Annotated in this window: 41 protein-coding genes, 1 tRNA gene and 1 other RNA gene; 19 read left to right on the top strand and 24 right to left on the bottom strand. The window is 67.5% G+C overall.

The genetic code is table 11. The features are described 5' to 3' along the window. From B4L26_RS08240 to B4L26_RS08215, 6 genes are all read right to left on the bottom strand, one after another. On the bottom strand, positions 1–808 hold an 808-nt coding region (locus B4L26_RS08240; protein ID WP_290717869.1), incomplete at its 3' end, for a 2Fe-2S iron-sulfur cluster-binding protein. Next, the gene (gene nuoF, locus B4L26_RS08235; RefSeq protein ID WP_290717867.1) at positions 805–2,862 is read right to left on the bottom strand and encodes an NADH-quinone oxidoreductase subunit NuoF; all 2,058 of its coding nucleotides are present in this window, start codon (positions 2,860–2,862) and stop codon (positions 805–807) included. The genes B4L26_RS08240 and nuoF, both read right to left, overlap by 4 nt. Next, entirely contained in the window at positions 2,859–4,160 is a 1,302-nt protein-coding gene (locus B4L26_RS08230; RefSeq protein ID WP_290717865.1) for an NADH-quinone oxidoreductase subunit D, read from the bottom strand. Before B4L26_RS08230 ends, nuoF begins: the two co-directional genes overlap by 4 nt. Beyond that, on the bottom strand, positions 4,160–4,852 hold the full coding sequence (locus B4L26_RS08225) for an NADH-quinone oxidoreductase subunit C (protein ID WP_290717863.1): 693 nt from the start codon (positions 4,850–4,852) through the stop codon (positions 4,160–4,162). The genes B4L26_RS08230 and B4L26_RS08225 overlap by 1 nt, the downstream gene beginning before the upstream one ends. Continuing rightward, positions 4,849–5,403, bottom strand: a complete 555-nt coding sequence (locus B4L26_RS08220) for a NuoB/complex I 20 kDa subunit family protein (RefSeq protein ID WP_290717861.1) — start codon at positions 5,401–5,403, stop codon at positions 4,849–4,851. Before B4L26_RS08220 ends, B4L26_RS08225 begins: the two co-directional genes overlap by 4 nt. A gap of 4 nt (positions 5,404–5,407) precedes the next feature. Then, positions 5,408–5,767 (bottom strand): NADH-quinone oxidoreductase subunit A, encoded by a 360-nt coding sequence (locus B4L26_RS08215; protein WP_290717859.1) that lies wholly within the window; start codon positions 5,765–5,767, stop codon positions 5,408–5,410. A 158-nt stretch (positions 5,768–5,925) separates the two neighbouring features. Between B4L26_RS08215 and B4L26_RS08210 the strand changes: the two genes are divergently transcribed. Beyond that, positions 5,926–7,155 (top strand): FAD-dependent monooxygenase, encoded by a 1,230-nt coding sequence (locus B4L26_RS08210; RefSeq protein ID WP_290717857.1) that lies wholly within the window; start codon positions 5,926–5,928, stop codon positions 7,153–7,155. Between the two features lie 2 nt (positions 7,156–7,157). On the opposite strand, the gene B4L26_RS08205 is transcribed toward B4L26_RS08210, so the two are convergent. Beyond that, entirely contained in the window at positions 7,158–7,568 is a 411-nt protein-coding gene (locus tag B4L26_RS08205; RefSeq protein WP_290717855.1) for a hypothetical protein, read from the bottom strand. Positions 7,569–7,625: 57 nt separating this feature from the next. Between B4L26_RS08205 and B4L26_RS08200 the strand changes: the two genes are divergently transcribed. After that, a complete protein-coding gene (locus tag B4L26_RS08200) occupies positions 7,626–8,708 on the top strand; it encodes an FAD-dependent monooxygenase (RefSeq protein ID WP_290717853.1) in 1,083 nt (360 codons plus the stop codon). Here B4L26_RS08200 and B4L26_RS08195 read toward each other — a convergent pair. Further along, positions 8,705–9,172, bottom strand: coding sequence for a PaaI family thioesterase (locus B4L26_RS08195; RefSeq protein ID WP_290717851.1), 468 nt, complete (start codon positions 9,170–9,172; stop codon positions 8,705–8,707). The genes B4L26_RS08200 and B4L26_RS08195 overlap by 4 nt on opposite strands. Positions 9,173–9,196: 24 nt before the next feature. After that, entirely contained in the window at positions 9,197–10,294 is a 1,098-nt protein-coding gene (locus tag B4L26_RS08190; RefSeq protein WP_290717849.1) for a D-alanine--D-alanine ligase family protein, read from the bottom strand. A 67-nt stretch (positions 10,295–10,361) separates the two neighbouring features. Between B4L26_RS08190 and B4L26_RS08185 the strand changes: the two genes are divergently transcribed. Beyond that, positions 10,362–11,681 carry a UDP-N-acetylmuramoyl-tripeptide--D-alanyl-D-alanine ligase gene (locus B4L26_RS08185; protein ID WP_290717847.1) on the top strand — a complete coding sequence of 440 codons (1,320 nt, stop codon included), beginning with the start codon at positions 10,362–10,364 and terminating at the stop codon, positions 11,679–11,681. A gap of 30 nt (positions 11,682–11,711) precedes the next feature. Here the strand turns inward: B4L26_RS08185 and B4L26_RS08180 are convergent, their stop codons facing one another. From B4L26_RS08180 to B4L26_RS08160, 5 genes are all read right to left on the bottom strand, one after another. Next, positions 11,712–12,680 (bottom strand): type IV toxin-antitoxin system AbiEi family antitoxin domain-containing protein, encoded by a 969-nt coding sequence (locus tag B4L26_RS08180; protein ID WP_290717845.1) that lies wholly within the window; start codon positions 12,678–12,680, stop codon positions 11,712–11,714. A 193-nt stretch (positions 12,681–12,873) separates the two neighbouring features. Continuing rightward, positions 12,874–14,409 carry an acetyl-CoA hydrolase/transferase family protein gene (locus B4L26_RS08175; protein WP_290717843.1) on the bottom strand — a complete coding sequence of 512 codons (1,536 nt, stop codon included), beginning with the start codon at positions 14,407–14,409 and terminating at the stop codon, positions 12,874–12,876. 92 nt (positions 14,410–14,501) lie between these two features. Next, on the bottom strand, positions 14,502–16,172 hold the full coding sequence (locus B4L26_RS08170; RefSeq protein ID WP_290717841.1) for an alpha/beta hydrolase: 1,671 nt from the start codon (positions 16,170–16,172) through the stop codon (positions 14,502–14,504). Positions 16,173–16,243: 71 nt separating this feature from the next. Further along, positions 16,244–17,026, bottom strand: coding sequence for a MerR family transcriptional regulator (locus B4L26_RS08165; RefSeq protein WP_290717839.1), 783 nt, complete (start codon positions 17,024–17,026; stop codon positions 16,244–16,246). Positions 17,027–17,065: 39 nt separating this feature from the next. Then, a complete protein-coding gene (locus B4L26_RS08160; RefSeq protein ID WP_290717837.1) occupies positions 17,066–17,542 on the bottom strand; it encodes a hypothetical protein in 477 nt (158 codons plus the stop codon). 69 nt (positions 17,543–17,611) lie between these two features. Here B4L26_RS08160 and tgt point away from each other — a divergent pair, with 69 nt between their 5' ends. Continuing rightward, positions 17,612–18,850: a tRNA guanosine(34) transglycosylase Tgt gene (gene tgt, locus B4L26_RS08155; RefSeq protein WP_290717835.1), complete on the top strand. Its 1,239-nt coding sequence runs from the start codon at positions 17,612–17,614 to the stop codon at positions 18,848–18,850. Here the strand turns inward: tgt and B4L26_RS08150 are convergent. After that, positions 18,841–19,395: a TetR/AcrR family transcriptional regulator gene (locus tag B4L26_RS08150; protein ID WP_409563550.1), complete on the bottom strand. Its 555-nt coding sequence runs from the start codon at positions 19,393–19,395 to the stop codon at positions 18,841–18,843. The two genes, tgt and B4L26_RS08150, sit on opposite strands and share 10 nt — an antisense overlap. A 132-nt stretch (positions 19,396–19,527) precedes the next feature. Here B4L26_RS08150 and B4L26_RS08145 point away from each other — a divergent pair, with 132 nt between their 5' ends. Next, positions 19,528–20,730 (top strand): cytochrome P450, encoded by a 1,203-nt coding sequence (locus B4L26_RS08145; protein ID WP_290717831.1) that lies wholly within the window; start codon positions 19,528–19,530, stop codon positions 20,728–20,730. Beyond that, on the top strand, positions 20,727–22,178 hold the full coding sequence (locus B4L26_RS08140) for an ABC1 kinase family protein (protein ID WP_290717829.1): 1,452 nt from the start codon (positions 20,727–20,729) through the stop codon (positions 22,176–22,178). The genes B4L26_RS08145 and B4L26_RS08140 overlap by 4 nt, the downstream gene beginning before the upstream one ends. A 72-nt stretch (positions 22,179–22,250) precedes the next feature. Here the strand turns inward: B4L26_RS08140 and gluQRS are convergent, their stop codons facing one another. Further along, the gene (gluQRS, locus tag B4L26_RS08135; protein WP_290717826.1) at positions 22,251–23,144 is read right to left on the bottom strand and encodes a tRNA glutamyl-Q(34) synthetase GluQRS; all 894 of its coding nucleotides are present in this window, start codon (positions 23,142–23,144) and stop codon (positions 22,251–22,253) included. A gap of 48 nt (positions 23,145–23,192) precedes the next feature. Here gluQRS and B4L26_RS08130 point away from each other — a divergent pair, with 48 nt between their 5' ends. The 5 genes from B4L26_RS08130 (at position 23,193) to B4L26_RS08110 (ending at position 28,154) form a co-directional block, all read left to right on the top strand. Then, the gene (locus B4L26_RS08130) at positions 23,193–24,245 is read left to right on the top strand and encodes an ATP-dependent DNA ligase (RefSeq protein ID WP_290717824.1); all 1,053 of its coding nucleotides are present in this window, start codon (positions 23,193–23,195) and stop codon (positions 24,243–24,245) included. Next, positions 24,245–25,315: a DNA polymerase domain-containing protein gene (locus B4L26_RS08125; RefSeq protein WP_290717822.1), complete on the top strand. Its 1,071-nt coding sequence runs from the start codon at positions 24,245–24,247 to the stop codon at positions 25,313–25,315. Before B4L26_RS08130 ends, B4L26_RS08125 begins: the two co-directional genes overlap by 1 nt. Positions 25,316–25,435: 120 nt before the next feature. Further along, entirely contained in the window at positions 25,436–26,404 is a 969-nt protein-coding gene (locus B4L26_RS08120) for a MetQ/NlpA family ABC transporter substrate-binding protein (RefSeq protein WP_290717820.1), read from the top strand. Beyond that, positions 26,401–27,492, top strand: coding sequence for a methionine ABC transporter ATP-binding protein (locus B4L26_RS08115; RefSeq protein WP_290717818.1), 1,092 nt, complete (start codon positions 26,401–26,403; stop codon positions 27,490–27,492). Before B4L26_RS08120 ends, B4L26_RS08115 begins: the two co-directional genes overlap by 4 nt. Continuing rightward, positions 27,489–28,154, top strand: a complete 666-nt coding sequence (locus B4L26_RS08110; protein WP_290717816.1) for a methionine ABC transporter permease — start codon at positions 27,489–27,491, stop codon at positions 28,152–28,154. The genes B4L26_RS08115 and B4L26_RS08110 overlap by 4 nt, the downstream gene beginning before the upstream one ends. Positions 28,155–28,174: 20 nt before the next feature. Here B4L26_RS08110 and B4L26_RS08105 read toward each other — a convergent pair whose 3' ends face one another. Continuing rightward, a complete protein-coding gene (locus B4L26_RS08105; protein WP_290717814.1) occupies positions 28,175–29,059 on the bottom strand; it encodes an aldo/keto reductase in 885 nt (294 codons plus the stop codon). 40 nt (positions 29,060–29,099) lie between these two features. On the opposite strand from B4L26_RS08105, the gene B4L26_RS08100 reads away from it, so the two are divergent. Continuing rightward, a complete protein-coding gene (locus B4L26_RS08100; RefSeq protein WP_290717812.1) occupies positions 29,100–30,119 on the top strand; it encodes an isopenicillin N synthase family dioxygenase in 1,020 nt (339 codons plus the stop codon). A 98-nt stretch (positions 30,120–30,217) separates the two neighbouring features. Continuing rightward, positions 30,218–31,291: an HtaA domain-containing protein gene (locus B4L26_RS08095; protein WP_290717810.1), complete on the top strand. Its 1,074-nt coding sequence runs from the start codon at positions 30,218–30,220 to the stop codon at positions 31,289–31,291. 13 nt (positions 31,292–31,304) lie between these two features. Here the strand turns inward: B4L26_RS08095 and B4L26_RS08090 are convergent, their stop codons facing one another. The 6 genes from B4L26_RS08090 to B4L26_RS08065 all read right to left on the bottom strand — a co-directional run bounded on the left by B4L26_RS08090 (position 31,305) and on the right by B4L26_RS08065 (position 35,419). Beyond that, complete coding sequence (locus tag B4L26_RS08090) at positions 31,305–31,871, bottom strand: hypothetical protein (protein WP_290717808.1); 567 nt, start codon at positions 31,869–31,871, stop codon at positions 31,305–31,307. A 25-nt stretch (positions 31,872–31,896) separates the two neighbouring features. Beyond that, positions 31,897–32,655, bottom strand: coding sequence for an ABC transporter permease (locus B4L26_RS08085; protein ID WP_290717807.1), 759 nt, complete (start codon positions 32,653–32,655; stop codon positions 31,897–31,899). Next, the gene (locus B4L26_RS08080) at positions 32,652–33,485 is read right to left on the bottom strand and encodes an ABC transporter permease (RefSeq protein ID WP_290717805.1); all 834 of its coding nucleotides are present in this window, start codon (positions 33,483–33,485) and stop codon (positions 32,652–32,654) included. The genes B4L26_RS08085 and B4L26_RS08080 overlap by 4 nt, the downstream gene beginning before the upstream one ends. Beyond that, positions 33,482–34,423 carry an ATP-binding cassette domain-containing protein gene (locus tag B4L26_RS08075; RefSeq protein WP_290717803.1) on the bottom strand — a complete coding sequence of 314 codons (942 nt, stop codon included), beginning with the start codon at positions 34,421–34,423 and terminating at the stop codon, positions 33,482–33,484. The genes B4L26_RS08080 and B4L26_RS08075 overlap by 4 nt, the downstream gene beginning before the upstream one ends. A 134-nt stretch (positions 34,424–34,557) precedes the next feature. Further along, positions 34,558–34,974, bottom strand: a complete 417-nt coding sequence (locus B4L26_RS08070; protein WP_290717800.1) for a hypothetical protein — start codon at positions 34,972–34,974, stop codon at positions 34,558–34,560. A gap of 19 nt (positions 34,975–34,993) precedes the next feature. Then, on the bottom strand, positions 34,994–35,419 hold the full coding sequence (locus B4L26_RS08065; RefSeq protein ID WP_290717798.1) for a hypothetical protein: 426 nt from the start codon (positions 35,417–35,419) through the stop codon (positions 34,994–34,996). Between the two features lie 173 nt (positions 35,420–35,592). On the opposite strand from B4L26_RS08065, the gene B4L26_RS08060 reads away from it, so the two are divergent. Together B4L26_RS08060 and B4L26_RS08055 are read left to right on the top strand one after the other, a co-directional pair. Next, positions 35,593–35,850 (top strand): type II toxin-antitoxin system Phd/YefM family antitoxin, encoded by a 258-nt coding sequence (locus B4L26_RS08060; protein ID WP_290717796.1) that lies wholly within the window; start codon positions 35,593–35,595, stop codon positions 35,848–35,850. After that, positions 35,847–36,221: a type II toxin-antitoxin system VapC family toxin gene (locus B4L26_RS08055; protein ID WP_324548234.1), complete on the top strand. Its 375-nt coding sequence runs from the start codon at positions 35,847–35,849 to the stop codon at positions 36,219–36,221. Before B4L26_RS08060 ends, B4L26_RS08055 begins: the two co-directional genes overlap by 4 nt. 94 nt (positions 36,222–36,315) lie before the next feature. On the opposite strand, the gene B4L26_RS08050 is transcribed toward B4L26_RS08055, so the two are convergent. Continuing rightward, positions 36,316–36,404, bottom strand: a tRNA-Ser gene (locus B4L26_RS08050). Between the two features lie 117 nt (positions 36,405–36,521). Between B4L26_RS08050 and ffs the strand changes: the two genes are divergently transcribed. The 4 genes from ffs to B4L26_RS08030 form a co-directional block, all read left to right on the top strand. Further along, positions 36,522–36,618: signal recognition particle sRNA small type (ffs, locus tag B4L26_RS08045), an RNA gene on the top strand. 29 nt (positions 36,619–36,647) lie between these two features. After that, positions 36,648–37,922: an aminotransferase class I/II-fold pyridoxal phosphate-dependent enzyme gene (locus B4L26_RS08040; protein ID WP_290717794.1), complete on the top strand. Its 1,275-nt coding sequence runs from the start codon at positions 36,648–36,650 to the stop codon at positions 37,920–37,922. Positions 37,923–37,997: 75 nt separating this feature from the next. Beyond that, complete coding sequence (locus B4L26_RS08035; RefSeq protein ID WP_290717875.1) at positions 37,998–39,254, top strand: glycosyltransferase 87 family protein; 1,257 nt, start codon at positions 37,998–38,000, stop codon at positions 39,252–39,254. Positions 39,255–39,301: 47 nt separating this feature from the next. Further along, a partial coding sequence (locus B4L26_RS08030; protein WP_290717791.1) for a DNA polymerase III subunit gamma and tau occupies positions 39,302–40,781 on the top strand: 1,480 nt, incomplete at its 3' end.

Below are 40,781 nucleotides of genomic sequence, written 5' to 3'. Positions count from 1 at the left end.
CCTTGTCGCAGTTCCACTCCTCGTTGACGGCCGGGTCGTCGCCGGCGAGGCGGCGCAACACCTTGTTGCGCCGCTGGTCGGTGCGCTGTGCACAGCCGCCGGCGCAGTGCTCGCAGGCACTCGGTGTCGAAGCGAGGTCGAAGGGGCGGGCACGGAAGCGGTAGGTCGAATTGGTCAGCGCGCCGACCGGGCAGATCTGCACCGTGTTGCCGGAGAAGTACGAGTCGAACGGGTCGTCCTCATAGATGCTCACCTGCTGCAGCGCGCCGCGGTCGCCGAGGTCGATCAGCGGATCGCCGGCGATCTCGTCGGAAAAGCGGGTGCAACGGGCGCACAGGACACAGCGCTCGCGGTCGAGCAGCACCTCGGCCGACAGTGCCACGGGTTTCGTGTAGCGGCGCTTCTCCCCGTCGAACCGGGAGTCGGGGCGCCCGGCGGTCATCGCCTGGTTCTGCAGCGGGCACTCGCCGCCCTTGTCGCAGGTCGGGCAGTCCAGCGGGTGGTTGATGAGGAGTAGCTCCATCACGCCGTTCTGGGCGCGCGCGGCGCCCTCCGAAGTGGCCTGTGTGCGGACCACCATGTCGTCGGATACGACGGTCGTGCACGAGGCCATCGGCTTGCGTTGGCCTTCGACGTCGACGAGGCACTGCCGGCACGCGCCGACCGGCGCGAGCAACGGGTGGTCGCAGAAGCGGGGGATCTCGATGCCCATCATCTCCGCGGCGCGGATCACCAGTGTGCCCTTGGGCACGGTGATCGACTGCCCGTCGATCGTGAGGGTGACCAGGTCCGTCTCGACCGTCGTCATTGCGCACCCCCGTAGGTCACCGACGCGGCCGGATCGAACGGGCAGTGCCCCAGGCGCGCGTGTTCGAGGTATTCGTCGCGGAACAGCGCCAACGACGAGGTGATCGGTGCTCCGGCGGCGTCGCCGAGGGCGCAGAATGCCTTTCCGACGATGCTGTCGGTGATGTCGAGGAGTTTGTCGAGATCGCCGTCGTCGCCCTGCCCGGCCTCCAGGCGCTCCATGAGCTGCACCAGCCAGTAGGTGCCCTCGCGGCACGGGGTGCACTTGCCGCACGACTCGTGCTTGTAGAACTCGCTCCACCGCAGGACCGCGCGGACGACGCACGTCGTTTCGTCGAAGATCTGCAGCGCTTTGGTGCCCAGCATCGACCCGGCGCCCGCGACGCCCTCGTAGTCCAGTGGCACGTCGAGGTGATCGGCGGTGAACAGCGGAGTCGACGATCCGCCGGGCGTCCAGAACTTCAACTGGTGGCCTTCGCGCACGCCGCCGGCCAGATCGAGGAGTTCGCGCAGGGTGATGCCCAGCGGCGCTTCGTACTGCCCAGGATTGGCGACGTGGCCCGAGAGTGAGTACATCGTGAACCCGGGCGACTTCTCGGTGCCGAACTGGCGGAACCAGTCGGCACTGTTGCGCAGGATCGCCGGGACACTGGCGATTGACTCCACGTTGTTAACGACGGTCGGGCTGGCATACAGTCCGGCGACGGCCGGGAACGGCGGGCGCAGGCGGGGCTGGCCGCGGCGGCCTTCGAGGGAGTCGAGCAGCGCCGTCTCCTCGCCGCAGATATACGCGCCGGCGCCGGCGTGGACGACGAGTTCCAAGTCGTAGCCGGAGCCGAGGATGTTGGTGCCGAGCAGACCTGCGTCGTAGGCCTCCGCAACGGCGTCGCGCAGCCGCGCGATGACCGAGGCGACCTCGCCGCGTATGTAGATGAACGCGTTGCGGGCGCGGATGGCGTAGCTCGCGATGATCATGCCCTCGATCAGCGCGTGCGGTGAGGCGAGCATCAACGGCATGTCTTTGCAGGTGCCGGGCTCGGACTCGTCGGCATTGACGACGAGGTAGTGCGGCTTGCCGTAGCCGGGTTCACCAGGCCCGGGTTGCGGGATGAACGACCACTTCATCCCGACGGGGAAGCCTGCGCCGCCACGGCCCCGCAGGCCGGAGTCCTTGACGATGCCGATGACCTCGTCGGGCGTCAGGTCCAGCGCGGCCTTCAGCCCGTGGTAGCCGTTGCCGCGCAGGTAGTTGGCCAACGACCACGACTCCGGCTGCGCCCAATCCCGGCTCAGGACGGGGACTGTCGCGGCCTCGACGGTGCGCTCGACGAGTTCCGCGGGCTTCACATCGTCGGTCTCGGGCGCCGGTTTTGTATCGGCGCCGGCTAACAGGCGCGAGACCTTCTTGAAGGAGCACAGCGTCGGGACGCCGCGGCTCGGTGCGACCTCGACGCCGGCGCGCAGGTCGTCGACGAGTTCGACGGTGCTCTGCGGCGACTGGTCGTCGAAGAACTCCCAGTTGACCATCACGACGGGCGCGAAGTCGCACGCGGCGTTGCATTCGACGTGCTCGAGGGTGATCCGGCCGTCGGCGGTCGTCTCGCCCGGTGCGATGCCCAGGTGCTCGCTCAGCGTCGCGAGGATCTCATCACCGCCCATCACCGCGCACGTCGTGTTGGTGCACACGCCGACGAGGTATTCGCCGGTCGGGGAGAGTCGGTACATCGAGTAGAACGTGGCGACCGCAGCAACCTGCGCCCGCGACAACCCCAATTGCGTTGCGCAGAAACCGATTCCGGCCTTGGTGAGGTAGCCGTCGTGCGACTGGACCAGGTGCAGCAGCGGCAGCAGAGCCGAGCGCGACTCGGGGTAGCGGGCGATGATCGGCGCTGCGTCGGCGGCCAGCGCCGCGGCGACGTCGGCCGGATAGTCCGACGGGCCGTCGAAGGTGATCGGCGGATGCGGCGCGTCGGGAAGGTGGCCGGGCAATCCGAGTTCGACGGGGATCGGCGCTCCCACGCGTGTCCCGGGATCGGGGTTGAGCTCGGTGGTCATCGGTCCACGCCTCCCATCACCGGGTCGATGCTGGCGACCGCGGTGATCACGTCGGCGACCATGCCGCCCTCGCACATCGCGGCCACCGCCTGCAGATTCGTGAACGACGGATCACGGAAGTGCACCCGGTAGGGTCGCGTGCCGCCGTCGGACACCATATGGACGCCGAGCTCGCCGCGGGGCGACTCGATGGCCGTGTAGCACTGCCCGGCCGGGACGCGGAAGCCCTCGGTGACGAGCTTGAAGTGGTGGATCAGCGACTCCATCGACTGGCCCATGATCTTGGCGATGTGCTCGGGCGAGTTGCCTAGGCCGTCGGGGCCCAATTGCAGGTCGGCCGGCCAACCGAGCTTCTGGTCGTCGACGGTGATCGGGCCCGGCTTGGCCAACCGCTCGACGCACTGCCGCGCGATCCGCAGCGACTGGTGCATCTCGGCAACGCGGATGAGGTACCGGCCGTAGGAGTCGCAGGTGTCGACGGTCGGGACGTCAAACTCGTAGGTCTCGTAGCCGCAGTACGGCGCTGACCGTCGGAGGTCGTGCGGCAGCCCCGTCGAGCGCAGGCACGGCCCGGTGACGCCCAGGGCCATGCAACCGGCCAGGTCGAGGTAGCCGACGCCCTGCGTGCGCGCCTTCCAGATGTAGTTGTCGGTGAGCAGTGCCTCGACCTCGCCCAGTTGGTCGGGCAGCTCGTCGAGGAGGCTGATGATCATCTCGAGCGAGCCGTCGGGGAGGTCTTGCGCGACGCCGCCGGGACGGATGTAGGCGTGGTTCATCCGCAGTCCGGTGATCTGCTCGAACACCGTGAGGATGGACTCGCGCGTGGCGAAGCCGAGGAACATCGGCGACATCGCGCCGAGCTCCAGGCCGCCGGTGGCCAGGGCCACCAGGTGCGACGAGATGCGGTTGAGCTCCATCAACATGACGCGGATCGTGTTGGCGCGCTCGGGGATCTCGTCGGTGATTCCCAAGAGCTTCTCGACGCCGAGGCAGTAGGCGACCTCGTTGTGGAACGGTGCCAGGTAGTCCATGCGCGTCACGAAGGTGACGCCCTGGGTCCATGTGCGGTATTCGAGGTTCTTCTCGATCCCGGTGTGCAGGTAGCCGATGCCGCAGCGCGCTTCGGTGACCGTCTCACCGTCGATCTCCAGGATCAGGCGCAGCACGCCGTGGGTCGACGGGTGCTGCGGACCCATGTTGACGACGATCCGCTCCTCGCCGGGCTGGGCGGCGGCGCGCTCGCGGACGGCGGCGACAACCTCGTCCCAATCGCGGCCGGACACTCCGATGGTGGTCATCAGTGGTAGGACCTCCGCCGATCGGGGGGTGCGACGGTGGCTCCCTTGTATTCGACGGGCACGCCACCGAGCGGGTAGTCCTTGCGCTGCGGGTGGCCCTCCCAATCGTCGGGCATCTCGATGCGGGTCAGCGCGTGATGACCGTCGAAGATGATCCCGAAGAAGTCGTAGGTCTCCCGCTCGTGCCAGTCGTTGGTCGGGTAGACGCGGCAGAGGCTGGGGATGTGCGGGTCGGAATCGGGGGCGCAGACTTCCAGCCGGACGACGCGGTTGTGCGTGATCGACTGCAACGGGTAGACCGCGTGCAATTCGCGGCCGGCGTCGTCGGGGTAGTGGACGCCGCTGACACCGCGGCACAGCTCGAACCGCAGTTCCGGCACGTCGCGCAGGACCCCGGCGACGACCGGCAGGTAGTCGCGGACGACGAACACGGTGAGCTCGCCGACGTGGACTTGGGCCTTCTCGATCGCGGCGTCGGGGTTGACGCCGTGCTCGGCGAGCGCGGTGCGCAGGGTGGCCAACAGGTCGTCGAAGTAGCCGCCGTACGGGGGTGCGGTGATGCCGCCGAGTTCGACGGTCCGCACCAGGCGCCCGTAACCGGAGGTGTCGCCGCTGCCCTGCGGGCCGAAGAGTCCGGTGCGGGTGGACAGGGTCTCCGGTTGCGCGTCGGGTTGGCGCTGCAGATCGCTCATCGCAGCAGCCCCTTGAGCTCGATCGTCGGGCGCGATGCCAGCGCGGCCTGCTCGGCGGCGGCGATCGCCTCGCCGCGGTTCACGCCCAGCGGCATGTCCTGGATCTTGGCGTGAAGCGTGAGGATGGCGTTGAGGAGCATCTCCGGGCGCGGCGGGCAGCCGGGGAGGTAGATGTCGACGGGGACGACGTGGTCGACGCCCTGCACGATCGCGTAGTTGTTGAACATGCCGCCCGACGATGCGCACACGCCCATGGCGAGCACCCACTTCGGTTCGGCCATCTGGTCGTAGATTTGGCGCAGCACCGGGGCCATCTTCTGGCTGACCCGGCCCGCGACGATCATCAGATCGGCCTGGCGCGGCGAGGCGCGGAACGCCTCCATGCCGAAGCGGGCGAGGTCGTAGCGCCCGCCCGTCGTCGCCATCATCTCGATCGCGCAGCACGCCAGGCCGAACGTCGCCGGCCACAGCGATCCCTTGCGGAAGTAGCCGGCGAGACCCTCGACGGTGCTCAGCAGGAACCCACTGGGGACCTGTTCTTCGATACCCATGCAATCAGTCCCAACTCAGTCCGCCGCGGCGCCATTCGTAGGCGTACGCGACGGACACGTTGACGATGAACAGGGTCATGGCGATCAGTCCGAACCAGCCGAGCGCGTCGAACGCGACGGCCCACGGGTAGAGGAACACGATCTCGATGTCGAAGATGATGAAAAGCATCGCGGTGAGGTAGTACTTCACCGGAATCCGTTGCACCGCACGGTCTTGCGGCAACGGCTCGATGCCGCACTCATAGGCGTCGAGCTTCGCGCGATTGGCGCGCTTGGGCCCGACGAAGGTCGCGATGCCGACCGAGACGATGGCAAATGCGGCCGCGACCGCGCCGAGCACGAGGATCGGTACGTAGGCGTTCAAGTGGCTGTCACCTCCCTTGGGGAGTGGCTGTGTGATCTTCCTCTCACCCTACTCACGGCGCCCGACAGCGCGCGCGCTTTACGCGCCCGACGAGACACATGTCTGGGATCTGTATGGCGACTTGCCCGTTTCCGCCGACGGTGCGGCATCATCGTGAGATGGAGACAGCGCCCACGGTCCTGATCAGTGGCGCGGGTGTGGCCGGGCCCGCTCTGGCGTTCTGGTTGACGCGTTACGGCTACCGGGTCGTCGTCGTTGAACTCGCTACCGAGATCCGTCCGGGTGGTCAGACCGTCGACCTCCGGGGTGCCGGGGCCGACGTCGTCGAGCGGATGGGGCTGCTCGAGCAGATGCAGGGCCGCGCGCTGGAGCAGCGCGGGATCGCCTGGGTGCGCAGCGACGGCAGTCGGCGCGCAGAGATGCCCGTCGAGGCGTTCGACGGAAACGGGCTGGTCTCCAAGCTGGAGATTCTGCGCGGCGACCTCGTCGAGGTGTTGTTCTCCGCGACCCGCGACAGTGTCGACTACCGATTCGGCACCCGGGTGTCGGCGATGACCGCCGCCGACGACGGAGTCGACGTCGTGCTGTCGGACGGCACCGAGATCCGGGTGGACCTGTTGGTCGGCGCCGACGGCCCGCATTCGGCGGTGCGCCGCCTGGCGTTCGGACCCGAGGAACAGTTCGTCGAGCCACTCGGCGGGTACAACGCCTGGTTCAGTGCCCCCGACACGATCGGCCTGGACGGCTGGTACCTGATGTACCAGGCGCCGGGCGGCCGCAATGCATCGCTGCGACCCTCGCACGACCCGACAACCGCGAAGGCCGGATTGGCGTTCCGCTCCGAACCGCTGGAGTACGACCGCCACGACCAGGATGCTCAGCGCCGCCTGTTGGCCGAGCGGATGGCCGGGGCGGGCTGGCACACCGACGAGCTGCTGGCCGCCGCGGCGCACGCGCCGGACTTCTACTTCGACGCGTTCGCACAGGTGAAGATGGATCGGTGGTCGGCCGGTCGGATCACGCTCGTCGGCGACGCCGGGTATTGCGCGTCACCGCTCTCAGGCATGGGCACAAGCCTGGCGCTGGTGGGTGCCTACCTGCTCGCAGGTGAATTGGGGCCCGCACCGGCGACATTGTCCGCGGCGCACGTCGATGCGGCCTTGGCGAGCTACGAGACGAGGATGCGCCCCTACGTCGAACGCTGTCAGGAGCTCCCCAACAGCGTCGAGCGCTTCCTCCCCGAATCCGCCAACGAGATCGCCGTGGGCGCCGCGGTGATGAAGTGGATGCAGCGCTGGCCGCTGCGCCCGCTGGCCGCTCGCAAGTGGTTCACCACCGCCGAGTCTGTCGATCTGCCGGACTATCCCGTTCCGCCGATCGCCCGCTGATTTCAGGCGTTGGCGCGGATGAGGTCCGTCATGACCGACCCGAGTTCGACCGGGTCGACGGGGAGGCTGGCCGTTGCGTCGGCACGCGACCAATCGGCCAGCCATCGGTCGGCCTTGCGGGCGATCAGCACCACCAGCAGCGGGCACGGAACGTATTCGTCGCGGATCTGCTTTGCCAGTCCCATGCCGCCGACCGGCGAGGCCTCACCGTCGAGGATGACGACGTCGAGCTGGTCCTGGTCGAGCTTGGCCAGCACCGCCGGACCGGTTGCGAGCTCGGTGAAGGCCAGCTCGGGAAGATCAGGCCGCAGCGTCGTGCCGAGGGCGCCGACGACCTGATCGCGGGTCTGTGCGTTGGGCGAGTAGACGCCGATGCGCAGGGCGATCCGGGGGCTGTCTCCAGTGGCGCTCACCGACCCGATGGTAGTTCCGAGTCAGCAGTTCCGTTGGCGATGACACAATCGCTGACTATGACTGCCGCGTCCCGACCGTGCGCCGCCATCGTCGGCGGCGGGATCGCAGGTCTCGCCACGGCCATTGCGCTGATCCGCCGCGGATGGGACGCGACGGTGTTCGAGGAGACCGAATCAGTCGTCATTGGAGCGGGGCTGACCCTGTGGTCCAACGGGCTGGCCGCGCTCGACGTGCTCGGCGTCGGCGAGGAGGTGCGGGCCGCCGGCAACGATCTGACCTGCGTGCGGATCCTCGATTCGACCGGTCGTGAACTCATGCGCCAGGAGAGCGGACCGGGCACTGTGCTCGCGCTGCATCGCCGCGATCTCAACGCGACGCTGCTCGGGGCGCTGACCGCCGGTGTCGTGCGGACCTCGACGTCGGCGAGTGTCGTCGACGTCGAGAACGGAATCGTCGACGCCGGCGGCCGAACCGAGCAGTACGACCTGGTCGTCGCCGCCGACGGTGTCCACAGCCCGACCCGGCTGCGGTGGTGGCCGGAGACCGGTGGCGAGCGCGACTGCGGGATCCGCGCCTGGCGGGCCGTCGTCGACGGGGCCGGTGCCGAGGCGATCAGCGTGTGGGGACGCTCGGGTGAATGCGGGATCCTGCCGCTCGCCGACGGCACCGCGTACGTGTTCGGCGCGTCGCGCGGCAAGGCCCGCGACAAGGGGCTGGGGTACTTCGACGACTGGGTCGAGCCGGTGCCGACGCTCCTGCGCCGCATCGAGGAACCCCTTGTGCATGAACTCACCGACCTCAAAGCCGTCCGGCACCCGGTCAAGGGACGCACCGTGATCCTCGGCGATGCCGCGCACGCGATGCGACCGCACCTCGGACAGGGTGCCGGCTTGTCACTCGAGGACGCCGTCGTCCTCGCGCACCACTGCTCGCCGTCGGGTGGATTCGACGGTGCCGGGTTCACCGCGGCTCGTCGTCGACGATGGGCGACGGTGAGTTTTCTCTCGCGGCGCTCGACCATGCTGATGATGCCGTCGAACCGGGTCGTCGGGTTGGCGCACCGGGTGGCGCCGGTCATGCCGGACCGGTTGATGACGGACTCGGCGGACCGGGTCGCGCGGTGGCGTCCGCCGGGCTAGGTGGTCGGCCTGGGGCGCCAGCGCTTCCAGACCGCGATCGCCGCCGCCCGCGTCTTTCCGTCCCAGCTCGCCTCCACATGCGCAGTCATCTGTGGCTCACTGACCTCGGTCAACCGCGCTTGAAGTGTGATGGGCGCGTCGAGTGGGCACGGCCGTAAGTACTGCACGTCGAGTCCGGCGGTGACATAGGCAAGCGCCGCTCCGGGGCCCGGGCCCCAACCACGTTTGTCGGCTTCCCAGAGGACCGCGGCGGCGCTGTGGCAGTCGAGGATCGTGCAGATGATGCCGCCGTTGAGGAAGCCCAGGCCGTTGTCGTGTTCAGGCCAGGGGGTGAAGGTCGCGGTCGCGCCGTCGGCGGTGGGGAAGCTGTGCAGTTGCAGTCCGCGCTCGTTGGCCGGTCCGCACCCGAAGCACGTCATCGTTGGGAACAGGCGCTCTTGAATGCTCGGCTCATCACCCTGCATGGTTCCCGACGCTAGTCGGTGCGATCAGCGGGCGGTGGAGAACGCCGATCGCTTCGCGTGGACCTCCTGCGCCAGCGACACCAGACGGTCGATCAGCGCCGAGTACTTCAGCCCTGAGGCCTCCCACATCTTGGGGTACATCGATGCCGGGGTGAAGCCGGGGATCGTGTTGATCTCGTTGAGCAGCCAGCCGCGTCCGGGCCCGCCGCGGTAGGACTCCTCGTAGAAGAAGTCGACGCGGGCCAGCCCCTGGCAGCGCAGCGCGCGATAGCTGCGGACGGCCAGTTCGCGAACCTCGTCGACCGCTTCCGCGGGGAGCTCCGCCGGGATCTGCAATGCGGCGTTGCCGGTGACGTACTTGTCCTCGTAGTCGTAGAACTCCGCGCCCGGCAGGATCTCGCCGGGCAGCGACGCCTCCGGGCTCGAGTTGCCCAGCACCGCGACCTCGATCTCGCGCGCGGTGATGCCCTCCTCGATGACCAGCACGTCGTCGTAGGCCAGTGCGGTCTGCAGCGCGACGGCCAGCTCGGCCTCGTCGTGGGCCTTGGTGATCCCGACCGAGGACCCCATGTTCGCCGGCTTGACGAACACCGGCAGGCCGAGAGTGTCGACGGTGTTCGTGATGGTCTGCTTCTCGTCGTCGAACCCGTCGCGGTGCTCGATCCACCGGCACTGCGGGATGCCCAGGTAGGCGGCGGCGTTCTTGGCCATCGCCTTGTCCATGCAGAGGGCGGAGCCGAGGACGCCGGAACCGACGTAGGCCAGCCCGAACAGCTCGAGCATTCCCTGGATCGTGCCGTCCTCGCCGTGTGGACCGTGCAGCAGCGGCAGCACGACGGTGTGCTCGCCGGGCTCACCGCGCAACACCGTGAGCGGTTCGACCGCCGGCCCTTCCGGAGCCAGCGAATTGCCCAGCGGCTCGTCGGCGGCGAGGGCGGCGAGTGCCGTCGTCGGTGCGACCCACGTCCCGTCGCGGGTAATCCCGACCGGGACCAGCTCGTAGCGCGACCGGTCGGCCGCCGCGAGGACGTGCGCCGCCGTGATGCAGGAGATGTCATGCTCGGCGGAGGCGCCGCCGAAAAGGACGACGAGGCGCAGCTTGCTCTGTGCGGCGTCGGGCATGGTCGCAACAATACGGGCACGGCCGGAGCGGTGCTGAGTCGGTCACCGCGTCGCGTAGCGTGAGGTCGTGCATTTTTCCATCGCAGAGATCGCCGCGGCGACCGACGGCGCGGTCAGCGGCGCCGACGTCACCGTCGACGGCGCGAGCATCGACTCGCGCACCCTCGAGGCCGGCCAGCTCTTCGTCCCGATCGTCGCCGAGCGCGACGGCCACGAATTCCTCCCGGCCGCCCTCGCCGCCGGGGCACCCGCGTACTTCACCAGCCGCGACGACACGCCTCCGCCCGATGGGGTGGGCGCGATCCACGTCGCCGACACCGCGCTGGCACTGCGCGCGCTGGGCCGCGCCGCCCGCACGCGCATCGGCGACCGGGTCGTCGGGGTCACCGGATCGGTGGGCAAGACGTCGACGAAGGACCTGCTCGCCGGCGTCCTCGAGACGACCTACAAGACCGCGGCCAGCGCCAAGTCGTTCAACAACGAGCTGGGCCTGCCGCTCACCCTCGTCGGCGCCGACGACGGAACACAGGCGGCGGTCCTCGAGATGGGGGCGCGGGGCATCGGGCACATTGCGACGCTGTGCGAGATCGCCGCGCCGACTGTCGGGGTCCTGACCCGTGTCGAGGCCGTGCACCTGGAGAACTTCGGATCGCTCGATGCCGTCGCGCAGACTAAGGGTGAACTCGTCGAATCCCTGCCCGACGACGGGCTTGCCGTCCTCAACGCGGACGACCCGGCAGTCGTGGCGATGGCCAGTCGGACGTCGGCGCGGGTCCTCACCTACAGCGCCTCGGGGGCGTCGGCCGATCTCACCGCGAGCGGCGTCGTCCTCGACGACCAATTGCGCGCGTCGTTCACGCTGCACTCCCCGTGGGGCAGTGTGCCCGTGCGCCTGGGTGCCCGGGGTGAACACCAGGTCGGCAACGCCCTGGCCGCGGCGGCCGCGGGGGCCGGGCTGGGCGTCGGCCTGGAAGCGGTGGCCGACGGTCTGCTGGGAGCCGCACTATCGGGGCTGCGCATGGAGATGACGCGGACCGAGTCCGGGTTCACGGTCATCAACGACGCCTACAACGCCAACCCGACGTCGATGGCTGCCGCGCTGCGCGCCCTCGCCCAACTCGACGCTCCTCGTCGGATCGCGGTCCTCGGCACGATGGCCGAACTCGGGGATGACGCGGCGGCAGCCCATCGCGGCGTCGCCGAGCTGGCGTCGTCGCTGGGCATCGTCGTCGTCGCCGTGGACGAACCGCGCTACGGCGACGTCGAGCATGTCGCCGACCCGGCGGCCGCAGCGGAGTACGTGACCGCGCTCGGTGCGCCGCTGGCGGTGCTCGTCAAGGGCAGTCGGGTCGCCGCGCTCGAGCGTGTGGCCGAGCTGTTGGCCTGATCGACCACGAAGTGCCGAGTCCCACTGTCGCTATTTGTCAGTGGGGCTCGGCGCTTTGCAGTTGGGACACCTGACCGGCGTGCCCGACCATCCGAGGCTCTGCAACTTCACCGCTACTTTGCCCGCGGTGCTGCACGGGCGGCCGATGACCTGGCCCCATCCCAGACGCAGAGATTCCTTGTCCGCGAATACCGAGGCGTCGAGGTCGCGCTCGGGATCGGCGTCTCGCGAATGCGCGTCGTCATGGCCGAACCGGCCGTCGAGCTCGACTATCAGTCGCCACTCGTCGTAGTCGACGTCCCGGAAACCGCGCCGTCCGACCCTCGTCGGTGCCTGGCGGCGCGGCTTGGGCAGACCGTGGGGTCGTTCGACGCGTGTCAGGTAGGCATGCTCGAGCACCGAACAGGTTCCCTCATTCAGGTCGGTGAGGACGCCGCTTATCAACCGTCGGCGCTTGCACCACTGGCGGGAATCCAGCGCGCTGTGCAGACGCGACGCAGTGGTGAGCCGTTCCCGAACCGTATCCGCCAGCACAGCGATCGCATCCACCTCCGATGGCGCCTCGCCGGCGACATCGAGCACGGCGTGTTCCACTCGGACGCGCGGAGGGCGCATGCCCCCCGCCACGCGCTGCGTCAACTGTGCACATCGGTGGACGACCACGCCCGCGCGCTCGGGGGCGTGCGCCTTGCGGTCGACGGCGATGTGAATCGCAGCACCCGGCCGTCCCAACCCGGCGATGGTCAGCGCAGACTGATGGCTCAGCGCCGAGCCCGGCGCACCCAACACCGCCGCCCAGGCGCGCTGCCGCCACGTCAGCGGGCCGTTGTGGTTCACATACACCCCGGGGTGGAGCCGTACCCAGGCACCGCGGCGCAACATGCTTCGGAGTAGCCCCTCGCTGGCCCCGCAGTCGATCGCCTGCTGACGGCTGATCACCCCGTCCTGGGCAAAGAGAACCTCGGCAAGCAGGGCATTGCACGTCAGAGGGGTAGCCACACAGTCAATGCTGGTCGGGACGGCGTACATCCGACAGGCCCGACGTGCTTCACTGTGGATAACTCGACCTCACCGCAATCCCTGGGGATAAGTGTCCCCGGTTGATCACCCCGAAGTGCCGAGTCCCACTGTCGCTATTTGTCAGTAGAGCTCGGCAGATGCGGCCTAGATGATTGATTTCTGGTCGACGAGCTCAGGGGAGCATGGAGCCGGTTTCTTCGTAGCGCTCGTGGAAGGAGAACGCTTCGTCCAGCAGGTGCGGGGTATGGCCGCCCTTTGCCTCGGCGCGGTCGAGGTAGTCGTGTAGGGCATCCCGGTAGTCGGGGTGGGCGCAATTGTCGATGATCACCCGGGCGCGTTTGCGAGGAGACAGGCCACGCAGATCGGCGAGGCCCTGCTCAGTGACGATCACCTGGACGTCGTGCTCGGTGTGGTCCACGTGCGAGGACATCGGGACGATAGCGGAGATCTTGCCGCCCTTCGCCGTCGACGGGCTCAGGAAGATGGAGACGTAGCCGTTGCGGGTGAAGTCACCGGAGCCGCCGATACCGTTCATCATCTTGGTGCCCATGACGTGCGTGGAGTTCACGTTGCCGTAGATGTCGGCCTCCAGCATGCCGTTCATTGCGATCACCCCGAGTCGTCGAACGATCTCGGGGTGGTTGCTGATCTCCTGCGGGCGCAGCGTGATGTGGTCGCGGTAGAAGTCGATGTTGGCGATCAACTCTTCGATGCCGTCGTCGCTGAGGGCGAGCGAGGTGGTCGACGCATGGTCGACGGTGCCGTCCTTGATCAGGCCAAGCATGCCGTCCTGAATCACCTCGGTGTAGCAGTCCAGAGCCTCATAGGGGCTCTTGTCGAAGCTGGCCATCACCGCGTTCGCGACATTGCCGATGCCGGCCTGCATCGGGAGGAGCTTGTCAGCGGGGAGGCGTCCGGCCTTCACCTCGTCGTCGAAGAATTTCAGGACGTTGGCGGCGATCGCCTTGCTGACCTCGTCAGGTGCTGTCACCGGGCTGGCGTGGTCGCGTGAGTGGGTCTGCACGATGGCGACGACCTTGTCCGGGTCGACGCGGTAGGTCGGTTGGCCGATCCGGTCGGCGACGCTGGTCATCATGATCGGCTTGCGGTTCGGGGGAAGCGCAGTGCCGTAGTAGATGTCGTGCATGCCCTTCATCTGGGCGGGGACGCACGAGTTGACCTCGAGGATCACCTTCTCGGCGACGTCGAGCCAGGTCTTGTTGTTGCCCACCGAGGTCGACGGGATCAGTTCGCCGTCGGCGGTGCAACCGGCGATCTCGATGATGGCGACGTCGATGGTGCCGTAGTACCCCTCCCAGACCTGCTGGGCGACGTGGGAGAGGTGGACGTCGACGTAGTCCATGGAGCCGGTGTTGATTCGGCCGCGCGCGGTGGGCTCGGATTGGTAGGGCATGCGCAGGGCGATGCCGTCGACCTCGGCGAGGAGACGTTCGGTCTGCGGGGAGACGGATGCGCCGGTGAGGAGGTTGATCGTGAAGTCGTCACCGGCGTCGCGGGCTTCGCCGATGCGGTGGGCCAGCGCGGTGATTGAGTCCTTCGGCGTGCCGGCGCTGGCGAAGCCGCTGATCGCGACAGTGTCGTTGGGGTGGATGAGTTTAACGGCGTCGTCGGCGGACATGACCTTCTGCGCGTACGCAGCAAAGGGGAGGCGCGCGCCGGCGTCAGAGTGGGCTGCTGACGTGGTCACGGGAGTGAGGATATGCCTGTCGCGCGGGGTGTATTCCCCAAAGCGCCGAGTTCCACTGTTGCTATATGGCAGTAGGACTCGGCGCTTTGCGTTTAGCCGTCTACCCGCAGATGAGGGAGCAGCTGGCGGGTCTTGGCTTCGGTCCACCCCGGCGGCTTCAGGATGTCGGCCCAGGCGTACGGGATTGCCCGCATGTAGTGGTGACCGTGCCCGTCGGGGACGTCGACGGCGACCGCCATGTCAGCGGACACCTGCAAGAACGTCACCACGGGGATCCAGTGCGTGGAATGCAGCACGTCGCGGCCACGGGGTTCCTTCAGCCAATCGGGCTCCCGGAACAGCAGGCGAGGATTCCACCACGTGATCGGGTCCGACGCATGCTGGATGTAGGAGCTGCGGTTGGGCAGCCACGGCGAGGCGGGACGGCCGAGGTTGTCCTCCTCGGCGATGAACCGCACGTGTTTGCCGTCCTGGTAGATCGGCAGCACCTCCGGTGTGCCCTCGTCGCGGTTGACGGTGGTGTCGCGCCACAGCGAGTTGTTGAACGTCGGACCGGTGAACAGCGCACCATCGGTTCGGGCGGCGAGGTCGGGGATCGACCCGAACGGCGCCTCCCCGGCGAAGCTGCCGAGCGATTCGCCGAACACGACGATCTTCGGGCGCTCGCTCTCCGGAATCGCACGCACCCGCTCGCTGACCTCCTCGAACAGCAGGCGGCCGGCCTGGCGAGCGCGCTCCTTGTCGACGAGGAATGAGATCCAACTCGGCAGATATGAGTACTGCATGGACACCAGGGCGGTGTCGCCGTTGTACATGTACTCCAGCGAGTCCATGTAGGCCTTGTTGAGCCAACCGCTGCCCGTCGTCGACCCGACCGCGACGACCTTGCGCTTCAACCCGCCGGTGCGCTCGAGCTCACGGACGGCGGCCTCGGCGATGTCCTTCAGGTCGTCCGCCGAGTCCAGCCCGGCGAAAGTGCGGATCGGTTCCTTGGCCGGTGTTCCGTTGAACGCGGTCAGATCGGCGACAGTCGGCCCGTCGGCGACGTTGGAGCGGCCCTCACGGCCCAGCGAGTCCCAACTCACCGTCGAACCCGGTCCACCGGAGCGCAACGGTGACGTCGGCGGCGAGACATCAGCCTTGGTCTCGTTGTTGGCTGCCGCGAAGCTGCTGTTCAGGGCTTTCATGATGTTGTCGACGAGGACGCCGTTGACCAGCGCGACGGTCAACGCCACGACGACCGCGGCACCGGCCACCGTCGCGATGCGGGCCGGGATGAGCTTGCCGAGGGTGTGCACGACCCAGAGGGTCGCCGCTCCCCACAGCTTGCCGATGAACATCAACAGCAGGAACACGACTACCGCGACGCCGATGATCTCCGGGATGACGTCGTAACCGATCCGCTCCACTCCCATGAGGTCGCGCAGGTTGTTCTGCCACCGGACGAACCAGTAGAACATCAGCGCCGAATCCCACACGGCGACGAACGCCAGGGCCCACCACCAGAACTTCTGCGGACTCGGCCATGGCTCCTCGCGCGAAATCATGAATCGGACCAGCCAGACGAGGAACACGCCGATGCCGTAGCCGATGGCCGCTGCGCCGCCGGACACGATGCCCTGGAACATCCAGCCGCGGGGCAGCAGCGACGGTGTCGTCGAGGCGAGAAGGAGCACCGTCGCGCCGACCAGGCCCCCGTAGGAGACGTGGGTGAGGCGGTAGCGCAGCTTTCTGCCCGCTCCGGACACTTTCGTACTCGCCATGTCGGTCCTTCGGTCGGCGGGCTCCCTCGAGGAGAGGATTGGCCCAACCTATCAAGGGCGTCCGTCAGCTGTTAGCGCGGCGAGGCATTCGCCACGATGATGTCGTGCACCCACTGGGCCAAGCCGGGGGCGCGGTCGTCGTAGGTCGCGGTGAACCGCTCGTCGGCGAGATACATCTGGGCGAGGTTCACATGCATCTCGTCGTCGCAGTCGTGGAATCGCGTGATGCTCGCCCGGTGCCGCTGCGCGAGAGCGTTCGCCTCCGTGCTTCCGGGCTCGATGCCGCTGGTCTTCGCCGCCACCAAGGCGGCCATCAACGCGTCCTGCTCGTCCTTGACCGCCTGCAAGTCGGCCTTCGACATCTGGGCGGCACGTTTCCTGCTCTGCGCCCAGGCGTCGGTGTCGCCCCACCGCTTCTCCGCCTCGGCGTGCCACTCCTGGCCGGGCCAGTCGTGGCCGAAGATCTCGGCCTGCTCGGCCGCAGTCAGAGTGATTCCGTTGTTCTTGTTCGCCATGAGTTCCTCCAAGGCATCGACCATCCGGTGCAAGCGGTCGATCCGCTCGTTCAGCAGCCTGCGCTGCTCTTCAAGCGTGGACAGCTCGTCGCGGTCCGGGTCGTCGAGCAGGGTCGCTATCTGCTCGAGGGACAAGCCCACCTCGCGATACACCAGCACCCGGTGCAGGCGTTCGACATCGGCGTCGGTGTACAACCGATAGTCCGAGTGGCTGCGCGCACTGGGCACGACGTGACCGATGTGGTCGTAGTGGTGCAGCGTGCGAACGCTGACACCGGTCAGGTCGGCGACTTCGCCGACTGTCCGCACCGGCTTGCTTGGGGACTTCTCCTCGCTCACGCCGTCCACCCTGGGGCCTGACGTCGCGTCAGGGTCAAGTCAGTTGCGGAGTTGGAAGACGAAAGCGTCGTCGCCCTTGGCGCACGCGGCGAGGATGTTCGCTGAATCCGACGGTCCGCAGGTCCAACCCTGCACGGTCTGCTTCTGCGCGGACGCGATCATGGGGCCGTACTCCTTGGCCACCTTCTTGGCGGTGTCACAGTTGACGTGACCGCGCAACACGACGAGTTCCAGCGCACCGTCAGGTCCGCGTGTGGGCCCGCACTTGGTGCCGGGGACGTCGGGGACCTGGCGGTCGGCGGGGACGGAGGCGGGTGGCGGGGCGGCCTTCGACGGGTTCGGGCCCGGCACGACGGCAACGCCGGATTCGGTGCTAGCCGCCGTTGTCCCCGACGCAGTGGAATCGGTCGTCGTCGTCTCGTCGCGGCTGCAGCCGAGCAGGGTCGCGATGGCGACGCAGAGGGTGGCAGCGGTGACGACCAGTCGCATGATCAGGGTCTTTCTCGATACCAACATGGGATCCAGGGTAGAGAATCGGCCCTTAACTTTTGATGAATGCGCCTTCAGGCTGCGAGAATGCCCGTCGTGACTGCTGCAGCGACCGGGTTCACCGTCGGCACCAGATTGGGCTCCGGGCTGGGACGGACCGGGGTGATCTCGACACCGCACGGTGACATCGCGACGCCCGCATTCGTGCCGGTCGGGACCAAGGCGACGGTGAAAACGGTCGTGCCCGAGGCCGTCGCCGAGTTGGGCGCGCAGGCGGTTCTGGCTAATGCCTACCACCTCTACCTGCAGCCCGGCCCGGCCATCGTCGACGCGGCCGGCGGGCTCGGCGCGTTCATGAACTGGCCCGGCCCCACCTACACCGACAGTGGTGGCTTCCAGGTCATGTCGTTGGGCGTCGGGTTCAAGAAGGTGATCGAGATGTCCGCGGGGCATTCGCCCGACGACGGGAAGATCGCCGAGGGCAAAGAACGCCTCGCCGCCGTCGATGACGACGGAGTCACCTTCAAGTCCCACCTCGACGGGTCGACGCACCGATTCACACCCGAGCTGTCGATGCAGATCCAACACCAACTCGGTGCGGACATCATCTTCGCGTTCGACGAGCTGACGACGCTGATGAACACCCGGTCGTACCAGGAGAACTCGCTGGAGCGCACCCGCCTGTGGGCGATCCGCTGCCTGGCCGAGCACAACCGGCTCTCGCGCGAGCGCAGCCACCGCCCGCAGCAGTCGCTGTGGGGGGTGATCCAGGGCGCGCAGTACGAGGATTTGCGGCGCAAGGCCGCCCGCGACCTCGCCGAGATGGGGGCGCGCGATGACGCCGACGGCGGGAAGGGCTTCGGCGGCTTCGGGATCGGCGGGGCGCTGGAGAAGGAGAACCTCGGGACGATCGTCGGGTGGGTGAACGAGGAGCTACCGGCCGACAAGCCCAAGCACCTGCTGGGGATCAGCGAGCCCGACGACGTCTTCGTCGCGATCGAGAACGGCATTGACACCTTCGACTGCGTCTCGCCGACGCGCGTGGCGCGCAACGGGGCGATCTACACCCGCGACGGCCGCGTGAACATCACCAACCGGCGCTTCCGCGACGACTTCGCCCCGCTGGACCCCGACGGCGCGCCGAACTACACGTCGCAATACTCACGCGCCTACCTGCACCATCTCTTCCGCGCGAAAGAGGGCCTGGGCCCGACCTTGGCTACCCTGCACAACCTCTCGTTCGTGATCGAGATGGTCGACGGCGCTCGCCGGGCCATCGAGGACGGGCGCTATGAGGACTACCGCGACGATTTCCTGGGGCGCTACTACGGCTGAAGCGCCTCGATCCGCGCGCCGATCATCTCCACCCACTCCGCGACCAGAGTCTCGTCGTCAACGAGGGGCTGTGTGCCGAGCAAGTGGGTCATGTTGCGCTGCGCGAACAGGGTGCCCAGGGCGATCGTGGCGATGGCCGCGGCCTGGTCGTCGGTCGCGACGGGGGCGTGCTGGCGCACCCAATTGGTCATGCCCGAGTAGGACTCGCGGATGAGCGACGACAGTGTTTCGGCGAGCATCTTCGGCTTGTCCCGCAGCTCTGACGCCATGATCCGCAGCAGCTGGGACTCCTCGTCGATGACTTCGAGGGTGTAGCGGCCGAGCACGGTCAACTCCGACCGGAGGTCGGTGAGGCCTTCGAAAATCACGCGGATATCGCGCAAGGCTCGGAGCCGATTCGCGTGCCGCTCGATCCCGGCTTCGAGGAGCAGTTCTTTGGATCGGAAGTGGTGGTAGAGCCCGCCCGAGCCAGGTGTGAGGCCGGCGGCCTCTTCGATCTGGGCGACACTCGTTGCGCGGTAGCCCTGTTCGCCGAACAGCCGCATGGCTTCATCGATGAGTCGTTCGCGCGTGGACAGGCTCGCAGTCACAGTCCGTCTCCCTCCCGTTGACACCCACCTAAGTAGGCACTTAGTGTAGCCAAGTACATCACCAAAGTGATTACTTAGGAGAACTCAGTGAGGACCGATACCGCCGATTCGCGGCCGATGCTGATGTGGGCGCCGTGGCGAGCCGGGGACGTTTTCGCCGCCTACGAGCAGTGGCGCTGCGAGCACGGCGCTGTGTCCTTCGACGAGGAGACGCAAAGCTGGTTCGTCGTCGGATATGCCACCGCGCGAGAGGTGCTCAGCGGTGAGGGGTGGAGCAGTGATCCGCTGTCCTCCCCGGTCGTCCGCGACACCCTGGCGGCGCACGGAATCGACGAACTGCCGCTGGGCGGGGGGATGCTCACTGCCGATCCTCCTGATCATGAGCGGATGCGCGGAGCGGTGCGCGATGTGTTCACTCCGCACTACATCGCGCAGTTGGCATCGGGTGTCGAGGCCATCGCGGCCGACGCCATTGATCTGTTGCCGGCCGGTGAGCCCGTCGAATTCATGACGACCATCGCCCGCCCGTTCCCCGTCGCGGTGATCGCCGAATGGCTGGCGCTCGACCCGGCGACGACCCGTCTGCTGTGGGACCGTGCCGACGAACTGGTCCGACTGTTGGACGGCGTGATCGGTGCGGAGCTGACGGTCGGGACACTCGAGGCGATGAGCGCCCTTGTCGCGGAGTTCCTCCCCCTGGCGGCGTCGCGGCGTGAGACGCCCGGGGACGACCTCCTGAGCCTGCTCGCCGCAGATCGAGAGCTGGCGCTGGACGAGGTGGTCGCCAATGCGGTTCTACTGGCGATCGCGGGCCACGAGACGACCGCAGGTTTGTTGGGCAATGCGCTGGTTCGCCTGCTGGCTGGGGCCGATGGAACCCGTCTGGCCGACCGGATCGGTGCGGTGACGCCCGCCGACGTCGACGAATTCCTCCGTCTGGACGGACCGCCACAGGCGGTCGGGCGGACGTCGACCGTGGACCGTTGTCTGGACGGCCGATTCATCACGGCAGGGGAGCGGGTGGTCGTGGTCGTCGCTGCGGCGAATCGGGACCCCGACGTCTTCGAGCGCCCGGCTGAATTCGACCCGTCGCGGCGCGGCTCCCTCCACCTCGGTCTGGGTTTCGGGCGACACCGCTGCCTAGGCGCCGCGTTGGCAAAGCTGGAGGTCCAGATCGCTCTCACGCGGATTCTCGACCGCGATCCCGTCCTCGTCCCCGATTCCGTCTCGCCCAGGCCCACCAGCCTGCTTCGCGCGCCGGAGTCACTGACAGTCGAGTTCCGACGATGAACCAGACCGGAGGTCCGCAGATGCCTGAGGAGAAGACACCAGACGGATTCGCCACCGTGCGGGGCGGTCGCGTCCGTCGAACCCTGCCGGTGGCCGGCTTCGCCGCCCGCGCTGCCGGTGGGCGAATCCTGGCCGGATTGCGCGCCACCGCGGGGGACGCCGACGCGGTCGACCGCTTCCACGTGAAGACGTCGGAGCGCTATGCCGAATTGCTCGGACACTCCAAGGGTGTGCTGATGAAGGCCGGGCAACTGCTGTCAACCTTCGACGTTGACGTAGATGCCCGTGGACCGATGGCCACCTACCAGCAGGCATTGATGCGCCTGCAGGCCGACGCGCCGCCAATGGACTCGGCCCTCGTCGCGCAGATCGTCGAATCCGATCTCGGTGCTCCGGTGGACGATCTGTTCGCGGATTTCGATGCCGACCCGATCGCCGCCGCGTCCATCGGCCAAGTGCACGTGGCGCATCTGCGTGACGGTCGGAAGGTCGCTGTCAAGGTGCAGTACCCCGGAGTGGCCAGGGCGATCCGCGACGATCTGGCCAACACCGAACTGTTGGCGACGGTCGTCAAGCTGGGGGCCGCGATGGGGCCACGCGCGATGCGGACCAATCAGCGGGCTGCCGCCGCGGAGATCGCCGAGCGAGTCGCCGAGGAACTCGACTACCACCGCGAGGCGCGCAACATCACCCGCTTCCACGACCTGTTCGCCGGCCACCCCTTCATCCGGGTGCCCGAGGTTGTCCCCGAGCTCTGTGGATCCCAAGTGCTGACGATGACCTTCGTCGACGGAGTGGGGTGGGCCGAGGCGAAAGAGGCTGATCAAGCCCTGCGGGACCAGTGGGGTGAAGCGATCAGCTACTTCGCGACGAGCGCCTATCGACACGCCAACCTGTTCAACGCCGACCCGCACCCGGGCAACTACCGATTCGGTGCCGATGGATCGGTCGGCTTTGTCGACTTCGGGTGCATTAAGCAGTTCCCCGAATACGTTCGGTACGGAGTCGTGGCCCTCTTCCGTGCGACCTGCGACGGCGACAAGGAACGGTTGCTGGAGTTGCTGCACACGTACGGATTCGTCGACCCCGACGTGGACCTGACCGCCGACGAGGCTTATGAGTGGTGGGCGATGTCGGCGGGCCCAGTCCTCGCGCCACAGCCGCACACCTATGTTCCCTCCGACGGCACCGAGATGATGCGAACGTGGTTCGACTCCGGTTCACTCGGGTCAACGGTTCGGAAGATGACCATTCCCAGCGACTACATCATGGTCAGCCGGATCAGCATGGGCATGAACTCGGTCCTGAGCCAGCTGCACGCGACGATGGACCAGCGCGACCAGCTCGACACGATGGACGGGGTGGCGCCGCCGCGGACTCCGCTCGCACATCAGCACTACGACTGGGTGTGCTCGCGCAAACTGCCGTTCGGGCTCGACAAGCGGTAAGCGCCCTGAAGTCTGGCAACTGTTGGGCCAGAAAGGGAGATCCTCCCTTTGGCGGCCAGCAATCGGCAGGTTTCAGGGGCAGAACACCCAAGGCTGGCGCGGCAGGGCGGCGGGATCAAAGTGCGTCAGCATGGCGGCCGCGGTCGCGTGTTCACCCTCGACGGCCAGACCCAACGACCGCGCCATCGCATTCACCACGTACTGCGTTGAAACCCCTTGCACGGCAAGATCTTCCAACGTCACGGCACCGTCGCGCTTGGACAGCCGCACCCCTGCTGCGTTCACCACCAGCGGTACGTGCGCATAGGTCGGAACCGCAAACCCGAGCAGTGTCGCCAGATAGGCCTGCCGAGGTGCCGACGACAGCAGGTCGTCACCCCGCACGACCTGGTCGACGCCGGTTTCCGCGTCATCCACCACGACGGCCAGGTTGTACGCGGGGGTCCCGTCGCCGCGGCGCAGCACGAAATCGTCGACCACGCCGGTGTAGCTGCCGTGCAGATCGTCCTCGACGCGGAACTCGCCGACGTCGGCGCGCAATCGAATGGCCGGCGGCCGACCGACTGCCCGCTTCTCGTCGAGCTGAGAAGGCGACAGCCGCAAACACGTCCCCGGATACGCGCCTTCCGGGGAATGCGGGGCGCGCGGCGCGTCGAGGATCTCCCGGCGTGTGCAGAAGCACTCGAACGTGCGCCCCGCCGCGGTCAGGGAGTCGACGATCGCGTCATACCTTGAGCGCCGCGATGATTGGTAGAGCACCGGGCCGTCCCAATCCAAGCCGATCGCGGCCAGATCGGCGAGCTGGCGAGCATCGGCGCCAGCGGCGGAGCGGTCGTCTAGATCCTCCATCCGCATGAGGAAATCGCGGCCGGTGCTGCGCGCGAACAACCAGGCGAGCAACGCGGTGCGCAGGTTCCCGACATGCAGATCGCCCGACGGCGACGGGGCATATCGACCGGCTGGCACACCGGCAAGACTAGTGCGGCGCAGCACGACAGATGCAACGATGAAATCGTGGACCTCCCCGTGAACCCGCCCGTCGCGCCAATGCTCGCGAAGGCCGTCGCGGCCGTGCCGCCCCAACCCGACGACGGCGACAGGTGGCTGTACGAACCCAAGTGGGATGGCTTCCGGGTCCTGCTCTTCCGCGACGGCGACGAGGTTGCGATGGAATCGCGCGGGGGCAAGGACCTCGCGAGGTACTTCCCCGAGATCGTCGAGGCGGCGCGCGTCGAACTACCCGACAAGGTCGTGCTCGACGGCGAGATCGGCGTCGCACGGTCTTTCGACGGCGTCCACCGGCTCGACTGGGATGCGCTCAGCCAGCGGATCCACCCGGCCAAGTCGCGTATCGACATGCTCGCCGAGCAGACACCGGCCATCGTCATCGGATTCGATGCCCTCGCGCTGGGACGCGCCGACCTCATGAATGAACCCTTCGAGGTCCGCCGTGCCGCTCTGTTGGAGGCGGTCGGGTCGCGCGGTGCCGCGTCGTCGATCCGGGCCAGCCGCGTCACCGCGGACACCGCGGTCGCCAACCGCTGGTTCTCCGCGTTCGAGGGCGCCGGACTCGACGGCATCGTCGCCAAGGATCGTCATGGCGTCTACGTCCCAGGCAAGCGCGAGATGCTCAAGATCAAGCACAAGCGCACCGCCGACTGCGTGATCATCGGCTACCGCGTCCACAAAAGTGGCACCGGCGTCGGATCCCTGCTGCTGGGTCTCTACGGCGACGACGGGGAACTCCGCATGGTCGGCGGATCCGCCGCCTTCAGCGATACCAAGCGCGTCGAACTGCAAGCGCAGCTCGAGCCGATGCGCCTCGACGGTGACAAGCCGCACGCCGGCGAGCTCACCAGGTGGCGCCAAGCCGGTTCCGGTGACTTCTTCCCCGTCCGCCACGAGCTCGTCGCCGAGTTCGCCTACGACCAGATGGAGAACGGGCGCTTCCGCCACACCGTCAAGTTCCTGCGCTGGCGTCCTGACCGCGATCCGAGCAGCTGCCGCTACGACCAGCTCGAAGTGCCGCTGGACTACGACCTGTACTCGGTGTTGGAGGACAACTGATGGCCTCACCGGCAATAGAGGTCGACGTCGACGGTGTCGCGGTCCGGCTGTCGAGCCCGGACAAGGTCGTTTTCCCCGAACTCGACGGGCCAGCAGGCCAGAAGAAGACACTCTTCGACTACTACGTCGCGATGTCGGGCACCGCCGCCGAACCCGGCCCGCTGCTGCGCGCGCTGTATCGCCGCCCGGCGTTCCTGCAGCGCTTCCCCGACGGCATCACCGGCGACGAGGTCTACCAAAAGCACCTGCCCCGCAAGCATCCCGACTACCTGCACGCCACACTCATCGAGTTCCCGTCGGGACGCACCGGCCATGCGCTGTGCCCGACGATCCCCGCCGACATCGCGTGGGCCTCCCAGATGGGCACCGTCACCTTTCACAGCTGGCCCACCGCCGACGACGGGACCGACGCGCCCAACAACCACCCCGACCAGCTGCGCATCGACCTCGACCCGCCGCCGGAAAAGACTTTCGACGATGTGCGGGCAGTCGCCCTAGACGTCGTCAAACCGGTCCTCGACGAGCTCGGTCTGCCCGGCTTCGTCAAGACGTCGGGCAGTCGCGGCATCCACGTCTTCATCCCTATCCGTCCGCAATGGGACTTCATCGCTACCCGCCGCGCCGTGATCGCACTCGGCCGCGAGATGGAACGGCGGGCCCCCGACCGCATCACCATGTCGTGGTGGAAGGAGGAGCGTGGCGACCGCGTGTTCATCGACTACAACCAGAACGCCCGCGACCGCAGCATGGCCAGCGCCTACTCCGTGCGGCGCAGCCCGACCGCGCGCGTCTCGACGCCGGTGACGTGGGACGAACTCGTCGACGTCGATCCGGCCGAGCTCACCGTCGCAACGGTTCCCGGTTTGCTGGCGCGACGGGGAGATCCGTGGGCGCAGATGTCGGCCGCCTCCGTCGGGATCGAGCCGCTGCTGGAGATGGTCGCCCGCGATGCCGGCGACGGACTCGGCGACCTGCCGTATCCGCCGAGTTTTCCAAAGATGCCGGGGGAGCCGCCGCGCGTCCAGCCCAGCCGTATGGTGCCCGAGCATTGGGGCCTCGACCCGCGCTGAACAGCGACACGCCAGCACGCCCCTTTTGGTTCACGCTGAGGAAAAGCCCAGAACAGGCAATGCGCGTGGTGTGGGGGGATTTGTCCGGCGTATCGACCCCCGATCGCCGATGATCATGACGTGACCGAAGACAAGAACACGGCTTCGGGCGATCCTGCAATTCCGGGCGACCCGACCGATCAGTATTGGCTGCCGCCCAAGCCCAAACGTGATCGGAGTCTGCTCTTCGCCGGCGGCGCGGTCGCTGTCGCACTGCTGATCGGTGCGGTATTCACCTTCTTCGGCTCGTCGGGACTGTTCCGCGACGACGACGGTTCCGAGGTCTCCATCGCCACCACCGAGGCAACTCAGGACTACTGGCCGATCTTCGTGCGCAAGGCCAAGGACAAGGGCGTCACCATCAAGACGGTGAGCTTTGCCGACGGCAACCAGGTCAACCCGGCGCTGGCGCAGCGACAGGTCGATCTCAACCTGTTCCAACACCTACAGTTCCTGGCCGACTACAACACGTCCACCAACAGCGACCTCACCCCGGTGGGCTCCACCTATATCGTCCCGTTGGCGGTGTACTCCAAGAAGGTCACCTCGATCGAGGCGATCCCCGTCGGCGGGCAGGTCGCGATTCCCAACGACGCGACGAACCAGGCGCGTGCCCTGCTGGTGCTGCAGTCGGCCAAGCTCGTCGAACTGCGGGGCGGCGGCACAATCAAGTCGACGCCCGCCGACGTGTTGCCGAGCTCGCGGGTGCGGGTGGTGCCGGTGGCCGCGCAGCAGACGGTGACGTCCCTGCCCTCGGTGGACGCTGCGGTGATCAACAACAACTTCGCCCAGGACGCCGGCCTGGATCCCAAGACGGCGATTTACCAGGACGACCCGAACAGCCGCGCCGCCGAGCCCTACATCAACATCATCGTGTCGCGGTCGGCCGACAAGGGGAAGCCGGAATTTCAGAAGGTCGTCGAGGCCTTTCACGCCCCCGAGGTGACCGCCGCCCTCATTTCCCAGTCGAAGGACACAGCGGTGATCGTCACGCGGCCCGCCGACGAATTGGCGACGATCCTCAATCGACTCGAGGACGAGCTGCGATGACCGACGCGAGCACCGAGGTGAGCTCCGACGCAACCACCGAACCGATCATCGAACTGCGGCACGTCACCAAGTCCTACCCGGTCAAGGGGTCCAAGGAGGTCTTCGACGCCCTCTCGGACATCAACCTGACCATCGACCGCGGCGAGATCTTCGCCATCATCGGCGGATCGGGGGCGGGTAAGAGCACCGCGGTGCGACTGATCAACGCCCTGGAACGCCCCACCTCCGGACAGGTCTTCGTGGAGGGTGTCGACCTGGGCACGCTGCGCGGCAAGGCGATCCGCAGCCTGCGCACCCGCGTCTCGATGGTCTTCCAACAGTTCAACCTGCTGAACTCGCGGACCGTCTACGCCAACGTGGACTTCGCCCTGGAGGTCGCCGGGTACCCAAAGGCGCAGCGCCGCAACCGGATCGCCGAACTTCTACACTTCGTCGGCCTCGCCGACAAAGCCTGGGAGTACCCCACCCAGCTGTCGGGCGGGCAGAAGCAGCGCGTCGGCATCGCCCGCGCGCTGGCCGCCAATCCGTCGGTGCTCCTCGCCGACGAGGCGACGTCAGCCTTGGACCCGCAGACCACTAACGATGTCCTGACACTGCTGAAACGGGTCAACGACGAGTTCGGCATCACCGTCGTCGTCATCACCCACGAGATGGACGTCGTCCGCAAACTCGCGACCCGGGTCGCCGTCCTGGACAAGGGGCGCCTCGTGGAGGAGGGCGATGTTTACGACGTCTTCGCCCACCCGCAGGCACGGTTGACCAAGAGCATCGTCGAAGACTCCCTGCACGGGCGGCCCAACGCGGCCGAAACGGCGACCCTGACCGCCCGCTACACCAGCGGCACGTTCATCTCGGTGCCCATCGGTGAGCACACCGCCGTCGGCGACATCCTCGCCGACGTCACGCGCAGCACCGACCTTGGATTCGAGTTCGTCTACGGCGGTATCTCGGCCCTGCAGGGGCGGTCCGTCGGCAACATCACGTTGCTACTCAAGGGCTCCGACGAGGCGGTCGCCGCGGCGATCGCCCGTTTGCGGGAATCCACCCCCGAAGCCGAGGTGCTGGGATCGGAAGGGGTGGCGTCATGAACATCGATTGGGACACCCTCGGACCGATTTTCTGGGAGTCGCTCTGGCAGACGCTGCAGATGGTGGTCGCGACGCTGGTCGTCGGCGGAATCCTGGGATTGGCCCTGGGCATCGCGCTGTACACCACGCGCCGCGGCGGAATCCTGGAGAACGTGTGGGTCTACCAGATCCTCAACGTCATCGTGAACTTCGTCCGGCCGATCCCGTTCATCATCTTCATCGTCGCGATTGGACCGTTGACGGTGAAGGTCGTCGGCACCACGATCGGTACCGGTGCGGCGATCTTCGCACTGGTGATCGCGGCGACGTTCGGTATCTCGCGAATCGTCGAGCAGAACTTGGTGTCCACGGACCCGGGGGTGGTGGAGGCGGCCGTCGCTCTGGGTGCCAGCCCGCTGCGCATCATCTTCCGGGTGCTGCTGCCTGAGGCACTGGGCCCGTTGATCCTGGGCTACACCTTCATCTTCATCACTGTGGTGGACATGACCGCGGTGGCCGGGTCGATCGGCGGCGGCGGTCTGGGTAACTTCGCCATCCAGTACGGCTACCAGCGGTTCAATTGGTGGGTCACCTGGATCGCGGTGGCGGCGATCATCGTCCTCGTACAGGCGGCACAGTTCTTCGGGAACTGGCTGTCGGACAAGGCAATGCGGCGCGCTTGAGCGCGGCCCGCCATCGGTGGCTACGACGCCGGTGCGCCGAAGTTCAGCTCGTCGGGGTGGGCGCCGAAGCGCCGCCCCGCGTCGAGGCCGTTGATGACGGCCATGTCCTCGTCGTCGAGTGCGAAGTCGAAGACCTCGGCGTTCTGCGCGACGCGGGCGGTGCGCGAGGACTTCGGGATGACGACGATACCGCTCTGCAGATGCCACCGGATGATGACCTGAGCGATGGACTTCCCGTGCTTCTCGGCGATCACGGCCAGGGTTGGATTGCCCAATAGCTGGTTGGTGTGTGGTTCGCCGCCCCAGCCTCTACCGCTGCCGCCGAGGGGGCTCCACGCTTCGACGGTGATCCCGCGCTCAGCGCAATAACTGCGCAGCTCGCGCTGCTGCAACAACGGGTGGAGTTCGACCTGGTTGACCGCGGGAACCACGTCGGTGTGCGCGGCGAGCAGATCGAGGTGGTGCGGCTCGAAGTTGCTGACACCGATCGAGCGCGCCTTGCCGGCGCCCTGGATCTCGATCATCGTCGCCCACGTTTCAACCAGCCGTTCCTCGTGGCCGACGAGCGGCCAATGGATCAGATAGAGGTCGAGATGGTCCAGGCCCAACAGCGAGAGGCTCGTGTCGACGGCGGCAAGCGTGTTCACGCGACCATGCTCGGCGTTCCACAGCTTGGTCGTGATGAAGACGTCGTCGCGGTCGACGCCGCTGGCGGCCAGGCCGCGACCCACCCCGGCTTCATTGCCGTAGTCGGTGGCAGTGTCGATGCTGCGGTAACCCGCGTCGTCGAGGGCGAATCGGACGATCTCCTCGGTCTCCTCGTCGTCGGCCTGCCAGACGCCCAGGCCCAGTTGGGGCATGGTGTGCGAGTCGTTGAGGATGACCGACGGTGACCGGGAGACCATGGTCGGAGGATATCGGGTCGCCGTGCGCACATTGTTGAGGATGACTGCGGGGCCGGTCCACAATGTGGGGGTGGTTCATGCGTCACTCCCGGTTCTCGATTTGTCCCTCGCCGACTCCGACCCGCAGCGCTTCCAAGCCGAGCTGCTGGACGCCAGCAGCAACGTCGGCTTCTTCTACCTGACCGGGCACGGCATCGTCGACGACGAGTTCGACCGGGTGCTGGCGACTGCGCGCAGCTTCTTCGCGCAACCGGCCCAGGTCAAGGACGAGGTCAGCCAGCTGAAGAGCCCGCAGTTTCGCGGCTACACGCGCATCGGCGGTGAACTCACCAATGGGCAGACCGACTGGCGCGAGCAGATCGACCTGGGCCCCGACCGTGAGCCCATCGACGACGCCGAAGGTTTTTGGAATCTCCAGGGGCCCAACCTCTGGCCGTCGTCGCCGCCGGAGTTCCGAGACATCTTCACTGCCTGGACCGAGACGGTCAGCAACGTCGGCCGCCGACTCCTACAGCAGTGGGCCGTCGCGCTCGGGGCGCGGCCCGACATCTTCGACGAGGCGTTCGCAGAGCCGGCGACGTTGACCAAGTTGGTGCGCTATCCGGGCACCGACGACCTATCCCAGGGCGTGGGGGCGCACAAGGACTCGGGTGTGCTGACGCTGCTGTTGGCCGAGCCCGGTTCCGACGGCCTGCAGGTGGAGGCCCAGCGGGGTGAATGGATCGACGCCCCACCCATCCCATACACGTTCATCGTCAACATCGGCGAACTCCTCGAGGTGGCCACCGGCGGTGTGCTGCGCGCGACGCGACACCGTGTGCAGAGCCCGCCGCCCGGCAAGGACCGGGTTTCGGTGCCGTTCTTCTACAACCCCGGACTGGACGCCCAGATCCCGGTGTTCGACGTCGCCGCCAGCGGTCCGGGGGTCGAACTCGATCCGGGCAACCCGATCTTCGCCACCTATGGGGAGAATGCCTGGAAGTCACGGGTCCGTGCGCATCCCGATGTGGCGCAGCTCCACCACGGGATCGTGCCCACCGGCGTCGCGTCGGCGTACTGAGTCCCAGAGGGGGACCGGAGGGGGCCACCGCGGGACCAATGGACCCATCGGGTCCCCGGCTCTGGGCGGTCAACACGACCGGAGTTAGGCTGCCCTACATGAGACGACTCCTCGGTGTTCTCGTTGCCACCGTTGCCGCTGCGGGGGCGCTGGCCCCGGCGGCCGCCCCGACCGCCGTCGCGGCACCGTGGCGGCCCGCGATCAACGTCTACCTCGCCGACGGCGTGACCCCGGCCGGTGCGACGACGCTGCACCCCGGTGACACGCTGGTGGTCAAGGGCAGCGGCTTCGACCCAGCCGCAAACACGTCGGGTTTCCCGGTACCCGTCCCGCCGGGAGTGCCGCACGGGGTGTTCATCGCCTTCGGTGCTTTCGCGCCGCACTGGCGTCCGTCGGCAGGTGCGCCCGAGTCGTCGCGTGCCACCGCGCGCAGCGGTGTGCAGTGGGCCATGGCGCGCACTGCCCTGGACCGTGTGCCGACCGCACCCTTCGACTTCCGCCGCACCATCTACCAGCAGTGGGTGCCGCTGCACCCGAACGGCACGTTCACCGCGAAGCTCAAACTGTCGACGCCCAAGACGATCCCGGCCGGCGCCCGGTGGGGCGTGTACACCTACGGTGCCGCGGGCGCCGACAACGCATCGCAGGAGTTGGCCGTCGGAGTCCACTACAGCACCGCGCCCGGCCCGAACACGCCGAAACCGCCCGCCCACAACCTCCTGTGGGCCTACTCGCCGTCGTTCTACCGGACCGTCTCCGGCACGACCCAGGGCAGCGTCACCGGCAGTAAGGGCGCCGAGGTCGACAAGGCTGGACGCATGTCGTTCGAGCTGGTCGACGGTGCACTGGTCGGCGGCAACGGTACGCTGCGGTTCCGCGGGACCGTCGTCGCGTCGACGCGGTTCCACCTGTACGAGGTCGCCCTCGTCGACCCGATCCTCGTCGTCCGTGGCGGGCAGGGCGTGCTCAGTATGGCGACCTCGACGACCAACATGAACGGGACCGACGCCACGCGTCGCGTCGACATCGCCGACGTCGACCTGCGCGGGGCGACCCCCGACGGCAAGACGGGCGCGGCCGTCACGTTCCGGCCGGGGATTTCCCCGCAGGTCCTCGCGCTGCTCTCGACCGGGCCGGCGTCACCGCTGGACCTGCGCCTGACCGGCCGCTGAACGTGCGCGGGTTCTAGCTCACGACATTCAGATCGGTGGCCAGCCACTTGCCGTCGACCCATTGCATGGTGGCTGTCGTGGTCGTGGTCGTGTTGTACGACCCCGCGCCCTTGGCTGAACTATGCAAGACGAGGAGGACCTTTGCCCGTCCGTCTTGGCACTCCTTGACCGACTGGTTCACTACGCGGACGTTGACCGCCGTCGGGCTCATTTTTTGAAGCTGCTCGATGGTGCCGGCGAGCTGCTGGAGTCTGGTGAACCCGAAGGGTGTCCACCGGTCGCGGTTTCGAGCGAGGTAGGACTCCTTGGTGGTGCCCGAATCGAAACTCATCGCCGACGTCACAGTGCTCGCCGCTGCGTCAGCGACAGTGCCGCAATGGTCGTCGCCGACCGCGCGGTAGACGAAGTAGCCGCCGACGCCCACGCCGGCCAGGAGTACGAAGAAGGCCGCGAGGATCCCGATGATCAGCCCGACATACGACTTCTTCGGCGCCGCCGGGTACGGCGGCGGGTACGCCCCCGGTGGTGGATAGGAGCCGGGCGGGGTAGCGGGCTGCTGCGGCGGGATCGGTTGGGTCACGGGTCCCATTCAAGCGCATTGCGGGTCAACGGCTGCGGCTGTAGGCCTTCGTCGCCAGAAAACCGAACACGACCGTCAGCCCGACCGCCCAGGCCACGCTGACCCAGGCGTCGAACCCGAACACCGGCTCGCCGGCCGTCGTCGCGCTGCGCATGGCCGCGGCGATGTGGGACACCGGGTTCGCCGAGGCGATCGGTTGGGCCCAGCCCGGCAGATCGTCGAGCTTGACGAAGCCGGTGGAGAAGAACGTCAACAGCAGCAGCACGGCGTTCAGCGAGCCGACGGCGCTCTCGGCCGAGTCCGCCGACATCGCGACCGTCACCATGAACCACGCGACACCGAACCCGACGGCCAGCGGCACGGCGAAGTAGACCACCGCACCGAGTAGCCCGTTCTGGAACCGGAAGCCCATCGCGACCGCGACAACGGTGATCACCGCGACCGTCAGCGCATTGCGCGCGATGTCGGCGACGATGCGCCCGGCCAGCGGTGCGACCGGCGAGATCGGCAACGTGCGCAGTCGGTCGTCGAACCCGGATACGCGGTCCTGGTGGGCGGCCATCGCCGTCGACAGTGAGCCGAAGAGCACGCCCATCGTCGCGAACACGGGCGCGGCGTACTGCACGTATTCGGCGAGACTGGCCAGCGGCATGATCATCTTGCCGAAAGAGACCGACATCAGCAGGAGCAGGATCGTCGGCATGGCCGCCGCCGACGCAACCGTCATGGGCGAGCGCGCCATCAAGACCAGGCCGCGTCGGGTCATCACCGCGATGTCGCTCATGCCGTCCTCCCGAACACGCGGGGAGCCAGTGCTCCGAAGATGACCACCGAACCCGCGCACCACGCGAGCGCGATGAGCACCGCGTGAGTCGTGTTGACGGGCTGACCGGCGTTGGTCGCGACGGTGGCGGCGTCAGTGGACACCGCGCGCATCGCCTCGGTGACCCGGGACAGCGGCTGGTTCTGCACGATCGGCTGCAACCAACCCGGGTAGGCCCGCTTCGGGACGAACAGGGTCGACACCAACAACAAGGGGAAGTAGATGACCCCGCCGATCGCCTGGGTGGCCTCGGGGTCGGCGAGGGCGTAGCCGAGTACCAGGTATGGCAGGACGATCGCCACCGATGCCACGACGATGATCCCGATCAGGGCCAGTGCGCCGAACACGCCGGTCTCCAGGCGGAACCCGACGGCGTAGCCGATCGCGATGAGGATCGCCGAGCCGAATAGTCCGCGAACGGTCTCCCCGGCGAGCAGTGCGATCACCGGCGCCGACCGGGCGATGGGCATCGCCCGCAGGCGCGACGACATGCCCGACGAGGCATCCTCGGCGGCCCACACCGAGCCCGACATCGCCGAGAAGAACACCGCCTGCATGATGATCGCGGGCAGCAGGTACTGCGCGAAGTCCATGCCGGCGCGCTCCATGACGCGGCCGAAGATCGTGAAGAACAGGGTCGCGAACATCACCGGCATCACGACCGCGCCGATGATCGAGATGGGGCGCCGCGACATCAGCACGATGCTGCGCTTGGCAAGCAGCAGCGTGTCGGTGACGGCCGATGGTCGCGCTGCTGTTTGCGGTGCGGGCGAGTCGACGACGGTCGTCATGCGTTCGCCTCGGCGTCGGCGTCGGTGGGCTCGCCGGTGAGAGCCAGGAACACGTCGTCGAGGGTCGGGTTGCGCAGGCCGATGTCGTCGGGGACGATCCCGTTCTCGTCGAGGACACGAACGACCGCGAAAAGGGTCGCCGGTCCATCGCTGGGCACGGTGAGCTCACCGTCGTTCTCAGCGACCGGCCACCGGACGCCCAGGACGGCCGCCGCACGTGCGCGCTGCTCGTCGTCGACGGTGAGATGGCAGACCGCACCGCCGATGCGCGCCTTGAGCTCGTCGGGCGTCCCTTCGGCGATGACGGTGCCGTGGTCGATGACGACGATGCGGTCGGCGAGTTGGTCTGCCTCTTCGAGGTACTGGGTGGTGAGGAAGACGGTGATCCCTTCGTCGCGCAGGTGTCGCACGACGTCCCACAGCATGGCGCGGCTGCGCGGGTCGAGGCCCGTCGTGGGCTCGTCGAGGAACAGCACCCGCGGCTTGCCGATCATCGACGCCGCGAGGTCCAGGCGCCGGCGCATGCCGCCGGAAAAGGTCGCGGTGCGGCGGTCGGCGGCATCGGTGAGGTCGAATTCGTCGAGGAGTTCGGCGGCGCGCGCTGTCGCCGCGGCCTTGCCGAGTTTGAACAGGCGGCCAAACAGGATCAGGTTCTCGCGCGCGGTCAGCGCATCGTCGAGTGCGGCGAACTGACCGGTGAGGCCGATGAGCGGGCGGACCGCGGCGGGGTCGGCGAGGACGTCGATCCCGGCGACGCGCACCGTGCCGGAGTCGGGGCGCAGCAGCGTCGTGAGGATGTTGATCGTCGTCGTCTTGCCGGCGCCGTTGGGGCCGAGTACCCCGAGGATCTCGCCCTCCTCTACGGACAGGCTGACACCGCGCAGCGCGTTGACGTCACCGAATGATTTGTGCAGGCCGCGGGCCTCTACGGTAGCCATAATTAGGTAAGCCTAACTAGATGGCTGGAGAAGTCAAAACAATCGTGGTCAGCGCCACAACAGCTACCGGTCCCCACAGAGGCTACGGTTGCAACGGTAGCTGTCGTTGGGAGCGGTAGCCGTTGTGACAGTCGTCAGGGGATGCGGATCTCGCCGCCGCGGTTCAGCACGGTGTCCTCTTGCTGGAGGCAGGTGATGCGGACCGGATAGGTGCCGGCAGGCTTGGGGACCGAGCGGATCTTGAACGAGGTGAACAGTTCGTAGCGCTGGTAGACCGTCTGCCAGGATCGCACGCCCAGCGAGCCGAACGTCGGATCACCGAAGTAGGCGTCGAAGCGGCAGAACTTCTCACCGAGGGGCAGCCCGCTCACCGTCGCGACCAGGCGCGACTGTTCGGTGGAGAACTTGACCACCGGCTTCGTCGGCGGGATCGGGAATGCCGGCGGCGGTATGGGCGGCGGCGCGGCGGCGGCGGGGGCGGCCAGTGCGGCAGCTCCGATCGTGCCGAGGGCCACAGCGGCAGCGGCGAAGACGGACGTGGCCTTACCCATAGCAATCCCCCCTACGGGCTCAGTGGTGCTGGTTGTCCGGTGCGTAGGTGCCCTTGGACGTGATCCGCAGCCACTTCTCGTTGACCGCGACGATTTCGGGCTCGCCGGTCTTGGGGTTCGGGACGAAGCAGGACATGCGCACGAGGTAGCGGCCGGCCGGCAGCGGCTTGGTCGTGATGGAGACCGAGTCGCCGGTGGTCTTGCGCTTGCCGACGGTCACCATGTCGTTTCCCATGGAGCCGATGATCGGACCCGGGTTGCCCTGGCTGCGGTCGAACCCGCACGACTTGGTTCCGGGCGGCAGGTGGGTCGCTGCACCGATCAGGCGGTACTGGTAGACGCCGAACTTGACGGTCGGGGGCGTGACGGCCAGCGCCGGGGCGGCGGTCAGTGCCGTGCCGGCCACCGCTGCGGCGGCGGCAATCGCGGAAACGGTCTTGCGCATAGGTTTGCACCCTCTCGAAAAAGCCTTGGAAAAACTGAAGGTACCGCATCGGCCCTGACCAGGTGTTCGCATCCCTTAGCTTGCGCCGGTGAGCGTCGGTTGGCGGGCGTGATCCGATGGGGGTTGCGAAATAGGTCTGGCCAGACCTGGCCAGACATAGATAAACTAGCGCTATGACCACCGTGAACATCTTTGAGGCGAAGGCGTCGTTCTCGAAGTTGATCGCCGCCGCTGAGGCCGGGGAGACCATCGTCATCGCGCGTAACGGGAAGCCCGTCGCGAGGCTGGGTCCGATCGATCCAGTGACTTTTCCGCCTGCGAAGCTCGGCGACCTAGCAGGGCAGTTCACCGTGCCAGATGACTTCGATGAGTGGACTGCCGATGACGACGCACTCTGGTACGGCGACGGACAGGACTCCCGGCAGTCGTGACAGTGCTACTCGACACCCACGTCCTGTTATGGATGCGCTCTGCACCGGAGCGGTTGTCCCCGAGCGTGCTGGGCGCACTGGCCGACACGAGCGCGCGGAAAGTGATCTCGGTGGTCTCTCTGACCGAGATCGCCATCAAGGTGTCGACCGGCAAGCTCGACGTCGGGCCGCGATTCTTCGAGACCGCCGGCGACCTTGGGCTCGAGATAGAACCGTTCGGCGCCGACCATGCGCGGGTCCTCGCGGAGCTTCCGTGGATACATCGGGATCCGTTCGACCGGATGCTCGTCGCCCAGGCGATGGCCGGCGGCGCCACGCTGATCACGGTAGATCCGAATATCCAGAAGTACCCGGTGCCGACGCTGTCGTAGGTGGACCGCGCAAAGAGACCCGGGCCGATGGCCCGGGTCTCTTACGTGACACATGTCGCGACTCATGTGAGACACATGTCGCGACTCATCACAATGGCGGAGGATAGGGGATTCGAACCCCTGAGGGCTATTAACCCAACCCGCGTTCCAGGCGAGCGCCATAGGCCACTAGGCGAATCCTCCAGGTCTGGAGATGTCTCCAGTGCCTTGCAGATGATAGCGGTGACCACTGGGGAAACCCAAAAAGCGGCAGGTTCTACCCTGCGGGTCGAAGGACGCTCCCCGACCGTTTACACTTGGTGCCGGATCCCGCGCGGCGTGCATCCTGTGAACTCCCCCAGGGCCGGAAGGCAGCAAGGGTCAACGGGCTCTCTCGGGTGCGCGGGGTCCTCTAACTTTGCCGACTCCGTGCGAGAGGCCGCGGCCGTGAATTATCACTCGAGAAGCCCTGCCGAACTTCGCGACATCCGCGACGACCTCCGCACCCGGTACCGCGAGCTCCAAGCCGCCGGGCTGAGCCTCGACATCACCCGTGGCAAGCCGTCGCCCGCGCAGCTCGACCTGTCCAACGAGCTACTCCACCTGCCCGGCGACGACTACCGCGCCCCCGACGGCACGGACACGCGCAACTACGGCGGCCTCGACGGTCTGCTGGCGCTGCGCGAGGTGTTCGCCCCGCTGTTCGGTGTGGCGCCGCAGAACCTGATCGCCGAGGGCAACTCCAGCCTCGACCTCATGCACGACCTGACGGTGTTCGGCCTGCTGCACGGCCCGCCCGGTGCGCAGCGCCCCTGGTCGGCGGGTCCGATCAAGTTCCTGTGTCCGGTCCCCGGCTACGACCGCCACTTCGCGATCACCCAGAGCTACGGCATCGAGATGATCGGTGTCCCGATGCGCCCCGACGGTCCGGACGTCGACGTGTGCGCCGAACTCGTTGCACGGGATCCGTCGATCAAGGGGATGTGGCTGGTACCGACCTACTCCAACCCGACCGGCGCGACGGTCAGCGACGAGGTCGCCCGCGCACTGCTGACGATGCCGGCCGCCGACGACTTCCGGATCTACTGGGACAACGCCTACGCCGTGCACACGCTCGTCGAGGCACCGCCGGAGCCGCTGCGGATCGTCGAACTGGCACAGGAGTGCGGCCACCCCGACCGTGTGTATGCGCTCGGCTCCACGTCGAAAATCACTTTCGCCGGTGCGGGCGTCGCGTTCCTCGGATCGTCGAAAACCAACCTCGACTGGTTCCGCAAGCACCTGTCGGTCAAGATGATCGGGCCCGACAAGGTCAACCATCTGCGGCACCTGCGCATGCTGCCCGACGCCGACGCGGTGCGCACCCACATGGCCCGTCACCGCGACATCCTCGCGCCGAAGTTCCAGCTCGTCCTCGACATCCTCGACGATCGACTGTCCTCGTCGAAGATCGCGTCCTGGACGCGCCCGGAGGGCGGGTACTTCATCAGCGTCGACGTCCTCGACGGCACCGCGTCGCGCACCGTCGCACTGGCCAAGGACGCCGGTATCGCGCTGACCGCCGCGGGGGCGACATTCCCGTACCAGCGCGACCCCAACGACGAGAACATCCGGATCGCACCGAGTTTCCCCGAGCTCGACGAGCTGGCCGTCGCAATGGACGGATTCGCCACGTGTGCCCTGTTGGCGGCCACCGAGTCGCTGCTCGGTGAAGAAGTCTGACGCATTCGGCGGGCCGGTGACCGCAGACGTGGCACGGTGGGAGCCGTGAGCATTCCGGCGTCACGCGGGCGCACGATGGCGATCGTCGCCGGATCCGTGGTGGTCGCGGTGCTGGCCCTGTGGATCCAGAACGCGATCGTGCCGTACTCCAAGCCGTTCTGGGGACTCTTCGACAACCAGCTCGACCTCGACGTTTACCGCGCCGGCGCGCAGACTGTGCTCGACGGCGACAAGCTCTACGACGCCAAGCTGCTCGGCCAGATGGACTACACGTACACGCCGTTTTCGATCTTCGGATTCATCCCGTTCGCGTGGATGTCGATGACGGTGGCGCGAGTGGTGTGGATCGGTGGGATCCTCGTCGCGCTGTACTTCACGATCATGATCAGCTTCCGCAGCCTGGGTCGGTCGCCGACGCTGGCGCTGCGGGCCGTCGCCGTCGCGCTGGTGACGGTGATGATGCTGCTGGAGCCGGTGCGCACCACGATCTGGTACGGGCAGATCAACGTCTTCCTGATGGCGATCGTGCTTGCCGACCTCCTGCGCCCCGACGGCGCGCGGCTGCGCGGCGTCGCCACCGGCCTGACTGCGGGGATCAAGCTCACGCCGATGTTGTTCGCGGTCTATCTGCTGGTGATCCGCAATACTCGGGCGGCCGTCGGAGTCGTGGCGGGGTTCGTGGGGTCGGTGCTGCTTGGGTTCGCGATCCTGCCGAGCACGTCGTGGGACTACTGGACCTCGAAGCTGCGCGACCCCGATCGCGTCGGCACCCCGCAGACACCGGGCAACCAGTCGATCCGCGGCCTGCTCGCCAATCTCGGCCACACCAACGAGCCCAACGGGCTGCTGTGGATCCTGCTGGTGCTGGTGGGGTTCACCCTGGGGATCGGCGCCGCGGTCGTGGCGCACCGAGCCGGACAGGAACTGCTCGCGCTCTCGCTGGTGGGGATGACGTCGTGTGCCATTTCGCCGATGGCCTGGGGACACCATTGGGTGTGGTTCGTCCCGCTGGCGGTCGTCGCGCTCAACTGGATTTCCGACGCGGGTCGGTCGGCGTCCTCGCGCATCGTCGTCGGAGTCATGGTCGTCGGCGGGTTCTTGGCGGCGTTCTCGTGGCGGACGTACCTGGGTTACGCGACATGGCAGTTCAACCAGACGCGCGACGATGCGTACCTGATCGGCCTGTTTTTCAAGCACGGTTCGGTGGGGTGGCTGGACTGGTTTGTGTGGGAGCCGTACGTCTGGGTGTTCGTCGTGACGTGCGTGGTTGTGCTCATCGCCGGGGCGCGGTTGCGGGCGCCGGCGAAACCTGCCGAGGTCCAGGCCGAATGAGAGCGGGCTCGGCTGCCGGTGTCCGAGCGCACCGGTAGGCTCTGTGCGTGGCTCTGTATCGCACTTATCGCCCGGCAACCTTCGCCGAAGTCGTGGGTCAGGACCACGTCACCGCACCACTGGGCCGAGCCCTTGATTCCGGGCGGATCAACCACGCGTACCTGTTCTCCGGTCCGCGCGGCTGCGGCAAGACGTCGTCGGCGCGCATCCTGGCCCGGTCGTTGAACTGTGAGCAGGGCCCGACGTCGACGCCGTGCGGGACCTGCGATTCCTGCGTCGCGCTGGCGCCCGGGGGTCCGGGCAACCTCGACGTGATCGAACTCGACGCGGCCAGTCACGGCGGTGTCGACGACACTCGCGATTTGCGCGACCGGGCGCACTACGCGCCGTCGCAGTCGAGGTACCGGGTGTTCATCATCGATGAGGCGCACATGGTGACCAACCAGGGCTTCAACGCGCTGCTCAAGATCGTCGAGGAGCCGCCCGAGCACCTGATCTTCGTCTTCGCCACGACCGAGCCGGAGAAAGTGCTGCCGACGATCCGATCGCGCACCCACCACTACCCGTTCCGACTGTTGGCACCGCCGGTTATGCGCGGGTTACTCGAAGGGATCTGCGCGCGCGAGGGCGTCACCGTGGAACCCGAGGTGTTCCCACTGGTCATCCGAGCCGGTGGGGGGTCGCCGCGCGACTCGCTCTCGATCCTCGATCAGCTGCTTGCCGGTGGAGGTTCTGGCGGAGTCAGCTACGACGAGGCGATGTCGCTGCTCGGCGTCACCGACGTCGCGCTCATCGACGATGCGGTCGACGCGTTGGCCGCCGGCGATGGTGCGGCCTTGTTCGGCACCGTCGAGGACGTCGTCAATGCCGGGCATGATCCGCGACGGTTCGCCGTCGATCTCCTCGAGCGCCTGCGCGACCTCATCCTGCTGCAGGCGGTACCCGAGGCGGCCGAGCGTGGACTGGTCGAAGCGCCCGGCGACCAGGTCGCGAAGATGCGTGCACAAATCGACGGGCTGGGTTCGGCGATGCTGACGCGAGCCGCCGAGACGGTGCACACCGCGCTCGGCGAGATGCGCGGGACGACGTCGCCGCGGCTGTTGCTCGAGGTGATGTGCGCGCGCCTCCTGTTGCCGGAGACTTCGGCCGACGATGCCGCACTGCTGGCGCGCCTTGAGCGCCTCGAAGCCGGCGGGCCCCCTGCGGCCGCCGGCTCACCGACGCCACGAGCGGCCACCGGTGTTCCAACAGCGAAAGTTCCGCTGCCGGGTGCGCCAACGACCGAAGCGGCACTGGGAACAGCGAGAGCGGCAGCAGGTGGGTCAGTAGGTGCGCCTCCTCCGGCACCCGACGACGGTGCGCCGCTGAAGTACACCCGACGCTCTCAGCGCGCTACCGCGCCGACCGAGCCCGATCCGACGCCGACCGAGCCCGAGATTCCGCCGACCGAGCCCGAGATTCCGCCGAGCGAGCCCAAATCCGCACCGACCGAGCCCGAATCCGCACCGACCGAGCCCGATCCGACGC

Origin of the sequence: Gordonia sp. UBA7599 (assembly GCA_002477755.1) — a bacterium.
In the GTDB taxonomy this organism is placed as follows: Bacteria; Actinomycetota; Actinomycetes; order Mycobacteriales; family Mycobacteriaceae; genus Gordonia.
This window is presented reverse-complemented; position numbering and strand designations above follow the sequence as displayed.

Coding starts and splice junctions, on each gene's coding strand:
- nuoF (WP_290717867.1), bottom strand. CDS start 2,862: ATGACCACCGAGCTCAACCCCGATCCCGGGACACGCGTGGGAGCGCCG.
- B4L26_RS08230 (WP_290717865.1), bottom strand. CDS start 4,160: ATGACCACCATCGGAGTGTCCGGCCGCGATTGGGACGAGGTTGTCGCC.
- B4L26_RS08225 (WP_290717863.1), bottom strand. CDS start 4,852: ATGAGCGATCTGCAGCGCCAACCCGACGCGCAACCGGAGACCCTGTCC.
- B4L26_RS08220 (WP_290717861.1), bottom strand. CDS start 5,403: ATGGGTATCGAAGAACAGGTCCCCAGTGGGTTCCTGCTGAGCACCGTC.
- B4L26_RS08210 (WP_290717857.1), top strand. CDS start 5,926: ATGGAGACAGCGCCCACGGTCCTGATCAGTGGCGCGGGTGTGGCCGGG.
- B4L26_RS08200 (WP_290717853.1), top strand. CDS start 7,626: ATGACTGCCGCGTCCCGACCGTGCGCCGCCATCGTCGGCGGCGGGATC.
- B4L26_RS08195 (WP_290717851.1), bottom strand. CDS start 9,172: ATGCAGGGTGATGAGCCGAGCATTCAAGAGCGCCTGTTCCCAACGATG.
- B4L26_RS08190 (WP_290717849.1), bottom strand. CDS start 10,294: ATGCCCGACGCCGCACAGAGCAAGCTGCGCCTCGTCGTCCTTTTCGGC.
- B4L26_RS08170 (WP_290717841.1), bottom strand. CDS start 16,172: ATGGCGAGTACGAAAGTGTCCGGAGCGGGCAGAAAGCTGCGCTACCGC.
- B4L26_RS08160 (WP_290717837.1), bottom strand. CDS start 17,542: ATGTTGGTATCGAGAAAGACCCTGATCATGCGACTGGTCGTCACCGCT.
- B4L26_RS08150 (WP_409563550.1), bottom strand. CDS start 19,395: ATGCGGCTGTTCGGCGAACAGGGCTACCGCGCAACGAGTGTCGCCCAG.
- B4L26_RS08140 (WP_290717829.1), top strand. CDS start 20,727: ATGAACCAGACCGGAGGTCCGCAGATGCCTGAGGAGAAGACACCAGAC.
- B4L26_RS08125 (WP_290717822.1), top strand. CDS start 24,245: ATGGCCTCACCGGCAATAGAGGTCGACGTCGACGGTGTCGCGGTCCGG.
- B4L26_RS08115 (WP_290717818.1), top strand. CDS start 26,401: ATGACCGACGCGAGCACCGAGGTGAGCTCCGACGCAACCACCGAACCG.
- B4L26_RS08110 (WP_290717816.1), top strand. CDS start 27,489: ATGAACATCGATTGGGACACCCTCGGACCGATTTTCTGGGAGTCGCTC.
- B4L26_RS08105 (WP_290717814.1), bottom strand. CDS start 29,059: ATGGTCTCCCGGTCACCGTCGGTCATCCTCAACGACTCGCACACCATG.
- B4L26_RS08100 (WP_290717812.1), top strand. CDS start 29,100: ATGACTGCGGGGCCGGTCCACAATGTGGGGGTGGTTCATGCGTCACTC.
- B4L26_RS08095 (WP_290717810.1), top strand. CDS start 30,218: ATGAGACGACTCCTCGGTGTTCTCGTTGCCACCGTTGCCGCTGCGGGG.
- B4L26_RS08085 (WP_290717807.1), bottom strand. CDS start 32,655: ATGAGCGACATCGCGGTGATGACCCGACGCGGCCTGGTCTTGATGGCG.
- B4L26_RS08080 (WP_290717805.1), bottom strand. CDS start 33,485: ATGACGACCGTCGTCGACTCGCCCGCACCGCAAACAGCAGCGCGACCA.
- B4L26_RS08075 (WP_290717803.1), bottom strand. CDS start 34,423: ATGGCTACCGTAGAGGCCCGCGGCCTGCACAAATCATTCGGTGACGTC.
- B4L26_RS08070 (WP_290717800.1), bottom strand. CDS start 34,974: ATGGGTAAGGCCACGTCCGTCTTCGCCGCTGCCGCTGTGGCCCTCGGC.
- B4L26_RS08065 (WP_290717798.1), bottom strand. CDS start 35,419: ATGCGCAAGACCGTTTCCGCGATTGCCGCCGCCGCAGCGGTGGCCGGC.
- B4L26_RS08060 (WP_290717796.1), top strand. CDS start 35,593: ATGACCACCGTGAACATCTTTGAGGCGAAGGCGTCGTTCTCGAAGTTG.
- B4L26_RS08035 (WP_290717875.1), top strand. CDS start 37,998: ATGGCGATCGTCGCCGGATCCGTGGTGGTCGCGGTGCTGGCCCTGTGG.